Raw genomic sequence first — 45823 nt, forward strand, 5'->3', positions numbered from 1 at the left:
TTTTACACCATACATAGCATTATATTTATTTTTGCAATAAAGTTTTTTAATAAAATTAATATTCTTTAATACGTATTGTGCAATCCGATTTTTCATAAATTTATCAATATAAAAAATAAGGTTATTTGTTTAACATCCACATCAATATAATCTCAAATAAGTTCCTATGTATTTTATTTGATAAATAAAAAATTTATTTCAAATACTATTGACAGAATTCACCATACTATCATAGTATTTACAATGACATTATATTACGAAATTATTGATTAATGCCTATGCGAGACAAAGCTTTTTACAGAAATAAATTGTATACACTATTACATCAGGATCACTCCTTTGATTGTGAAACATTAATTGAATATGGCTATGATGCAATTGAAAAAGGAAATTTCAGAAAAGCATTCAGGCTTTTTGCCTTAGGATACCGTTTAATCGGCAATCACCCTGAAATACTCAATGGGTTGGGCCTGACACTTTGCGAAATGGGAAAATTAAAGTTTTCTAAAAATTTTCTGCTGTTTGCATTAAAAAAATTTCCAGACAATGTTTTTATTTTATCAAATTTAGCAACTGTTTATTTTGAAGAATATGATTATGATAAGGCTATATACTTTTATACACGGGCAATCAATGTAGACCCATTCTTTACTGAAGCACATATAAATCTTATCAATGTATATTTTGAACGCGGTGATATTTTCATGGCATACATAGCATGTCTAGATCTTCTTAAGAAAGATCCGAATAATTATGAAGTTCAGGAATTGTGTAACGATATTATACTGAATATGGGATTATCATTAGTATAATGTTAGCGTGATGGTAATTCATCACTGATATCTATTTTCCATTTCCCATCTTCTTTTACCAATGTATGGACAACTTCAAGACCAATTGCATTTTGCTTTTTATGTTTTATACACTGCAAGGTTACGATTGCTTTATTATCTGTTTTTTCAAGCTTAACAACATCCCACGCTGCATCTGCATCATGGTGAACCCATATAAATGGGTACACACTTCCATAAATTTTTTTCATGTTTTCAATGCGCCTTTGTGATGCACTGTTTAAAAAATTAAATAATTGTTTTTCATCAGTAGTTGTGAGATAGCGTATTGCAATCATTGCTGCATCATCAACCGGTTCCTTTGTACATGAAGTAAACCAGGAAACAATTACTAGTAATAGTATTCCTGATAGAAAGCCAGTATATTTAATTAATTTCTGCATGTGTTTGTATAAATACCTTTAATTACTTTTCATCATTGTGCTCAATCGCAAAGACTTGCGATAGAAATGATTATTAATTCACAGTAGATACACTGCGTTGAACTATCGCCCCTATATTATTCCCATGATTTGCGATACGACAGTCGTTCTTTCAGTGTATAAAAGTCACTCCCCTTGGGCACGTCACGAAGGCGCGTTTTCAGAGTTTCTGGATCTATAAGCTCACTGAATGGAACAGCTTTAAGATCAAAATTGTCAGTAACCGAAACCATTACGCCAAACATATTTTCACTATAAAATTTATACGCACCATATCCCAACATGGCTCCCAGTACCACATCAAAGCTTATTGGAGGAGCAGAACGTGTTTCATAACCAATCTGTTTGGCCACGATCTTTACTTCCATACCTGTCTTTTCTTGATAGCGCTTTTTCACATGCTCAGCCAGTATTTCGCCAATTTTTGCTTCACGGTATAATATATTACCATGTTTGTCAGTGTGTTTTGGCTTGTATTCATCGGGCAACTTATCCACAATTCCTTCTGAAACTGCAATGACACCGTAAGGGCGGCGGTTGTTTTCACGTGCCAGTATTACATTGGTTATCTTTTCCACAAGCACCTCTATATCAAGAACATCCTCATCAATATCTTCAGCTGCAACCATCATAATTGCCTCTGCTGCTATACCTGCAGCATAGGTAATCCAACCCGCTTTCCGTCCCATAAGCTCAACAATAAAAAAGCTATCCGTTGCCTGGGCATCAGCTTTGAGGTTTAACATCATCTTCTGTGCAGTATCAACCGCAGTCCAGTATCCAAATGTCCATGGTATACCATAATAGTCATTATCTATGGTTTTTGGTATGTGTATTACAGGATAGCCCATAAGATTAAGGAAGTTTGCAGTCTTTAACGTATCATCACCACCAATGGATATTAGAGCACCAATCTTTAAGTACTCAAATGCATCCAGTATATTTTTTAGCTTTTTATTTTTTTCAGCATTTTGCAAATCATCAAGTGTTTTGATATCCTTTCCAGGATTTGCACGAGAAGTTTTAAGGTAGATCCCTCGTTCATTACGGACATGGGTAATATTGTAATCTAACTCCTCGTAGTGGACACCTTTCTTTATCTTGGGATAATTAATGTTAAAATCCTGCAAAAACTCATACCCTCGGTAAAAACCAATCACCGGTATACCATTATCCAAAAAATTCAATGCCACCGATGATATAACCGTATTGGCACTTGGGGCTGGGCCTCCGGAAAAAAGCATACCTATCTTTTTATACGCAGGACGCAATTTCATAATACAATCCTCTTACTATAAATTCAATACCAAACAATCCCAGTTATATAATACGTGTATTTATTTTTAATAGCAATTATTTTTTTATGGCTTCAACACAATCAATGCATCAACAGCAACCGGCTTATTACCATCAATAATAACAGGATTTATGTCAACCTCGGCGATTTCTTCATATTTGCTGACAAGCTCACTTAACCCTACCAGTGCCTTTGCCAGTGATTCCCTGTCAACGGCGGGCGAGCCTCTGAATGGTCCTAATAATTTTTTTGTTCGGAGTTCATCCATCATTTCATAAGCATCAAGTTCAGTAATTGGTGCTACTCTAAATGATACATCCTGCAGTGCCTCAGTGAACACTCCACCTAATCCAAACATAACACAGGGACCAAACTGTGGATCACGGATGGTTCCTAAAACAAATTCACGGTTGTCACCATCAAGCCATTCCTGTACTAAAACCCCATCCAAAGGCACGCCTTTGCCTGTAATTTCATCATAGGCCCGTGCAACTTCCTCTTCAGTCTTTAATTTTAATTTTACCATTCCCAGTTCGGTTTTATGTGTTAATGTATCAGAACACCCTTTTAATACAACAGGGAATCCCAATTCCTGTGCAAATGCAATGGCTTCTTCACGGCTTTTTGCAAGATAGTTTCTTGAAACAGGAATACCGGCCATTTTGATAATACTTTTTGAGTCAAACTCGGATAATGCTCTCTGTTTGTTAGCAAGCGCACGCTCTAAAATCTCACACATATACCCTACTCCTCTTGTCTACATAATTGTAATATTGATACATTTTTGATAAGCATAACACTGCCTCTTCAGGTGAATCATAAATAACCACTTTATAATTACCACCATCAGAGTGAACGGTTTCATCGCCAGGCATCTTTGACAATGAAACAGGTAAAATAGGCTTTTTATAACGATTCATTAACTCTATCAATCTGTCAAGAAATTCCTTTTGATGAATAAATAATAATTTTTTAAAATCATCAAAAACACTTTTTTCCATTTTCCCTAAATTGTATACTGCTTCTGCTGCACGATACGCAAAAACTTTTGAGCCAACAATGCCCAACACTATTACTGCATCAAAATCCTCATGAGCTACCATAAGCTCAACTGCATCTTTAAATAACTGAAAATCAGGTTGCCCCACTAAGTCTACGGGATTTCCTCTGCTCCAGAATGGAGGTAACCGTTTATCAAGTTCATCCTTAATTGATTGAGGTAGTTGCGGAATTACCAGGCCACGCTCAGCGCACTCATCAGCAGTAACAACTCCCCATCCACCACCTAATGTGATAATTCCAATTCTATTGCCTTTGGGCAAGGGAAATGAATCAAATGCTGCAGAAAGTGTTAATAATTCTCTGGGCGAATCTGCTAATACTATACCTGTTTGCTGTATAACACCTTTAAAAATTGAAAATGAACCTGCCATTGCGCCAGTATGTGATGCCGCAGCTTTACTTCCTATTTCTGTTCTTCCCGCTTTCAGAGCAATGATTGGTTTATGGAGTGATGTTTCCTTAGCTATGTCAACAAACAATCTTCCATCATCAACTCCTTCCACATACATGAGGATTACTTTTGTCTGACTATCGGTATTAAAATATTTCAGATAATCCTCAATTTTTAATACCGCTTCATTACCTGACCCAACAAATTTAGCTATTCCAATATCTTCACTTTCCGCCCACTCCATGATCTGATACCCTAAATTACCGCTTTGAGCAATAATTGAAATTCCACCTGGTTTTGGACGGGTGATAGCTCCGGTAGCATAGAGCAAGCAGTGAGTATTGACAATACCCATTGTATTTGGCCCAACAATATTCAAGTCATGATGTTTTGCCAGACTAACAATTTCTTTTTCCATCTGAGTGCCTTCATCACCAGTTTCACTGAACCCGGATGTTATCATGACTATGTTTTTAATTCCTTTGGCAATGCAATCCTGCAAAATCTGCATAACAGTCTTTGCAGGTGTTGTTATAAAAACAAGATCAACTGCTTCGGGAAGATCACGTATGGAAGGATATGTTTTAAATCCAAAAACTTCCGGTATATTGGGATTAACCGGATAATACTTTCCCTTAAATTTACCATCAAGTATATTGCTTGAAATATAGGTGCCCCATTTAAAAGGTATTTCTGAAGCACCCACAACGGCCACTGATTTTGGTGCAAATAACGTATCAAGCATCACTAACCTCTTGGATAATTATATATTTATAGTATTTATGGCAAATTAGTAAGACATATATTTGTATGTCAACGATTTTGCACTAATTTTTTAGTACTGTTTCACCAGCACAATGAAGAATGCATACATTATTGTTCATTAGCCAAACTTTTTAATATCCCTTACGCTTTCTTTGTGCTTCCCACTTCCAGGCAGTTGCAACAATACTATCGATATCAGTGTACACCGGCTGCCATTGCAATTGCACTTTTGCTTTCTTTGCAGATGCAACCAAAATTGCTGGGTCGCCTGGCCTTCGTGCTCCTTCTTTTACCTTAAATTCTTTTCCTGTGACACGGCGTACCGAATCAATGACCTCTTTAACGCTGAATCCCTTCCCATTACCTAAATTAAACACATCACTTTCACCTGATTCCAGAAGCTTTTCCAGAGCAAGGATATGAGCTAGGCCCAAATCATTTACATGAATATAATCTCGTATACAGGTACCATCAGGGGTGTTATAATCGGTCCCAAAGATAGTAACAGTATACTCCGGATCAAGTACGGCACGTATCACCAGCGGGATAAGGTGCGTTTCCGGTACATGGCTTTCGCCAATCAAACCTGACTCATCTGCACCAGCAGCATTAAAATACCGTAAACTAATTGCCTTAAAAGAATCTGATACTGACAGATCACGTAAAACTTCTTCAATGAAATACTTGGTTTTCCCATATGGGCTTTCAGGCTTCATGGTGCTTTCTTCAGGTATGGGAATGATTTCTGGATTACCATACACCGCTGCAGAAGATGAAAATATGAATCGCTTTACATTTGTTTTTATCATTGCTTCAAACAGTGTCAGCGTTTTTGCAACATTATTTTCGTAATATTTCAATGGATACTGAACGGATTCGCCAACTGCAATAAATGAAGCAAAATTCATAACGCATTGAATAGTATAGTGCGATAGTACATGGGTAAGTTTATCAAAGTCGCCAATGTCTCCTTCTATAAATTCAAAACCCAAAACAAAATCTTTAAATCCACCACTCAAGTTATCATACACTATGGGATTAAATCCTTTTTTTGCAAGCAACCGTGTTACATGGCTTCCAATATAACCTGCACCTCCGGTGACTAAAATATTTTTCATACTACTATCTCCACCAAAATAAGATTATTCACTTTTTACACTAAACCATACATTTCAATTTCCTGTCAACATAATGATAGAACCTACTATTAAACCCACAATAAGATTAATGAATTTTATCAATAAAAAATCTTTTCTTGATTGTGCTAAAAGAGGCAGCATGGCATGCCCATCCTGCACTATAGAACTTGTTACCAGCACAGAAAGTGGTACCACACCTTTTGCAAACATGATTACAAACAAAAGATGTGGGCCTGATTCTGGTATTATACCAACAAGCGCAGCAATAATAAGAACAATCCATTGTGCGTTATGAATCAGTGCATCTAAATGCAAAATATCTACCAAAAGATGAATGACAATCAGAGCCGATAGTGTCCACAAGAATATCCTTGCCAGGTGTTTTTTTATCACATGCTCCCATAGGTGCTCCAGTAAAAAATGTTCAGGAACTATCGCCACAATAACAATAGCTATACTAATAATTACCGGCAAGGCAATCTTAACAAAACCTTCCTCCTGGTGAAAAAAACCTGATATATTCATTAATAATGCCACAACCAATAGCGTCATGAGTGAAGCCCGTGACAAAGAAAGATTTTTCCATAATGAAATAATGTTGCCGGGGGTGTAATGTGAAAATGGAATCTCTTCATGAATGACTAGTCCGTCACAGCAATGCTCAACTGGACCATGATTTTTGAAAATTAAATCCGTGCAATAGCCTGCCACCATGCCAATCACAGCAAGCCCAATATTTAATGCAAATGCCACTGCCGGGAAAAGAGCAAACATAACAAATGCCTCATCGCCGCTGGTGGCTATCATTGTTGCAACAATTGCCCCCAGTGATATTGCACCGTGTGCATACATAGCAGCAGATGCAAAACCACCCAAACAACCGGGAATAATTCCCAGTATAACAGCAATACTATACTGTTTCAACCTGGTTGATTTAAGATTGGCAATCTTGCCCTGTGAAACTACATTGATATATTCTATTAGCAGCATCATCACAATAACAAATATGGTAACAAATGATGCTTCTTTAATAATTGCAATTAATGAATGCATAAGACCACCCCTGAAATGTAGTATACTATATACATTACACTGGATTAATATGAGCATACAAATCTTTTTTTAATTTCCGCATAAAAATTATTGACAGTGGTTTAATAGTAATATTCACTTTATAACACTATTTCAATAGTTATTATCTTAAAAAACATTAATTATTCCTAAAATGTGGAAATTTGAACAAAATAAAAAATAGTATACACCCCCGCCGCCGAAGGCGGCAGGGGTGTACACTTTATTCATTATGAAATTTTTTAAGGAATTATTACTGTTTTAAAAAAAAGATTTTTTTATTTTATTATGGTACGATAGTAGAATGATTATGAAACAAAATATTATAAAAAGGTTACTCCTCATAATACTTATAGCTGTTACCTTGATACCTTTTATTGCTTGTGAGGACGAACCAGTAAAAATTAAACTTATGGTCATCTCAACAGTAAAAGGATTTAATGGCTATTATATTGCCAATGGAGATACACCAGTCCCCTTTTCAGCTACTGAAGATGCGTATGGTATAGCGCTATATGAAAAAGAGATTGAAGATGTGGACTACTTAGAGGTATCAGCAACTACTTTAGATGGAGCTACATCAATTGAAATAAAGGTATACAGGGACAACAAAAAAGTTAAAAGCAGCCAGAAAACAATTGAAGATCCGTATAATAGTTATACATTAAATTTTGAATATTCTCTTGGTGAAGAAGAAGAAAGTTCTGAATAATATTTTAAAAATATAAGGGTGAATAAATGCTTAATTTTGAAATTCATGATGCAACCCGGGAGCTTTCAATAGCACGTGCGTTAAAAAAATACGAGCCTCCATTTAAGGTCATTGATAACTATCGCTTGATTGACGATGGTTTTAATCCAGAAGCTACAGTCCAGATTGAAGCCAATGGCACATTTATCCATGAAGCATCTACTGGCAACGGCCCTGTAGATGCGCTTGCAAAAGTACTGAAAAAAGCGCTTATACCGCTATTCCCTGAAATTGAAAACGTTAATCTTATTGATTACAGGGCAAATATTCTTGATGCTAAACGCGGCACCAGTACCGATGTAGAAGTAACCATTATATTCACCGATGGTGAAGAAGTGTGGAAGGTGTATGCACTGTCTGAAAACATTAATGCTGCATCGTTCAGGGTGTTACTTGATGGCTTTGAATATGCAATTTTAAAGATAGATAAAAAGAAATCATAGTCAGCGCAAGGCATAATCCATATATTTTAACAAACCTCAAGTGCAATAAAAGCAATATCGTCATCAATTGCGGGATTGTGATTTAAAACTGTAGTGATAATTTCCTTTGTTGCATCTGCAAGCGGAAGATGACTTGAGTTTTTAACTGCCTCCTTCAATAATTCAAACCGTAGATCTTTTTCACCCTGCATCTCAATTTCTATCAGACCGTCGGTATATAAAAACAATCTATCGCCTTTTGTAAGAGAAATATTCCTTTGTGTAATGCTAATGTCTTTATGTATTCCTAAAATTGTACCAGAGCTTTCCAACATAGTGATAGTATCTTTGGACAACAGCACTGGATATGGATGGCCGCAACGGGCATAATGAAAGCTATACTCACCCTTTAAATTTGGAATAATCACCCCATACACAGCGGTAAAATAATACCCTGACAGCACGTCTATAAGCTCATTATTTAGATTACGTAAAAATGTATCGGGATCAATTATTCCGTCATTCCATAATTTTTCAGTTGCATATTTTAATACTGTTGAAAATAACGCTGCCGGAACTCCATGACCGGTAATATCTGCCATGAATACACATAATTGTTCATTTATAGCTTTGAGAGTAAAGAAATCGCCACCCACATAATCATAGGGAATATACTGTGTATATATATTCAAACCCGGAAAATCAGGAACATGTTTATTGATTATAGAATGCTGGACTCTGCGTGCATATTCCAGATCTTTATTGATAATTTCATTTCGCTTGCGCAATTCCTCTTCACTTTTACGTAATGCCTCTTCCTGCACTTTCTTTTCGGTTATATCTTCTTTTATGGCTACAAAGTGTGTTACATTTCCCTGTTCATCAACAACTGGTGCTATAACACAGTGTTCCCAAAAAAAACTGCCATCTTTGCGCTTATTGTGAAAAATGCCATCCCACACCTCACCACGCAGTATGGTGTGCCACATATTTTGATAGAATTCAAGTGGTTGAAAACCTGATTTCAATATGCGAGGGTTTTTGCCAATAGCTTCGGCAAACGTGTATCCTGTGATAGCCTCAAATTTTGGATTAACATATTGAATAGTACCATTTGTGTCTGTTATAACTATGGAAGCAGGGCTTTGTTCAATTGCTCGGAGCAAAACTGCCTGATCAATGGAAGATAATACTTTTTTCATAGGTATCAAATTTTACCATAAATTTACTTACTGGATACTATATCACGGTAGTTACTATAAATCATTTTTTCAATACATACCATCATTGTTTTCCTTTTAAAATTTAAAAAATATCTTGACCCTTTTTGTCACATCCTTATGCAATGTCATCATGAGAAATAATAATCGACAACAAATCCTTGATATTGCTCGCAAACTTTTCTTAGAGTTTGGTTACAATGGCATATCCATACGTAATATTGCCAAACGGGCAAAACTGACAACAGGGGCAATATATTTCCATTTTAAAAACAAAAAGCAGATTTATAGCACCATTTGTCTGGAAGCAATTGATACTCTGCACAAACTGTTTTGTGAAGGCATGGCAGCACGTAGAACTCCTGCTCAAAAGCTTATCTCAACGTATGACTCATATCTTAAATTTTACTATGAATACCGTGATTACTATAACATTTTAACTGAATACAAAGCTGAATACGATGATGAACCTGATCCACATAAAGATGAAATTCAAAAAAAGAATGTGGCCTTACTTGAATTGATGGCAGGTGCTTTTACCGATGGCGTAAAAAAGGGTGACTTCAAGAATTTAGACCCCAAGATGGTTGCCTTTTTTCTTTCTGCGGTTGCCGAAGGCATGCTTCAGTTTAAAAAATTAGGTGTCATGGACGCTGCTGGCATCAGCGACAAAAACTTCCGGGAGTTTATGAAGATTATCGTTGGTCAGGGCATACAAAAATAATACCGCACCATACACCCTCAATTTCTAATAAATTCTTTTTTTACACTTTTCGTCATCATTGATTCATACAATCGTGGAAATAATTTTGCTATTACATAACTCAACTTTCCCACTGCTGTTAATACCAGGATTCTTTTGCGCTTTATAACCCCTTTATAAATTTCTTTTGCAACACTCTGCGGATGTGCTTCCTTTCCAACGATAGCCCTATCTGAAGTATTTATAGTTCCATTTCCAGAAAGTGCCCGTGATTGCAAATTTGTCTGTGTAAATCCAGGGCACACCATCATCACGTGAACACCATACTCCTTTAGCTCTGAGCGCAGGCTTTCAAACAATCCGTGAAGGGCATGTTTGCTGGCACTATATCCAGTCCTTCCATATAACGGCGCTATACCAGCAATACTTGAAATAACAACTATCACACCTTTGCGCTCAATAATACTGTTTACAGCTGCTCTGGTACAATACAGGGCACCAAAAAAATTGACATCTATAACTTTTTTATACACTGTAGGTTTTGTATCAACAAAAAGGCAACGCTGAGTAATCCCTGCGTTGTTAACCAGTATATCAATACCACCATATTGTTTTATTATTTTGGCGATAGTTACTGTGCATTGCTTTTCATTGGTGATGTCACACTGAAAACCAATCGCAGGTATGTTATTACTTTGCAAAATATGAACCTGTTTCTTTAATGAGATTTTATCCACATCAAGAATTGCTATCGATGAACCGTGTAAGCCAAACTCCAGCGCTATGGCAGCACCAATGCCGCTTGCACCGCCAGTTATAACAGTTACTTTACCCTTTAAGTCACTCATAACAAACCTTTTTCTTTTCAATAATAACTATCGCACACGATACTATCATATACGCTACAACATTTTGTAAGCATTGGTTTTATACACGTCATCAAGTATTTGCAACGGAGCTTCACGTTCCCACAATAGTAACGTCCGATTTTTTACAGGTCCTTTTTCAACGGGATTTTGACCATTCATACAAGCTTTTATAGCGTTTTTACATTGTGTAATCAATGCTTCAGCACTTTCCATGCTCTGTACATTGTTCATTGACTTTGATATTACTTTCACAACATAGTCCTTAAAACGCGGCACAGCAAAAAGCTCATCCATATCCAGACCATACATGTGCGCAATAAAACGATATGCATTTTCCACTTCCTCACGATCATCTTCAGATTGTGTCAATAGCCAACCTGCTATCGCATTGCAAAGAAGTGTTATGCTTGTATTTAATAATGTCGTGTCCCACAAATTTTGATACAACGCAATTTCGCTTTCAAGATTTGCATGATATTCTAATTCGGCTATTGACAGTGCTTTTGGGATTTTTTCATTCATCTTTTCATAGTAGTTAACCATGACAGGGACTGAATGACTTTGGGCTTCCTCATTTTTCCCTTCTAATTGCTCTAGATACTGAATTGCACTCAACTGTATAAAAATTCTTTCGTCTGCCATTGTGCATAAAAACGTTAGGGCATTATCAGATTGTTTCTCAATTTCAAAAATGCGCTCATATACTGAACGTGTTTTCTTCATATTTAAAGGAAGCTGTTCATACGCAATGTGATAGGCACTAGCAGCCTGAGCTACAGAAGGGATTGTTGCAAGAGCAGCATCTTGTTTTTCCTGGGCAAGATCAACAAGCAAAGCACTCAAATCAGCCATTGATGTAGTAACTTCTTTATCCGAATAAAAAGTCATTGCATCTTTTAGCAATTCAGCTTTCTTGCAAAGCTTTTCATATATAGCAAATGCTTTCATAAGTTTAGCATGTGACTCACCTACCTTTTGCTTGTATGCCATAAGAGCCTCGTGATACCCTGATAGCATTTGTTTAATGGTATCATCCATTATTGCAACCCCTCTCTAAGCCAAGAAATAATCAAGGAAAGTCTTTCATTATCAAACGGAATAACCCAGCGATATGGTTTATACATCAAGATTTTATCAACAGTGATTTCAGGATCACATTGTTGCAGTTGCTTCCAGATTGCTACAATTTCAGCTTTTCTTTTCTGTTTTCTGCTGTTACAAGATATGTGGTATTCCACACATTGAGTAATAAGTTTTACTATTAACCCTAACGCTGTGTGAGTATTTTGTATAAGCACATCAGCATTTTCTTTAGTTTTTGAAATAGTAGCATACAGCTGTGTATGGTCCGATGTCGCCTGTACTGCATCAATTATTATTTGTAGAGCTTTCACACCCTCATCATCACCAAAAAGCATTTTAATGCGTTTCAAAGATTCATATCTGTCTAATTGTTCAGCTTTAGCAATTAAAAACATGTCACCGATTGCTTCAGCAACTTTTCCATAATCATTATCCAGTATTGTATCCAATTTTTCTAAATATGCTAAATATACAGCTATCTGGTTTTTGTTTAATTCCTGATTAGTCTTGCATTCTTTAAGCCGCGCCTTTAAATAGCGTTGTAATTCTTCAACTATATTCATAAACTTACTTATGTATTATTCTTTTTTAATATAAAAAAACGCTGTATCTCAGTTATAGCGATAGCAACAACAAACATACCCACAAACACAAGTATTGTTTTAGCTAAACTCCATGCCCACAATACCGGTGCACTAACCCACAGCATCCCTAAAATAATATATGGCGATGCAAACATAAGCATGACTCCTGTTTCAAGCGCCACAGTGGTTTTAAATTCAGGATCAACTATACGTAAAAGCAATAATCCAGATGACACAGTGCCGGTTACCGTTCCGTAAATAGCAAGCATGCGCTCTAATCTAAAATTCCACAGTCTATTGCCATAATATACACAGAATAAGGTTGTTAGCACACCACCTGTAATACTAATGACAAGAATAGGAATAATGTATTGCCACACAACCACAACCTGAATTGCCATGATGGTTGCAACTAAAAGATAATCCACCGCAAAGCCTGTTATACGCCGCTGAATACCGGGATCAATGAGATATAATCCTCCAAGCTTTGAAATGATGAGCCTCACAACAAATGCAATGACAAGGCCTATGAAGAAGAAAAACCCCCAGAGCATCTGACCCATTTCGGGGCTTAATCTACTGCTAATAGCATATACAATAGCATAGGTAATCATATACACCAACCCCATCAAACTTGCCTGGAATGCCATTGCATCGACATTTGAAGAATGTGTGGTAAGCTCACCAGCTATCTCTTTTTCACTCTGTGGTTGTATAATTCCTTTACGTATTTCATCAGATAATTCTTTTGGAGTATGTACTGCCATACCCTTGCGTATACCCCAGTTTGCTAAAGGCACTCCAACAAAAAACGCAAACAAAAATCCAGCCACTGCAAAGGTAAGCCCTAACGTTGCGGAATGTGCAAAGCCTAAATTTTCCCACACCTTGCCTACCGATAATGCTTGCCCTGGTCCTTCAGTAAATCCTAATGGGGTAAAAAAGCCAAAAGCAGGGAAAAGATTGAATCCAATAGAATTTAAAAGCATAACACACAATCCACCAGCAATTGCCTGTATTGCAAATGATATACCTTCCATATTTGCCATCCATAGTGATCCCTGCAAAACTTCGCCAGCACGCTTCAAATCTGCTTTTTCTTTATTGTACGTTAGTCCTATTGAAATAAATGAAATGTTAAATAGATGGAAAGCTAAAGTCTCCAGAATATCGGCAGGAAGATGTATAATTTCATAACTTCGCAAAACAAGCCCAATTGCCCCACCAATAAGGCAGCTTGGAATAAGAAACCTTTGAAATGCTTTTAACTTTGCACGCAGAATAATGCCTAAAAGCAGCATTATGGACATCCAACCAAATGCAAGCATTGCGTCAAATGTAAATGGCAGTTTCATGGCATCCCCCATTTTTATAATGTATGTTTTTATCTATAGGCTCTGACCCCCTTGTTTCCTTAAATAGTATAAAATCATATTTAAAACGATGTCAATTAATAATTTATTTTTAATTCAATGCAAAAAGTAATTTCCAGCGTAAAACACTTTGTCATCCATATCAGAGCTTTCTTTGGCTACACTAAAAAACAAAAATCACAATCATAGACTGCTTTACAAAGATTTAAAAAAAATGTTTGCATTAACCATGTCTTCTCAATACATTCAATAAACACCATACATAATATTATCTGGAGGTAGTCATGAAAATTATTGATCTTTCATCAATCATTGAACCTTCACCACCCCAAACTCCCGATTTTTTAAAGATTGATGTACAGTATCACTCCCATGCTGATGGAGCAAAACAGGTGGAAGCACTTCTAAAAGTACCAGCACACCTTATGCGCAATGGCGAAGGCTGGGCAACCGAGACCATTACCCGCTTAGGCACACACGATAGCACCCATGTTGATGCGCCCTGGCATTATAACACTACCATTGGAGGCAAACCTGCACCAACTATTGATGAGTTGCCACTGGAATGGTTTTTTGGCAATGGTGTAAAATTAGATATGACAAATAAACCCGAAGGCAATCCTGTCACGCCTGAAGACATTGAAAAAGAATTACAGCGTATCAACTATTCCATAAAACCTAATGATATAGTCCTGATACAAACGGGAATGGATAAGTATTATGGACAACCCGATTACATCTTCCGTGGTTGCGGCGTTACGTATGAAGCAACGGTGATGTTATACAATTTTGGTGTTCGCGTTATGGGGATTGATGCGTGGGGCTGGGATATGCCGCTTAATCTACAGGCACAGAAGGCACTTGAAGCAAATAAACCTGGCATATTCTGGGCAGCACACCAGGCCAATCTTGTCTACTCCCACATGGAACGGCTTGTCAATTTAGACAAAGTGCCTTCAACAGGATTCAAGGTTGCCTGTTTTCCACTAAAGATTAAACGGGCAAGTGCCGCACCAGCACGAGTAGTTGCCATCATTGAATAACTACCCTCATTAAGGTACAACACATATTCTGAAGGTATAAAACGGGCTTCGTGCGGTGGGGCAACGTCTGAAGCGGTACTCACGTGCTCTCTGTAAAGGCTGGCTAAAATATGAGCCACCACGAAGAACTTTATAGGTAGTCCCATATTCTTTATGTGGCAGGCAACCAGGATACCCATAAAAGTAACTATCGGTCCACTCCCAAACAGTACCAGGTAACACCTTGCGTTGTTTTGTAAGTTCAATAAGGCTTTGGCAGTAGTCAGCAAGCAGTACATTTTTATTGGGCGATAGTTCCTGAAACTGTTCTACACCGGGTATACCAACCTTTATTGCAAAAGCCTCCCACATAAACTCCGTGGGCAGTATAATCTTTCCTCCCGTCTTTTGTGATAGATACTCACAGTATGCCTGCGCATCATTGCAGCTTACCTGTAGCACACACATTGACTGTGCGTGTTTACGATACAGCGTATCAAGCTCATCAATGCCAAAAGGCTTTTGCCACCACAGGCCTTGCTTTTTTGTCCAGCCGTTTTCCCATGTCCACGACCAGCCATCTTTTTGTGCCTGGGTAACAAAACCTGTTTCCTTAATAAACTCTTCAAATTCATTGACTGTCACATAGCGGTTTGCTATGGAAAACTGTTGTAATGTTACCGTGTGTTGTGGATATGAATGGTACAGGTATTCAGGTTTTATGTCAGGTGGCAAATGCGGTATAATAGATGTTATAGTTTTAAGAGTAAGGCCTATAGTATAATTTCCCTCTTTTATTGTAGTAAAGTTATCTCTATTATTGATAACCATCAGTAATAATTCCTTAAAAAAATTTCATAATGTAAATAAGAGGCGTCTCAAAAGACACCTCTTTATTATTAATTTGCCCTTATGTCATTGCGAGGAACAAAGTGACGAAGCAATCCCATAGTTGCGAGCGCCGTAGGCGCATGGCAATCTCATCTTCTGTGGCATTGAGATTGCTTTTCTACGTTCGCAATGACTTTGCACCAGCGTTATTCCGAACTCCCGGTTTGTTTTGAGACACCCCTATATTATATTCAAATTTCCATATTTAGGAAAAATTAATAGATAACCATAAACTATTGTACTGATTTAAAGATAAGCAGAATCCAAATCCCACTCAAAGGATTATTTAAAATGTATTACCTGATGTGTTTAAAACGATTTTTCATCACACAGTATATGGTAATACCAATTTTACTATCACCCTGTACATCATATTATTTTACTACCATTGCCTGTATCTCTTCTTCTATTGCCTTTACTGCTTCAGAAGCTTTAAGTATTTTTTTCTTTTCACCTTTGGCAAACAGTACTACCCTGCCATCACGTGCACCAGCAATGCCAACATCGGCATGGCGAGCCTCACCGGGGCCATTTACCTCACAGCCCATCACTGCTATCGTTATATGCCTATGCGTTTCAATCAATGTTTTTTCAAATTTGAATTTTATCATTGATTCTACTTCCTGCGTCAATTGCAGAATATCTAATTGTGTATCGGTGCGTCCACAGGTTGGGCAGGCAATGATGGTAAAGGGCCTGAAGCGGAATCCACCAATTTCCAGGATGCGCTTTGCAACCCTTACCTCATTGACGGGATCACCCGTCATAGAGACACGTATGGTATCGCCAATACCTTCATACAGAAGTGTGCCAATAACCATGCTGCTTGCAATAATACAGTCAGTGCCATAACCAGCTTCAGTTAATCCTATATGGATGGGGTAATTGCGCTGTGATGCAAAGAGCCTGTTTGCTTCAATCGTCTGAACTAAATCCGATGATTTTATGGAAACAACGATATTTGTATACCCACAATCTTCAAGAATCTGCACATGCTCCATGGCCGAAGCAACAAGCGTTTGAGGATTTACTTCCCCATATTTTTTTATATCTACCGAACCTGAGTTTACCCCTATCCGTATGGGAATGTTACGCTGGCGAGCAGCCTCTACAAGAGCCACCACATTTTCTTTTGCACCAATGTTGCCAGGATTAATACGCAATTTATCTATGCCATTCTCAATGGCTTTCAGTGCTATTTTGTAATTGAAATGAATATCAGCGCACAAGGGTATATTTACTTCTTTCTTTATTTCTTTTATATACCGGGCATCATCTTCGGTACGCAATGCCAGTCGTACAAGTTGTGCCCCTTCCTGCTGCAATCGTATAATCTGCTCAACGGTTGCTTTTACCTGGCTTACAGGAATATTTGTCATCGACTGCAACGACACAGGTGCATCACCACCAATGGTTAAACTTCCTGCGTGTACAGGAATGGTTTTTCTGCGGGAATAATTCATTAATCAGTAACTATCGCACATTAAAATAAATCTTTAAAAAATGGCAAAAACGATAAATCATTGAATATGACAAATATGCCCAAAAGCACCAGAATGGCAAAGCCAATCATCTGAATCTTTTCTAAAAGCTTCTGGCTGAATGCACGACGCGTAATTGCCTCATATAGAAAAATGAGAATAAAGCTTCCATCAACCATTGGAATAGGAAGCAGGTTCATAACCATAAGGATGATAGAAATTTTTGCCATAAGTATAATAAATGCGGACACCCCGCGATAGTATGCAGTATCGCCAGCAATCTTTGCTATGCGTATTGGACCTGATAAATTTTGCCGCACATCAAGCTCGCCTGAAAACATCATGCCAATGCCACGAAAATTAAGTGCAATAAAATCAAATGGATCAACCAGCGATTTTACAAACGCATCATGAGCACCATACTGTATAAATTTATTTTCAGGCGAAATAGCTGTTTCCACTCCCAAAAATCCATACCGTTCAAATTTCATGATACCATTATAGGTGCCACCAGGAGTCTTAAGTGTTATGACACCTTTTGAGGAATTAATAATTTTTTTCATTTCTTCAAATGACTGAACTGCTTTTCCATTTATAAAAACTTTTCCAGCATTTGCCGCTGCTTTAATCAGTGACATTGAATCAACCGTGATGGTATAGCTTTCTTTTGGGAAGCGCATATCGGTAAACTGATTTATAGTCAGCACCTCTTTTGTTTGTGGTGTTATGGGAAGCGTAATAAGGTGTCCACCTCTGCTTATGGTAAGAGATAATTCCTTTTCAGCATTCTGTCGTATAAATTGTGTGAATTCTTCAGGGGAGTGAAACTGTGTCCCATTTGCTTCAATGATCTCATCCATCTCTTTTAAGCCAGCCTTTTGTGCAGGCGAGTTATCAAGAATACCCATAACCAGCACCCTATCTCCATAGGGCATAACACCAATGGTATAGTATCCCTTCTTTGTGTATTTTTTTGGGGCGATAGTTACTTCCAATGTATCATTGCCTCGCACTGCTTTAACTGCAATAGGCTTACCTTTGGAAAAGGCAACTTTGCTCTGAATATCGGTAAACCCTACAACCTGCTCATTGTTAATTGCAACGATAGTATCTCCCGTCCGAAGTCCTGCTTCATACGCAGGTGAAACATATTCACCTTTTGTTAAATATTCAGGTATGTAAATTTTATTTGTTTCAACTGGATAGCCGTGGATATTCATGATGAAAAAAAGTATAATACCAAAAAAAAGGTTAAATAGCGGCCCCATAAGTACCGTAACAACACGCTTTAAGGGATGTGCACTTAAAAACTCATAGGGCTTCCCTTCACGGATGTCGTTTGGATCCTCACCATAAAATTTGCAATAGCCCCCAAAGGGGATCAGTGTTATTTGATAGGTAGTATCACCCCATTTCTTCTTAATAAAACCTTTACCATAACCAATGGAAAAAACTTCAGCCTTTATGCCCACCATCTTGCCACCTAACAGGTGCCCCAACTCGTGGACAAAGATACACAAACCCAGTAAAATTACTGCTGCCAGAATATACGTAAGTGTTACCATTATTTACCTCATATAAAAGTTAGTGCTAATTGTCGTGCTTCAGCATCAGCATTAAATATTGTTTGCAAATCAGGATTATCAATCCTGCTATGCTTCCCTAAAACCTTTTCAACGACAGAAACTATTTTAGTAAATGAAATCTTCTTTTGTAAAAACGCATTGACAGCTACCTCATTTGCTGCATTGAGTACTGCCGGCATGGTGCCACCCTGTCTTCCTGCCTCATAACACAACGGTAAGGCCGGATAGCGCTTTATATCTGGTTTTGTAAAATGCAGGGAACCTATTGCTGTCAAATCAACATCGCCAAATTCACTGCTACATACTTCAGGATGGGTTAATGCCCGCTGTATGGGATACACCATATCAGTAATGCTCATATGTGCAAGCAAAGTTCCATCAATGAGTTCTACCATACCATGAATAATACTTTCCGGATGAATCATCACTTCAATTGACTCATACGGTACTTTAAAAAGGTAATGAGCCTCTATAACTTCAAGCCCCTTGTTCATCAGCGTTGCAGAATCTATAGTAATCTTTTTGCCCATATCCCATGTTGGGTGCATCAGGGCTTCCTCCACGGTAACACTATCAAGCGTTTCAACCGGTTTATGACGCACACTACCGCCACTTGCTGTAAGTATTAACCGCTTTATTGCATCCGTATTTCTGCCACTGAGCAATGTAAATATAGCACAGTGTTCACTGTCCACAGGTAAAAGTTCAACAGCATACCGCTGTAAAAGCTTTAAAAAAATATCACCAGCCATAACCAGTGTCTCTTTATTAGCAATGGCTATTCGCTTAATATACTGTAATGACTCAAGTGTTGGTTTAAGGGCTGCGGCACCAACAATGCCAACAACCAGAATATCAGCTCCATTGGCAACAAGCTGACTTAATCCTTCAAGCCCTTCATAAAATACTATCGAACCAAATTCCTTTTTTAACTTTTTATATTCATCAGTTGAACACGTTTCTTCATCACTTACAGCAACATATTGTGGATGAAATTCAAGTATCTGCTCTTTTAAAAGTATTATGTTTTTATGGCACGATAGCCCTTTCACAGTAAATCTGTTTCCAAACTGACGTATCACTTTAAGAGTAGAAAGGCCTATTGAACCGGTGGAACCAAATATTATTACGTTTGAAAGCATAAATCAATGAATACCTTACACAATCCCTCTGATTATCAAATAATAGTAAAACAATGGCATTGCAAATATTGTTGAATCAAATACATCCCACATACCACCGTGACCTGGAATAATAGAACCTGAATCTTTTATGGCACCATCACGTTTCATTGCTGATTCAAATAAATCACCAATATTACCTATAATACTGAAGATAATGCCAATAATGGCTGATTCAACAATGCTGAAAAAATATCTACCATACAATACTTCAATTAACTGGCTGTATATAATTGCAAAAACAATGCCAAATAAAAGTCCACTGAAATAACCTTCCCATGACTTATTGGGTGATGCCTTGAAATTGGCTTTATGTTTTCCAAAATACACACCTCCAAAATATGCACCCGTGTCATTAATCATAACAATCAGATGGACAAAAATAATGAATATAATACCATCACGCAGTGATTTTAATAACATTATATGTGCATATGGAATAACAATAATAAACCACCCAAGTATAGTTGCTCCTAATGAATATATCCCCCCCTTTAATGGTCGCTTTACAATATGAATGGCAGCAAGCACACTGATAGCTATCATTACAACTGCCAGCAGGTAACGTACATCAAAATTTACCGTTAAGCTGCCAATACCAGTAATGTTGCCATAAGCATACGAATACATAATAATATTTATAATCAATGCTGAAATCATTCCCGTTTTTACAAATGGCCTGTAACCGGTTTGCCCTTCAGCTATCTGATAAAATTCCCACAAGCATACACCAGTAACAATCATACTAACCAGAAGCACCGGCAATGAATACAATGAGTCCGTTACAATTAAAAACACATACACCGGCAATGCAACAACTGCAGTCAGAATCCGTGTTAAAGTATTTTTAGTGCGCTCTTTCATAAGCCACCAAACCTCCTTTCCCTGTGTTGATATTCATATATTGCCTGGTACAGATGCTTCTCATTAAAATCCGGCCACAATACCTTCATAAATACTAACTCCGCATACGCTATCTGCCATAACAAAAAATTGCTTATCCGGTATTCACCACTGGTTCGTATCAAAAGGTCAACATCCGGCAATCCTTTGGTATATAAATAACGTTCAAATACTTCGGAGGTTAGCGATAGTTCATGGGAAGGTTTCTTCTGTAACCATTCATTCACAGCATGAATAATCTCATGCCTTCCGCCATAATTCAGGCAAAAGTTAAGTATAATCCTGGAATTGTTTTTTGATTTTTCAACAGCATCAGTAATAATGCGCTGAACATTTACTGGAAGCTCTTTAAGACTTCCGGAATGCCGTACCTGAACACCTTTTTCAATTATGGTATTAAGCTTTTTTTCAAAGAAAGATTCCAGAAGATTCCACAGGCCATTAATTTCTTCTTTTGGGCGTGACCAATTTTCAGTTGAAAACGCATACAGCGACACAACTTTAATTCCAAGCTCTATTGCAGTATCCATGCAGCGCTCAATGGTTTCTGCACCTTGCCTGTGTCCTTCAATACGCGGCAAGCCTCTTCTTTTTGCCCATCTTCCATTGCCATCCATGATGATGGCAACATGTTTTGGAATATTCCCGTAATCAATCTTTCGTTTGTACTGTATAAGCATATTAATAAGTATACTAATGGGCTTGAAAAGTTACAAGCTCATTATCTCTTTTTCTTTGCCGTCAGTCATTGTCTGTACTTCAGCTACAAATTTATCAGTAATTTTCTGAATCTCATCCAGTGCATTTTTTGCATCATCTTCTGATATTTCCTTGGACTTTTCAAGGTCTTTTACCATATCATTGCCGTCACGGCGGATATTTCGTATAGCAACCTTACATTCCTCTGCCTTTTGCTTTATCATCTTGACATATTCCTTGCGCCGCTCTTCGGTAAGTTCAGGTATCTGAATTCGAATAATATTGCCATCATTATTTGGTGTTAAAGAAAGATTGGATTTTAATATAGCTTTTTCAATGGCACTTAAGTTGGTTCTGTCCCATGGCTGTATTACCACAAGCCGTGGTTCAGGACAGGATATTGTTGCAACTTGATTTAATGGCATTTCAGTACCATATGCTTCTACTTTAACATTATCAAAGATTGCAGGATTTGCCCTGCCAGTACGGATTGTTGCAAAATCCTTTGCCAGATTCTGAACACTTTTCTGCATACGGTTTTTCACATCATCAAGAATATCTTTTATCATATATTCCCCCAACCAAGTTAATATTATGAAATCCGTGTTCCAATATCTTCACCTTTTAAAATCTTTGCCAGAGATCCTTCATCAAATAAATTAAATACAACCAGTGGTAGTTTGTTTTCCATACACAATGACACTGCCGTATAATCCATTACCCCTAATTGTTGCTGTAAAACATCCATATATGATGCAGCATTTATTTTATGCGCTTGTGGGAATTTAACCGGGTCTTTATCGTAAATTCCGTCAACTTTGGTAGCTTTGAGGAAAAGGTCTGCACCAATTTCAATGGCACGCAATGCAGCAGCAGTATCGGTAGTGAAAAATGGATTTCCCGTACCAGCCGCAAAGATAATAATCCTTCGCTTTTCTAAGTGACGCAATGCACGCCTGCGTATATAAGGTTCTGCAACCTGGCGCATTTCAATAGCAGTCATCACCCGTGTTGGTATTTTCATGTTTTCAAGGACACTCTGAACAGCAAGTGCATTAATGACTGTTCCAAGCATTCCCATATAATCGCCGGTTGCCCGCTCAATACCAATGGATGTTCCCATTGATCCTCTGAAGATATTACCACCACCAATAACCAGTGCAACGTCCACTCCCAATTCATAAGCGCTTTTCACTTCACGGGCAATGTGGGAAACAATCTCAGGATTGATTCCCACCTTCTGCTGCCCGGCAAGTGCTTCACCACTTAATTTAAGTAAAATCCGTCTGTATTTTATAGATGACTCTGATTCCATCCTGTCTAACCTTAATCAGTAACTATCGCTGCCCAATCTGAAAGCGTACAAAACGACCAACGGTGATGTTTTCACCATACGTTGCTATCTTGTTTTTAATGAGGTCCTTGATCAATACCTTATTGTCCTTGATAAATTCCTGCTCAAGCAGGCATACTTCAGAATAGAACTTGGTGAGTTTTCCTTCAACTATTTTTTCAATGACATTTGCAGGTTTACCACTTTCTTTTAACTGCTCACGATAGATCTCTTTTTCACGTTCAAGAACTTCAGCCGGTATATCCTCAGGACTCACATACTGCGGATTTGCTGCTGCCACCTGCATGCACAGGTCCTTTGCTAAATCCTGAAAATCCTGGTTGCGTGCAACAAAGTCAGTTTCACAGTTAAGCTCTAAAAGTACGCCAAGCTTACTGTTATTATGGATATAGGAAGCAACGATACCTTCTTTAGCAACACGTCCTTCACGTTTGTTTGCAGCAGCCAGGCCTTTTTTACGCAGATAATCAACTGCTTTTTCCATGTCGCCGCCACATTCAATTAATGCCTTTTTGCAATCAAGCATACCTGCCTGAGTTTTTTCACGTAATTCTTTTATCATTTCACTTGTAATTTCTGCCACTGTGCAACTCCTTTATTTACATAAAAATTAACTTCAAAAAAAGCTTAACGCCTGTCATCTTCATATTCATCAAATTCGTCAGCATACTCTTCAGCATAATCCTTTTCAGGTTTAGCTTCGGCAGCTTCTTCTTCAACAAAGTCAATCTTTGCTTCTACTGCTTCTCCGCTTACCTGACCTGCTGACTGACCTTCAATGATGGCATTGGCCATAACTTCTAAAAACAATGCTATAGCTCGTATAGCGTCATCATTTCCAGGAATGGGATAATCTATTTCATCCGGATTACAATTGGTATCAACCACTGCAAAAATGGGGATGCCCAATTTACGCGCTTCCTGAACAGCAATAGCTTCGCGCTTGGGGTCTATTATAAACAGCGCATCGGGAAGCCTGTCCATATCTTTGATACCTTCAAGCACTTTGCGCTTGCGCTCCAGCTCACGGGTAAGCTCTAAAATTTCCTTTTTGGTTTCAGCTTCCCATTTTCCGGTAGCTTCCATCTGCTCAAGTTCTTTCAAACGCTGTATTGAACGCGAAACAGTTTTGTAATTAGTAAGCAATCCACCCAACCAGCGCTCTGACACATAAAACTGGCCACATTTTTGAGCATATTCTTTCACTGCACCCTGTGCCTGTTTCTTGGTACCCACAAAAAGCACTCTTCCACCTTTTGCAGCAATTTCCTTCATTGCAGCATAGGCAATTTTAAGCCGCTGCATGGTTTTCTGCAAATCGATGATATGTATACCATTACGCGCAGTAAAGATAAACTGTGCCATACGAGGGTTCCATCGGCGTGTCTGATGCCCAAAATGAACCCCGGATTCCAACAAAGCTTTCATTGATATTACTGACAATGAAATACCTCCTGATATTATAAAATTCAATGCTTACAAAGCATCATATATACGTATCAAATAAACACACATAGTGTCTATTTGAATTATGTACAATTTGTGCGATAGTTCACAATAAAAACTTCTGGTATGTGGCAACCGGCCTTAAACAACCGGTTTACATATATACATTCCGCTTTACCCGGAATGCGTGATAGTTGCGAGAGCAACCTTTAATACTTAAATCCATTTGAACAATAAAACACCTGCAATCATTCCAACAATTGCAGAGATAGTAAACCTGAAATATAAGCTTATAATCTCAAAATCAAAACCAACTGGCTTTGTAAGAGGTGCATTGATCACAGCCAGTGAAGGAACCAGCTTAACTATAAAAGAACCAACAGCAACTCCCAGTATACCACCAAGAATTACAAATCCCAAAAAATACCCTATATGATCGCGTGAAAATGTCATAGTATATAACTCTTGTACTAACGTGAAGCAATGCAACTATACTATTACATGTTGTCAAGATAATTTTATGTATAATTTTTTGTTTGCAACTTCACGTTTGAAGTGCAACATTTAGTTACTCCCGTAAAACCTTATATATATAACACCACAGTTTTTTGTGTTGTACTTTATTCTTGCATCTGCCTCTTCTCCAACTATACTTTTTTATTGAAATAATTTATTGACTTAATGCATATTATTGTTATAAATTACGGATACTTATCATATAAGATTTTTTTAACTTTTTTACCCATAAATTGATATTACAATGTTTATCTCATGGTGACAGAGTATGCTTAACACTCTACTTTCATATAATCCTGTTTTACTGGCACTTGTTGCTACTCTTTTTACCTGGGCACTCACTGCTTTAGGCGCTGCAATGGTTTTTTTCTTTTCTTCAATAAACAAAAAAATACTTAACTCAATGTTAGGATTTGCAGCGGGTGTAATGATTGCTGCAAGTTTCTGGTCGTTACTCAATCCTGCAATAGAAATGGCAAGCTCAACAGGCAATACACCATGGATTCCCGCAGTATCAGGTTTTTTATGTGGTGCAGCATTTTTACTTATAATTGACAGAATATTACCCCATCTTCACATGGGTCTTGCAATGGACAAAGCTGAAGGTGTTAAAACCTCATGGCAACGAAGTGTTCTTTTAGTACTTGCTATTACCATACACAATATTCCTGAAGGACTTGCAGTAGGTATTTCTTTTGGTGCACTGACCAGCACCGCTGATACTGGAGCATTAGCAGGTGCTATAGCATTAGCAATTGGTATTGGGCTGCAAAACTTCCCTGAGGGCGCTGCTGTTTCAATTCCACTGCGCCGTGAAGGTTTTTCGCGAATTAAGTCTTTCCAGTACGGTCAGTTTTCAGGTATTGTTGAACCTATTGCAGGTGTGATTGGTGCATATCTGGTTTCAGTTATTACACCACTCCTACCGTATGCGCTGTCATTTGCTGCAGGTGCCATGATCTTTGTAGTGGTTGAAGAACTTATTCCTGAATCTCAAACCGGTAATGAAACCGACCTTTCCACTATTGGAGCTATCATTGGGTTTACCATCATGATGCTAATGGATGTTGCATTAGGGTAAGGAGGATTAACCATGACCACGGTTAATAAAATACTTACATCACAAAGAAATTTCTTCAAAACCGGTGCCACAAAAGATATACAATTCAGATTACAACAACTTGCCACATTACGCAAAGCATTGAAAACTTATGGTAATCGTATTATAGAAGCTTTAGATAAAGACTTTAAAAAACCTAAATATGAAACAATTGCCACTGAAATAGCAGTGACCATATATGAAATTGACCATGCAATGAAACACCTACCATCATGGGTAAAACCAAAACGTGTCAAAACTCCAATAGTGCACCTTTTTTCAAAAAGCTATATTTTCCCTGAACCGTATGGTGTTGCACTTATTATTGGCGCCTGGAATTATCCCATAAATTTAGTATTGAATCCCCTCATTGGGGCTATTGCTGCTGGAAACTGTGCTGTGATAAAGCCTGCCTACACGGCACAGGAAGGTTCAAAAGTTTTATATGATATGATTAATGAGTTTTTCCCTGAAGAATATATTGCTGTGGTTCAAAAATATTCGGGGGTATATGATGAAATCCTGAATCAAAAATTTGACTATATCTTTTTTACGGGAAGTACTGATGTAGGAAAAACCATTATGCAGGCAGCAGCAAAGCAATTAACCCCTTTTACTTTAGAACTGGGAGGTAAAAGCCCTGCAATAGTATATGAAGATGCTGATATTGATGCATCAGCCCGCCGTATTATGTGGGGTAAGTTCATTAATGCTGGTCAAACCTGCATTGCGCCTGATTATGTACTTATTCATAAAAACAAAAAAGAAGAATTCATTAATGCATCTCAAAAATATATAACTGAATTTTATGGAAAAGATCCGCATGAAAGTGATGACTTTGCACGTATAATAGATAACGCACAGTATGAACGCCTTGCACGAATGCTTGAAAACTGTACTATTGCTATTGGTGGTCAAACGAACAAAGAAGAGCGATACATTGCACCAACGATTATCACCAATATTACACTTAACCATCCATCAATGCAGGAGGAAATATTTGGCCCCATATTACCGGTACTTGAGTTTACCTCTCTTGAAGAAGTAATACACATTGTTACCTTTTTACCAAAACCATTAGCTGCGTATATCTTCACAAAAAACAAAAGAATCTGGAAAAAGCTCATTGATGAAATTTCTTTTGGTGGCGGTTGTATTAACGATACTATCTCACACTATGTTTCTCCGTATTTGCCATTTGGTGGAGTGGGCTATAGCGGCATTGGACAATACCATGGAAAAGCAAGTTTTGATACTTTTACCCATTATAAAGGCATTTTGAAAAAGCCGTTTTTCATTGATACATTTTTACGATACCCACCTTACAATAAAGGAAAAGTATCTTTTGTAAAACGCTATTTCAGATTTAAATTGTAATTTTTATTTGACACTATTGGAAAATATATCTAAAATATAACTAGAAATAGATGATTGGTACAAAAGGATATTATATATGGGTTTAGCTTTAAAAACGTATGAGATATTTAAAGAAAATGAGGCTGCAACCAAACAGGATCTAAGGAAAACTGAATTGCGCTTAATTAAAGAAATTGAACAAAATCGATTCCATATGAAAGAAATTGAATTATCTCTTTTAAAAAAGATAGGAACTGTTCGTTCAAGTACAATTAAATGGATAATTGGTCTATGGTTTACTCAAACTATTGCAATAGCTGCATTTATCTATACTGTTATAGTACAAATTAAGTAATTAATATGGCAGCAGAAAAGAAAAAAAATACTAAAAAAACCAAAAAAACAAAAGCACCACAAGCTAAAAAACCACAGGATGCCACAGCACAATACATTAAAGCCATAAACCTTCTTTTAAAAAAATTGGATGAAGAAAGCCTGGACTTTTTATATGAACAGGCAAAGGTGCTATTACATAACTTAGAAGTTAAAAAATTGCAACAGGAATTTAATGAACTTGATGTTAAAACTATTATCTCAAAACGTCAGGATTACAGCAAAGATAAGCTTGAGGTAGTTGAGGCTGATGACCTCCGTCATTTTATTTTTGTTATAAACGGTGCCCGTAATTTCTTTAGTCGTGATGAAATGCGAAAGATAGTCAAACTTTGCCACAGTGCACCAACGGTAAAAGATGGCATGCGTATGTTATACCACTGGTTTGAAAAAAATAGAAAAGACGTAATAATTGATACAGTTATTGATGGGCCACATGACAAAGCACTTGAAACAATGTATAATCATATTGTAAATAACTATACTGTTAGCGATTAATAATATAAAACATCATTCATTTAGTGTTCATTTCCTTATTGGATCTATTGCCTATTAAATTACAATTAATATTTTTCATGCCATAGATACTACTCTTGCAGCCACCATATATACATTAGCAATAGGAATATCTTCTTTCTAATCTTATTAAGAATGTTATTGCCGTGAAATGGGAAAAATTATTGTAATTATAGTAATTATGGTTGTGTTCTTGCATATTTTAAGGGTAATCCCCAATAAAATCGGCATGCATGTACCCCCTCCTCCATATCAAATTCGAATAAATAGCTTTTATTTATTTCATATTTTAGATAGTTATCGGTATCATCATTTTCAGTTTTACAATTGAGATTTGACAAAAATTCAATAAATTCATCTAAAACATTATTAACACAGAACTCAATAGCCTTAGCCACACTCATCTTCCAAAGCTTTTTAACATCAAGTAAATACTCATACTCTTTAAATTGCAAATACAAGTGTACCCGTTTCCAGGGATTATTCAAATTCCTTTTCCTGTATGCAATGCTTTTAAATGCTTTAGCTCGTACCTTATCTTTTTTTGCAGCATAGATAATAAGATGGACTACTAAAACATGGAAAGGTATTTCTAATTGTTCAGCATTTTTTAAAAGAATTTCATAATGTTCATGGGAAATACAGGTTGTTGTTTCAAAATCCACGGTACACCTCCTTCTATGTATTCTTTAGATTATCCCACCATGTAACATACATGAATTATTTTGCAACATTTTTCCAATAAACTAACATAAATAATAAAAAAAATTGTGGACAGTTTTTGATATTTCATCTATATCAAATATTCACGTGTAATGAAATAAGGGTGTTTCTGATGAATCTTTTATAAAAAAGAAGTGGAAAATCTACAGCAAAAATAGGCTTATTCATTAACAATGGTTAGCGAAAATAATATTATACAGCTAAACAAAATAGAAATCACCGAACGGTATATAGTAATTCCCCGGCTTATAAGAGGGAAAGTACAAAAGATAGTTAAACCATTAAAGAAAGTAAAAGGCAACTGTTACTTTACCTGCAATATGCCCCATGCACTTATTAATTTTATTTACAGGAGTGTAAAAAAATTAGGGCTTACAAGTGTAAATCTAATTTTTTCTCGTGGAAATGTACGCATTAAAAATAGAATTGTCCATAATGCGGTGTTATCAACAATACTGGATTGGGATTTAGGAATCTCATTTATAATACCCCTTAAACTGCGGTACAACACATTTGTTACAATTGAAGTAGATAATAATGATTACAGTGTACGCTTAATGGAGCTGGCAATTCTCATTGCATTGATGGCTCATGCACATCCATCTCAGTCTCGAAAAAAACATATAGAAAATGCACATAAAGTACTGACCCTTGGCTGGAAAAGTATAACACAATAGATTACCGCTCAATTTTTTCCGGTAGGCGGTACATGTATTTCTTTCGAAAAATAACCTCAGTTACAAATTTATCAACCCTGCGTGCAAACTGGAACAGTCGCCATATAAACGCATCACTTTTATAATATTTTGCTATCTCGTCAAGAGTCAATGGTTGTATTGATTCATCTATTGATGCAAAGAAATAATTTGCAGCTTTTATAAACGCAGGTATCAGGTCTTCACGCTTTTCCTTATACAGGTTTGCTATACAGTCAATAACTACCGAACGCAAATCATAATACCTATCCAACACTTCCTGTAAAAATAAAGCCCGTATAATCGCGCGTAAAAACCATGGTGTATTTTTCAAAAACAGCTCTGCATTGAGCTGTTCAACACCATTAATACGATATAACGGTGTGCTGGTATCAATATATAGCAGAGTATCATTTTCACCAACATAATTCAGGGCACCATCAACCGAAACCAACACCCAGTTTGATATTTGCCCATCAATACCCACTTTCAAGGAACTATCGCTCATATTAAAACTATACCATTTTTTTAGCTCAGATAGTATCTTAGTAAACAAGGCCACCGCATTGCGTTCATCTAAACGTTTTACCAGAGAATTGCCAACCATCTGCGGGTTAACTTTTTTCTGACCAGCATATACGGTATACCATCCATTGCTTTTAAAATAACGAAACTGCTGCTCTGGAACCTGAATGCCAATTTTTTTTGTAAGTATTTCTCTGTACTCATAATACACTTTCTTCAGTGCTTCCACATCATCAAGTGTGTCGATAGGGGGCATCCGTTTCCACACCCAATCAGACTCTGCAATTTTCGTTTTGATAAATGATTGATTCAATGTTGATCCATGTATGGTTTGCATCACAGTGGATATTTCGCCATATCCTAATATTTTTAATGTAAGCTCTTCACGATACAATCGTGTAAAATCTTTTGTAAATTGCCGGTATAAACTCATATCCTGTATAAGATTATCACGAATACGGTCATATATTTCAATAATAGACCAAATATTTTGCACATCAAATTGTGATAGGACTAATTCCTGTAAATTTTTTGCCTTATCAAATTTTTTAAATGTTGGAAGGTATCGCTCTAAATACGGCAATTGTTCCTTAACAAGTTTCTCAATTGAAAGGTTTTCCTCACCATAAAAAAGGTTATACAGATTATGAAGCGCCCGTGTGTTTGCAATATGCCGCACCAAATACTGATAAAATCGTATCTTATCAACGGTAAGTATAGCTTTATTTCCACGCATAATCGTTATTATTTCATCATGTTGACCAAAAAGTCCTTTTATAATATCAATACTTTTGGCATGCTGCACGGCATCTTTTAATACAAATCCTTTAGATGTTTTATCCCAGATAGTATAAAAATGTTTGGAAAGGTTACTTAGTTCAGTATCAACCGATGCTAATTGCATAAACCGTATTCGCTTCCGTTTTAGTTCATACACTGTGTTTAATAGTGCAAAATGTTCTATGATATCTTTATGATCATCTTCCATAAGTCCCCTCACTGCGATAATGCTTGTAATGACTTCTGTATTGCAGCAACAACCAAATCTGCTTCCCGCTTTGTAATAATAAGTGGCGGTAAAAACTGAATTACTTTAGGATCATTGCCTGAATATACCACATATACTCCATTATCAAATAAAAGCTTAACCATGAAAAGCGCTGTCATCTCATCATTAAATGCAAGCCCCATCATGAGTCCCAATCCTCGTACCGTAAACGAAACTTTTGGATACTGCAACGAAAGCTTATTTAGTTTTTTTGTAAAATAATCTGCCATTTCATTCACGTTGTTTAACAATTTACTATCGCACATATCCAGAACCGCCATGGCTGCAAAGCAGCCAATTTCACTGCCACCAAACGTTGAGATATGAATAAAAGGGTTTTCTTTGAAAAAGAATGCATACTCTTCTTTATACACTGTTGCAGTAATGGGATATATTCCACCACTCATGCCTTTGCCCAACACCACTATGTCAGGCACCACATCAAAATGCTCAAAGCCCCACAACTTTCCCGTTCTACCAAAGCCAGTCTGCACCTCATCCATGATAAGCAGTGCACCTTGACTGTGGCAAAGCTTTTTCACCTCCTTAAAGTAATCTTTATGAGGCACCACAATGCCCAATGTTGCAGGAATTGTTTCAAGGATTACCGCAGCGGTATGTTCATCAATGGCTGCTTTCATTGCTTCAACATCATTAAATGGTACCTGGATAAATCCGGGTGAAAGTGGTTCAAACGGCTTTTTAAACTTTTCATCCCCCGTTGCAAGCGCCAGGCCTGTATGCCCATGATAACCACCAATGGCTGAAATGATGTTTGGTCGGCCTGTAACAGCACGTGCTAACTTGATAGCAGTATCTATTACCTCACCACCGGAAACACCATACACAACCTGATTTAAGCCAGGTGGCATAGTGGCTGCCAATTTTTGCGCAAGCATTGCTTTGGGATGGCTAATGAGATGGTGGTTACCTATATCATAACGCTGCATTGCTTTTTTAACCGCATCCATTATTTTTTTATTCCTGTGCCCCACATTAAACACACCTCCGTTACAATGGCAGTTTATGTACCGCTTGCCTGTAATATCGTATAAAAACACACCACGACGTTTATGTGGCACAAGCGCAATGTCATATTTTTTGTACATCTCCACTTTGCCGGGGGACACATACCGTGCATACAGCTCCATTATTTTTTCTTTGTTCATAGGCGCCTCCATTTTTATACTACAACACAATAGTCAATATGTCAAAATCATTTTTTTATTTTTGTGCGACAGTTCCGGCAGTTAGTCTATTGCCAGTTAATAACTCTGTTCCACGCCAAAAGCACCCCTGCCAGCCAGCGGAATAAACTCATACTCAGGATAAGCTTTCTTTAATGCAGTTGCTACCTGTTTTGCTGTAAACAGCGTTGATTTTACACCACGCCCAATATAATTGGAACCTGTATCAACTAAAAATTGCTTTTTACCATCAACTATTGAATTAAGTTTAATATGACCACCATGGGTTGGATTAAACGCAAACTCTTCCTGCTCTAAATAGTGGTGAGTAACTTCATGTGGTTTAGTTCCAGCAGAATAAAACTTTGGTGTATGCGATGATATTCCTGCTACCGAAGCAAGATAGGTTATATGTTCGCCAACTCGTAATGAATCAAGCCAGAATTTAAATTTTTCATAGCATACTCTTTCAATATTACGCCGCTCCTTGTACTTCCCAATTCTGAAATATTGCTGAATGGGAACAAATAGAGCTTTTAAATTATCTTTTTTCTTATAATCTAGAATCTGCTCGGGTACAAATGTTGTTGTAACAAATTGCTCTATATGTAATGACAATTCTGGATGCTTTTGATACAGCGGCCACTCATAAATAATCTTTAATGCTTTAGAAGCTAACGGGCTTGTAGCAAATGTTGATGTTGCTTTAAATAAAACATCCTCATTATGTGGATAAATAATTCCTTCAGCAGCAACAAGGCTATTGCTATTGTGATCAATTACATTTTTTATAATAATCCCTCCGTCATATTGAAGAAAAACACCCTGTTGCTTCTTTTTAAGATTATTATTGATTCTTAAAAGTATTGTTCCCTGTTTAATATCATCAATACTATCTACTTTTTGCCAGTATGATTCCATAATTCACTCAACCCATTAACCACACAAAACATTTAGCAAAATTACAAATAGTTTAATTACGCTAACTATAATATTATGTATTCATTACTTTTATCAGTGCCTGCTTTATTTCATCAAACGTAAACGGTTTAACAAGATACCACGAGAAACCATATCGTGCATAATCTGCAATAGCACTGTTATCAGCATATCCGCTCATCACAATTCCTTTTAAATTTTCCTGTATTTTCTTCATCTGGGCAAAAGCATCTACCCCACTCATACTTCCAGGAATGGTGATATCAACCAGCACACAATCAAATTGTTTGCCTTTTTCTTTTGATGCAATTATTTTTCCAATTGCATCATCACTCTGAGTTGCAGTGTCATAACTACACCCTAACATATCCAGCATCCCGGCTGTAACGTCAAGTATCTCCTGCCTATCATCAAGTATTAAAACATGAGCACTTATAGAATCAACTTTTGCTTTATGTGTTTTATTAACTGAAACATCACCTTTTATTTTTGGCAGATAAATTGCAAAATCAGTTCCTTTTTCAGAAGATGAAACTGTTATGGTACCTCCATGCTGCCGTACAATTGATAACGATGTGGTAAGTCCTAATCCAGTGCCTTCTTCTTTTGTTGTAAAATAAGGATCAAATATTCTATTAATATGTTCTTGCGAAATACCTTTTCCGGTATCTGAAAATTGAATCATGATATACTCACCATCAGGTAATTGCAATACATCAGGTTTATTCTTTAAACTCTTTACCGTTATTGTTAACACACCTGTATTTTCCATTGCCTGTATTGCATTTAAGGTTAGATTCCTGAATACATGCGATAGCTGATGCTCATCAAACTCAATATTTTCTATTTTATCATCAATATCATAAACAACCTTAACGCTGCTGCCATGTGTTATGAAATCCACAGTATCCCGAATCAATTGCAGTATATTACCTGTTTTTTTAATTGGTTTCCCACCTTTTGCATAGGTTAACAGTTGCCCTGTTAAAGATTGTGCAGATTTCACAGATTTTTTTATACCATCAATTATTTCTAAAAAATTATGTTTTTGAGTATTTTTCAACAGCATTAATGATGCTATTTCAGCATTACCCATTATTGAAGTAAGGATGTTATTGAAATCATGAGCTATGCCAGCAGCTAATATTCCTAAGGATTCAAATTGCTGCAGCTTAATAAGCTCGTTTTGCATTGCTAACATGTCGGTAATATCTCTTATAATTGTGACAGTACCAATAATAGTATTATCCATCTCAATGGGTGATGAAGCAACCGACACATCTATTGTTCTATTATTACAATGGCATTTAAGATGATAATGTACAACGGGCTTTTTCAACTGAATACATTCTCCAATAGGGTCAACCACGTTTTGAACGGTTGATTCTGCAAAATTAACTAAAGCTCTAACATCCTTTCCTAATAAAATTGTATTATTAAATAATAAATCAGCTTGTTTATTGGAAAGAATAATATTACCCCTTTCATCAGTGCTTATGAAAGCATCACCAATTGATTGGATAGTAATAAGCAACCGCTCCTTTTCAAGAAGCAATTGCTCCTGAGTTTTTTTATGCCAGTACAGCTCATTTTCAAGCTGCTCTGTTTTAATTTTTACCTGTCTACGTAGTGAAGCATTCCAGGCAATGATACCGATTATTACAAGCAACCCTCCAAATAGCAATACTGTCAGGATATACCAAAATTCTTTTTCCTGGTAAAATGGACGTGGTGCCAGTGAAATCCATCTCTGGTAAATAGCACGCCTTTTACTTTCAGGTATAGAATCCAGAGCCTTAGAAACAATTGAATAAAGTAATTGATCATCACTGCGAACACCTATACATAAATTCCAGTCATATCCCACATTGCCAGCAACACGTAAATTTGTAATACTATAAGTATCTACCAGATACGACACTGTTGAAAGTGAGATAATCATTGCATCATATTCACCAAAGGACAATTTCATCAAACCTTCAGTTTCGTTTTTTACCGTCTCTATAGTAAATGATGGATATCTCTTTTTAATAAAGTCAATCACCGCATAACCCTTCACTGCTGCAATCTTCATCCCGGCTAAACCATCCAGGCTATTAACTTTTGTATTGGATTTTTGCACAACAATAACGTTGGGGATTCGTACATATGGCTTTGTAAAATGTAAAAACGAATGTCGCTCAGGAACATCCTGGATTGAAAGAACAATATCCACGTTTCTATCTTTTGCTGCTTGCAACACATCTGCCCATGACTCCTTCATTTCTATAGTAAATGTTAGTCCAAGCTTTTTACCTATTTCATTTAAATAATCCTGGCTTAACCCAATAGGATTTCCCGTATGGTCAGTAAAATCAATGGGTGGATAATCCGGGCAGGGTGCAGCAATTACAGGTTTTTTTAATGATTGTATATAATCCTTCTCCTCAGGAGTCAAAAATAAAGAGTTAGTATCTTCTGATGAACAGTTTGGGATAATTAATATTGTCAATATACATATTATGTTTATGTATGTATTTAATTTTGCTGTCCGGCATGTCAGTAAGCATTTCATAACACTTTTATATGCTATAACGTGGAAGATAGCAAGATTAATTTTTTTATTATGCGATAGTTACTGCTGTAATTTTTCCATTCCTTTTATTTTTTCCCCACTTCTTATCTTTTTTTGTCCAAGTGAAAATAAACGAAAAGATTAAATAAAAAGTGGTTATGGTCTTTCTAATATATAGCAAACTTTTAATGGCACATACCTCTAATATTAGACTTGACCTCTTCAAAATAGTTGACAGTACCACAATAAAAAATAATTTTTAGTATATAGCAACAAATAAAATATTTTTAGAGGATAAAATGAAAAAAATATTTTTTATGTTTTTATTTTTTACGTATTTGCTTTCAGGATCAGGATTTACTGAAAAAAATGCAAAAAGAGAAGTCAATATTAAACCCAATGTACAAAGTGTTGATATTGAATTTAACGGTGAGCATTTAAAAGGATATTTTTTTATTGTCGATGTAAGGACCAATGAAGAAAAATTAAAAAATATTGAAGAAAGAAAAGCTAATGGATCAGTATTTATTTTTTTTCAGGGACATGCACAGAGAGCTGATGATGCCTATACATTTACCAAGGAGCTTGCATTACAATCAAAATCAGGTATTGTAATAGTACCATTGTGCGATACACCTTTTGGGAAGGATAAAAATTTAAGGGGTGATAATGGGAAGGAAATTGTATTATTTTATTTAATTAAACAAGCTCTTAAGTATTTAAACATAAATGTTGTTGAAGATATTCAATGGAAAGATATTAAAATAGATGGAAAACCGTTTAAAGATCCTGAAAATGCAATTGATGTTAAGCTTTCAGCTGTGGGATGGAGCCATGGAGGTATCTTAGCTCGCCGAATGGCAAGCAAATATACTTCATTTGAAAATCTTGTACAAATATGTCCTGCTGGTTTCACTAAATGGTCAGAAAATTCTTGTCAGGCAAGCTGTTGCGTATTGTCATCATTTAACTGGGAAAGTTTACGTATTGGATTTACTGAAACATTTAAAGGTCATTTTTGTGATGTAATGGGTGCAGGCTGGGGAATAACAAAGGGGCTAACCGGTGATACAGTAAGATCATGCTATTCATGTATGTATGGTAATTTCAATATTTTAAAAATATTCAGACCATATAAGGATATAGCTGATGCAACGTTATATGCTGATGATACTAATTTCCCTGTGGTAAATAAAAAACACATACTTGTCATATTTGGTAAGGATGATTCGCTTTTTGACGACGAGACATTATTGAAGTATGATAAAAATAATGAAGCAATTAAAGAACAATTTTTTAGTAAATATTATGAAAAATCGATTATATCAAACACAAAACTTGATGTAAAGGTTTTGCCAGGAAAACATATTGGGCCCATAACTCATTATGATATTTACGTTGATACTATCGTAACTTTTTTGGAAGAAATACACGAATGAAGAATGGAAGTACCAGGAGAGATACCACAGTACCGTAATATTAATTATTCAGCAGCATGAATATATTCATTAAACAGTGAAGCGATAAGGGCTACACTATAAATGAGAGCAGAATATTACAAGAGGTTTTGCAGTCAATAGAATAAGCTATAATAAAGCATACCAGATAGTACAGGTGGTAGAAAATCTGCTAAAATAAAAATCAATTAATGTATGTTAAAAATAATATTTAACTTCTGCTGCTAATGCAGGTCTATTGTCAAATGAGGAAAAATCTGATAAGTTGTTTTCAGTAACTATCGCATATAACATATAGAAAGTCAGATCACAATCTTCTATTACATTATACACCACTGACGGGATAAGCATTGCACCATGCCCTTCAAAATCAAGAATAGTTGTTGCACTGGCGCTAAAGAGTGAAGCTCCAGAAAAACTTACCGATAACCCCGCATAATGCCTGTTATATGTCAGGAAATGATACGCAAGCGTACGGTACCGTTCTTCATTCATTCCGTATATCAAACTTTCAGAATATGCCTGGTACAATTCATCATTGTTAGATAAACAATACCCATTATAAAAATACTCAAGAAGGATACTGAAACCACTTTCAAAAGAATAATCATAGCCTGTACCCGCAATGTAGTAAGTACTATCTCCATCTTTATTCGCAAGGAAGCTTCCACGCAACAAACCATCATACACTTGCAGCGAAATGTCTGCGCCCCCAACATATCTTTGCATTATCTTCCCAGCAAGCATTGCAATCTCGGTAGTACCCCACACCACTTTATTGCGCAAAAGGTACACTGAATTACCAACACTATCATCAAACTCATTGTATTTCCGTTGAGGTACATACACAAAACCCAATTCAAAATAATGTGCCGGGTATAATTCAAGGCGCAGTGCATCCACTCCTTTTGTTTCCTCTGCTCCTTCAAACGCAAGCGGCGATATTGGGTTTACAATATCAAGCGGATTCCATATCTTCCCGCTTCCAAAACGCACCAGTTGTCTTCCCACAGTAATGGTGGATTTCCCTATAACAAATTTGCCAAATGCACGGTGCAGCTTTAAGCGATAGTACCCAGTATCGTTGCGATAATCATAATAATCTGTATATATTGTATCATACGAAAATCCAATCCACGTTGCATCAAATGTTCTGCTCTGGGTGTAATTTGATACGATATACTCATTATCTATATCCGCATGAAATATGATATTCTGTCCAATATCACAATGAGGAGAGAGGCGTACCCTATTAAGATCGGTTAATAATAGCTTTTTTCTGGGAATATAATCGGAAGAATAATATTCATTGCTTTCATAAGCAATAAATAGATTTTTGTAATAGCCACCAATGGAAAATGGAATATCCTTATTTTCCAAGTTCTCCTGTGCATATACCATTGTCAATCCGCTATACAGTTGTGCCATTAAACTTAATGCTGAAAGGATGAATATTATAATCCAGCTGTATTTGTATATGTTCATACTTTTTTTAATTAGATGTAATGTATTCTCTAACAGTTTTCTAAGAAATAATTCTTTAAAAATTTTTATGCCAACTGAAGTATGTACTATTTTACATTTTGTGAATCTTTTTAAACGTATGCTTATATTGTAATGATACTTTACCTTTATTCATAAAGTGACAATGTATCTATTATTTACTACCCACAAGCTGTCAATAAAAGAATTTACAAAACAGTTGTTGGAATATATTCTGCATGTATACATTTTATTAGCGCATGCAGCTATCATTACGCAATATTTTATTTTTTATCTTCTTAGTAGCAGGGTTAGATATGTCTTTAAAAAAACAATTATCACGTTCAATCATAGTTTTTTCAACACTAATATTCATTGCATTTGGCATACTATTTGGAAGCTTTGTATATTACAATTACCAAACAAGTATTTCATTACTTATGCAACAACAAAACCTTGCATTGAAGTATTTCATTGAAGGTTATTTTGTAAAAATGTATAATTATATTTATATTTTAAGTAACAATGATGCCATAACTAACGTATTATTGCGTGATGCCAATAACAAAAGAACTGTATTAAAAATTTTTAAACATTTTGAAAATGCTGATAAAGATATAAACTATCTTTATGCAGGGTATAAAGATGGTTCATTATTGATTAATGACTATACTCCGCCAAAAGGTTTTGATCCAAGAGTAAGGCCCTGGTATACAATAGCACTTAAAACCGCACCTGAAATTTCTAATGGCCTTGCCTATCAAGAAATAAAAACAAAACAATGGCTGGTATCAATAAGTAAAGTATTATATGATAAAAACAATACCATCTGTGGCGTTATAGCTATTGATACTTCTTTAGAAAAATTAGCAGAAATAATTAATGCCACTAATAAAGGCTTTGCATCACAACACAGTTTTGTTATAACAAATGATGGTACTATTATTATTCATAAAAATCCCAAAATGCTGAGAGAAAATTTTTTTAAATTATCAAAGGTTACCTATTCAGCAAGCGGTGCTTCATATGCTTACACCTTTGATGGTATAATGAAAACTGCCTATATCCATGATATAGATAAAATTGGATGGAAAGTAATAACAGAAGTAGATAGATCAGAAATAACCAATATCGTGATTACTCGATTTTTTATAAGCACCCTGGTGATAACTTCAATTGCTTCTTTATTTGGACTTTATTTAAAAAAAATATTTTCCCATGATATTATTATACCAATTTTATCATTGGCCAAAAGGGTTACATACATAGTAGAAGCAAAATCAGTTGATGATAATTATTCATATCCTGATAATGAAATAGGAGTAATTGCACAAAATCTTGAGCAGTTGACAAAGGAAAAACTTTATCAAAAAAATATGGAGCTTACAAAATTAAACGATATACTCATGAATCTTTCATACATTGATGAATTAACCAGTTTATATAATAGAAGAAAGATGGAAGAAGAATTGATAAAAGAATTTGCTCGTTATACAAGGTACGGGAGAGAGTATTCGGTAATATTAATTGATATTGATTTTTTTAAAAAAATCAATGATACCTATGGACATGATGCTGGTGATTATGTTTTAAAAGAATTAGCCCTTATATTTAAACATAATTGCAGGAAAACAGATACAATTGGTCGTTGGGGAGGTGAAGAATTTTTGATTATATGCCCTGAAACCAATATATTGCAGGCATATAATCTTGCTGAAAATATTAGAAGCAACGTTGAGCAACATGTATTTATCACGATACCCAAAGTCACTATAAGTGCAGGCATTGGTGGAGCTTCCCATGATATGGTTGATATTTATGATAGTATTAAAAAAGCAGATGAAAACCTCTACAGAGCAAAACAAACAGGTAGAAACAAAGTGGTATACTAAAAAAGCAAAACTTTTAGATATTTACTTTATCCCAACACACTATCCCAATGAATTTGCTTCTGGTAAACCAGCGGATCCTTTCACTAAAAAGCATTGGAAGCACTTATTGGGGCAGATACTATCATCAGGTTCTGTGATGGCATTCTCAATAAATTACAATGAAATTTTAGATATAGTGCAACAGGCAAGCAGAAAAGTAAAAGAGCTGTTTCCTGAAATACTATAAATATGGCTTTTTGGTTCTTTTGCCACGGGGAAGCAAACAGGAATGTATACTATTTTTTTCTTTTAACTTTAACATCTTTTACAATTGTACCATCAACTATAGATATAAGACGGTGTGCACGCTTCATTACCATAGGGTCATGGGTGGAAAAAAGAAATGTTATCTGCTTTTCTTTATTCAGGTGTTCCATTAAATCAAGAAGTGCACTTCCGGTTTTCTGATCTACATTGGCAGTAGGCTCATCAGCTAAAACTATCGCCGGGCTTGAAACAATTGCACGTGCTATTGCCACACGCTGCTGCTGCCCACCAGAAAGCTCGTGCGGAAGTCGGTGCATTTGGTCTTTTAAGCCTACAAGCTCCAGTACTTCAGCTGCTTTTCTTTTACGGTAACTATCGCCCATACCCTGTAAAAGAAGGATGTACTCCACATTTTCCAATGCAGTCAATACCGGGATAAGGTTGTATGCTTGAAATATAAATCCAATTTTAAAAAGGCGCAGGTGCGATAGTTCCTTTGGACTAAGCTTTGAGATATCAGTACCTTCTATATATACATTTCCTTGTGTGGGATAATCCAGCCCGCCAATGCAATTAAGCAGTGTGGTTTTCCCCGAACCTGAAGGTCCAGCTATTGCTGCAAACTCACCTTTATGCAACGAAAGATATACTCCACGCAATGCGTTCACGATTTGACCATCGGAATGATAATCTTTCATGCAATTCACTACCTGTATGATTTCCATAGTACCTTCCTTTGCTATATAAAATGTAACGCATCAAGTGGTTTAATTTTTGCAGCCTTATATGCCGGATACAGTGATGCAATAATGGTGTTACATAGTACTATGGTTGTTGCAACCACTACATTTGTTGCGGTAAGATACGGATAAACAACAGTACCTGTTCCCCATACCCGCATTGACTGGCTGTAAAACGCAAAGTTTATACCTGTTGTTCCGGTAATAACAACAAGCAGGTATGTAATGACAATACCTGCAACAATACCAAGCATCCCTAAACCGCATGCTTCAAGTATAACAATAGCGGCAATCCACGATGGCTGTGTACCAATTGATTTCATTATGCCAATTTCACGGTATCGTTCCATTATTGCCATAATCATGGTATTGGCAATGGTGAAAATAATTGAAATAAATATAATTGCCAGAAACACATACATCATGGTATCAAAAAGTTTTATGGCCTGCACAATCTGTGGTGCCATTTGTTTCCAGGTAAGCACTTCAAGGAAGGCCTTATTCATTGATTTAATTGATGAAGCAACTTTATCAGCAAAATCTTTATCCGCGCACCGTACTATAATTTCAGATATAGCATTCCCAAGACCCGATATTTCCTGCGCTTTACGTATGCCAATATATACCACATATTTATCAAAGCTTTCAATGGGCGATTGATATAGCCCCTTAACAATAAATGCATGCGCAGCAAGCACACCGTGTATATCCTGCAGCATCACCACACATTTATCGCCAATGCCAATGCCAAGCTTTACCGCCAGTGAACGTGAGATAAGTATATCATTGCTTGAACTGTTCATAATAAAAGAACGTGTATCACTACCAGCATATTCATATATATTTGACACGCATTTTTCTTTATCAGGTTCAATGCCCATAACCAGCACACCCTGTGATGAGCGACTTGACTGCACCATAGCTTCAAACTTGACACGCTGTGCAATACACCCTACCCCATGAATGCCTTTAATTGCGTTCAATGAATCATCAGGAACAAATGACAGTGCAAGCTTCATATCATTGAAAAAACCTTTTTTATGTATAGCCACATGCCCCAGCGAAGTGTTAATGGTATTTTCAAGCATCTGCCGGTTAAAGCCGTTCATGATTGCCATGGAAAACATCATTACCACAAGCCCCACCACAATGGATGAAGCAACAATGAGTGAACGGCGCTTGTTTCTAAATACATTGCGCCAGCCAATCAATAACACTATTTTTAGATGGTGCATGCGTATCATGTGTTTATTACCTTATTAAATATGCCGTATTGCTTCAACAGGATGAAGCCTGCTTGCACGCCGTGCTGGAAATATGCAAAACAAAAGTGACACAACCATGGTCAGCGCAGCAGTAACTACAATATTAGCGATAGTTACTGTGGCAGGGAATATGGTTGTGGTAATACCCCACACGGCAATCTCTTCAGCATATTGAGAGTAATCAATAGGATGCACTGTAAAATAATACGAAATACCAGCACCAAGCGTTACACCCAACACCACGCCAATCACTGTAATGAAACATGTTTCGGTCATGACAAGTGCAATAATCTGACCAGGTGTGGTGCCTACTGCTTTCATGATGCCAAGCTCACGTGTACGCTCATACACCGACATCTGGATGGTGTTGAGGATGCCAAACGCCACTACTAAAAACAGCATCAGATCAAAAAGATAACCACTGACATCATCCATGATTATAAACTGCACAAGCTCAGGCATTAGCTTTTCCCATCCTAATACCTCTAAATTGCTTTGCAGTTGTTTTGAAAGTGTAGTGGTAATAGTATCAACCTCATCTATCCGCACTGCACGAATAACATACGCGTGAATGTAGCCCATCATGCTGAACGTTTCATCGGCCTGCTGTATTGGCATCTGCAGCAAAAACTTATCATATTCAGGGTTTCCACTTTTAAATATGCCAGTAACAGTTAAGTGTTCAGCTGCAATGGACCCGTCAAATCCCTGCGAAATAATGGCAATGGTATCGCCAACATCTACTTTTAAGTTTTCAGCTAAGGTGGCACCTATCACTGCATGAGTATTATCACTATCACTCAGGTAACGCCCTTTAATTATACAACGGTGCAAACCGCATACCTCTTTTTCTCGCAGTGGCTCAACACCCTGTATCATGACGCCTTTTGTTGTCCCACCTTTTGCAATAAGGGCATCACACATGATACGCCTGCAATAAGCACGTACATGTTTGTTACTGGAAAGCGCTTTCTCTATGGATTCATCATCTTCAAATGCATAATCTATTGTTTTATTTTCCCAGTAGCCTTTTTCATGGATGTGAATATGTCCCATCACAAGGCCCGTTGCATCTTCTATCATCTGGTCATGGCCACCTTTGGCAAACGCATTGAGAAGAATTATCATGGCGCAACCCACAACGATGGTGCACAACGTAAGTATTGTACGTCGTTTATTGCGCCATACATTGCGCCATGCTAACAGGCAGATTATTTTAAAATCTTTATTCACTTTTTGTTCGTTTTGAAGTTATGGTATAAATTTTATAGTATGATTCAAGATGACTACTACCTACCTGTCATTCCGGGCTTTACCCGGAATTTTTACGGCACACAGTCATTCCGGGCCTGACCCGGAATCTTTACGTCACACTGTCATTCCGGGCCTGACCCGGAATCGCTATCCACATCAATAGAGATCCTGAATCAAGTTCAGGATGACTTGTTGCCTACCTGTCATTCCGGGCTTGACCCGGAATCGCTATCCTCATCTATAGAGATCCTGAATCAAGTTCAGGATGACTTGTTGCCTACCCGTCATTCCGGGCCTGACCCGGAATCTTTACGTCACATTGTCATTTCGAGCGTAGCGAGAAATCTTTTCTTTGTACTGTAAGATTTCTCCCATTATAACCTTCACTTACGCTGCAAATTTTGAAAGGAAAATATATATTCTGGTATTTCATTGTCAAACTGAATATCCAGTATTTCCATTTTAGTGTAGCGGTCAGGTTCGGCAATCGTTTTCATTGTATACACCGTGGGGATTTCCCTGCCACCCATTATCTTTACATTGCTACAGGTTAACAGTTTGGTCATCTGATTGTGCTCATTATAAAACTCTTCCCTTACTGGCAGTAATTTAGTAACACTGGCATAATACACTATTTTTCCCCACACCACTGCTACATTTGGCTTTGGCACAAGCACCACTTTAAAACATTCAACGCCATCAACGGTTTCCCTGCCTTCCAATGTATGAGTATAGTCATCAATAAGGCTTGATTGTTTCACAATGTCATCATTGGTAAAGTCCGAACCCATCCACGACTGAAGCATCATGGACGGCGATATCTTTATTGTCTGCTGCAGTTTTGGCACATAATGCCACATGTTATCCTTAATCAAAAGAAATCGGTTGCCGGCATCTTTTTTGGGCGATAGTATCTGGGCAAAAGACATTCGCTTTAAACGATTGTCATAGGATACAAGCTTCAATGTGCGTTCCCACCTTCGCGTTTTTATGGTGATAGCAACTGTTGATGTGGATGTATTGCCGCGAATAGCTTTTTCTGACTTCTCAATTATTTCTTTTGCAGATTGGGCTGCAACAACTGAAGACACTAAAAGGATTGTTACTATATAGATATACTGTTTCACGATTATACTCCCCATTAGAATAAATATAAAAAAGCTACCATAACCACACATAGTCCTAAAAACGTTTCTGGTGTAAAACCCATGATTATCAAAACATGTAATACAACATCAATAAAAGTCCACTGTCAATATAAAATTACATTGACTAAAAATTTATATTCTGCAAATTTTAACTATACAGTAACTATCGCTTATACCTTGCTGTACGTTATACATATCAGATAATTTCAGAAAAATTTATCA

Annotated in this window: 45 protein-coding genes; 13 read left to right on the forward strand and 32 right to left on the reverse strand. The window is 36.7% G+C overall.

The features are described 5' to 3' along the window. Window positions 1-278 precede the first annotated feature (278 nt). Window positions 279-812: a hypothetical protein gene (locus AB1444_09620; GenBank protein ID MEW6526912.1), complete on the forward strand. Its 534-nt coding sequence runs from the start codon at window positions 279-281 to the stop codon at window positions 810-812. Between the two features lie 2 nt (window positions 813-814). Here AB1444_09620 and AB1444_09625 read toward each other — a convergent pair whose 3' ends face one another. From AB1444_09625 to AB1444_09650, 6 genes are all read right to left on the reverse strand, one after another. Next, a complete protein-coding gene (locus AB1444_09625; GenBank protein ID MEW6526913.1) occupies window positions 815-1234 on the reverse strand; it encodes a hypothetical protein in 420 nt (139 codons plus the stop codon). A gap of 116 nt (window positions 1235-1350) precedes the next feature. Then, window positions 1351-2550, reverse strand: coding sequence for a 6-phosphofructokinase (locus tag AB1444_09630; GenBank protein ID MEW6526914.1), 1200 nt, complete (start codon window positions 2548-2550; stop codon window positions 1351-1353). A gap of 84 nt (window positions 2551-2634) precedes the next feature. Next, the gene (locus tag AB1444_09635) at window positions 2635-3309 is read right to left on the reverse strand and encodes an acetate--CoA ligase family protein (protein ID MEW6526915.1); all 675 of its coding nucleotides are present in this window, start codon (window positions 3307-3309) and stop codon (window positions 2635-2637) included. Beyond that, window positions 3302-4768, reverse strand: a complete 1467-nt coding sequence (locus AB1444_09640; GenBank protein ID MEW6526916.1) for a CoA-binding protein — start codon at window positions 4766-4768, stop codon at window positions 3302-3304. The genes AB1444_09635 and AB1444_09640 overlap by 8 nt, the downstream gene beginning before the upstream one ends. Before the next feature lie 151 nt (window positions 4769-4919). Further along, window positions 4920-5906 carry a UDP-glucose 4-epimerase GalE gene (gene galE / locus AB1444_09645; GenBank protein MEW6526917.1) on the reverse strand — a complete coding sequence of 329 codons (987 nt, stop codon included), beginning with the start codon at window positions 5904-5906 and terminating at the stop codon, window positions 4920-4922. Window positions 5907-5960: 54 nt separating this feature from the next. Further along, entirely contained in the window at window positions 5961-6980 is a 1020-nt protein-coding gene (locus tag AB1444_09650) for a putative manganese transporter (protein ID MEW6526918.1), read from the reverse strand. 328 nt (window positions 6981-7308) lie between these two features. On the opposite strand from AB1444_09650, the gene AB1444_09655 reads away from it, so the two are divergent. Together AB1444_09655 and AB1444_09660 are read left to right on the forward strand one after the other, a co-directional pair. Beyond that, window positions 7309-7710 (forward strand): hypothetical protein, encoded by a 402-nt coding sequence (locus tag AB1444_09655; GenBank protein MEW6526919.1) that lies wholly within the window; start codon window positions 7309-7311, stop codon window positions 7708-7710. Window positions 7711-7736: 26 nt separating this feature from the next. Then, a complete protein-coding gene (locus AB1444_09660) occupies window positions 7737-8192 on the forward strand; it encodes an alpha-isopropylmalate synthase regulatory domain-containing protein (GenBank protein ID MEW6526920.1) in 456 nt (151 codons plus the stop codon). A 26-nt stretch (window positions 8193-8218) separates the two neighbouring features. Here the strand turns inward: AB1444_09660 and AB1444_09665 are convergent, their stop codons facing one another. Then, window positions 8219-9373 (reverse strand): SpoIIE family protein phosphatase, encoded by a 1155-nt coding sequence (locus AB1444_09665; GenBank protein ID MEW6526921.1) that lies wholly within the window; start codon window positions 9371-9373, stop codon window positions 8219-8221. Window positions 9374-9524: 151 nt separating this feature from the next. Here AB1444_09665 and AB1444_09670 point away from each other — a divergent pair, with 151 nt between their 5' ends. Beyond that, window positions 9525-10115, forward strand: a complete 591-nt coding sequence (locus AB1444_09670) for a TetR/AcrR family transcriptional regulator (GenBank protein ID MEW6526922.1) — start codon at window positions 9525-9527, stop codon at window positions 10113-10115. 17 nt (window positions 10116-10132) lie between these two features. On the opposite strand, the gene AB1444_09675 is transcribed toward AB1444_09670, so the two are convergent. Genes AB1444_09675 through AB1444_09690 form a run of 4 tightly spaced genes read right to left on the reverse strand, consistent with a single transcriptional unit; the run spans window position 10133 to window position 13985 of the window. After that, a complete protein-coding gene (locus AB1444_09675) occupies window positions 10133-10942 on the reverse strand; it encodes an SDR family oxidoreductase (GenBank protein MEW6526923.1) in 810 nt (269 codons plus the stop codon). A 54-nt stretch (window positions 10943-10996) separates the two neighbouring features. Further along, on the reverse strand, window positions 10997-12001 hold the full coding sequence (locus AB1444_09680) for a hypothetical protein (protein ID MEW6526924.1): 1005 nt from the start codon (window positions 11999-12001) through the stop codon (window positions 10997-10999). After that, entirely contained in the window at window positions 12001-12609 is a 609-nt protein-coding gene (locus AB1444_09685) for a hypothetical protein (protein MEW6526925.1), read from the reverse strand. The genes AB1444_09680 and AB1444_09685 overlap by 1 nt, the downstream gene beginning before the upstream one ends. 8 nt (window positions 12610-12617) lie before the next feature. Next, the gene (locus AB1444_09690) at window positions 12618-13985 is read right to left on the reverse strand and encodes a hypothetical protein (protein ID MEW6526926.1); all 1368 of its coding nucleotides are present in this window, start codon (window positions 13983-13985) and stop codon (window positions 12618-12620) included. A 302-nt stretch (window positions 13986-14287) separates the two neighbouring features. Between AB1444_09690 and AB1444_09695 the strand changes: the two genes are divergently transcribed. Beyond that, entirely contained in the window at window positions 14288-15046 is a 759-nt protein-coding gene (locus AB1444_09695; protein MEW6526927.1) for a cyclase family protein, read from the forward strand. 9 nt (window positions 15047-15055) lie between these two features. Here the strand turns inward: AB1444_09695 and AB1444_09700 are convergent, their stop codons facing one another. The 11 genes from AB1444_09700 to AB1444_09750 all read right to left on the reverse strand — a co-directional run bounded on the left by AB1444_09700 (window position 15056) and on the right by AB1444_09750 (window position 25019). Beyond that, window positions 15056-15856, reverse strand: a complete 801-nt coding sequence (locus AB1444_09700; GenBank protein ID MEW6526928.1) for an SUMF1/EgtB/PvdO family nonheme iron enzyme — start codon at window positions 15854-15856, stop codon at window positions 15056-15058. A 434-nt stretch (window positions 15857-16290) separates the two neighbouring features. Then, the gene (gene ispG / locus AB1444_09705; GenBank protein ID MEW6526929.1) at window positions 16291-17379 is read right to left on the reverse strand and encodes a flavodoxin-dependent (E)-4-hydroxy-3-methylbut-2-enyl-diphosphate synthase; all 1089 of its coding nucleotides are present in this window, start codon (window positions 17377-17379) and stop codon (window positions 16291-16293) included. Between the two features lie 20 nt (window positions 17380-17399). Then, window positions 17400-18962, reverse strand: coding sequence for an RIP metalloprotease RseP (gene rseP, locus AB1444_09710; protein MEW6526930.1), 1563 nt, complete (start codon window positions 18960-18962; stop codon window positions 17400-17402). A gap of 8 nt (window positions 18963-18970) precedes the next feature. Then, window positions 18971-20125: a 1-deoxy-D-xylulose-5-phosphate reductoisomerase gene (dxr, locus tag AB1444_09715; GenBank protein ID MEW6526931.1), complete on the reverse strand. Its 1155-nt coding sequence runs from the start codon at window positions 20123-20125 to the stop codon at window positions 18971-18973. 15 nt (window positions 20126-20140) lie between these two features. Continuing rightward, window positions 20141-21028, reverse strand: a complete 888-nt coding sequence (locus tag AB1444_09720; GenBank protein ID MEW6526932.1) for a phosphatidate cytidylyltransferase — start codon at window positions 21026-21028, stop codon at window positions 20141-20143. After that, window positions 21025-21747 carry an isoprenyl transferase gene (locus tag AB1444_09725; protein ID MEW6526933.1) on the reverse strand — a complete coding sequence of 241 codons (723 nt, stop codon included), beginning with the start codon at window positions 21745-21747 and terminating at the stop codon, window positions 21025-21027. The genes AB1444_09720 and AB1444_09725 overlap by 4 nt, the downstream gene beginning before the upstream one ends. A 30-nt stretch (window positions 21748-21777) precedes the next feature. Next, window positions 21778-22335, reverse strand: coding sequence for a ribosome recycling factor (gene frr, locus AB1444_09730; protein ID MEW6526934.1), 558 nt, complete (start codon window positions 22333-22335; stop codon window positions 21778-21780). Window positions 22336-22358: 23 nt separating this feature from the next. Then, window positions 22359-23081 carry a UMP kinase gene (gene pyrH / locus AB1444_09735; protein MEW6526935.1) on the reverse strand — a complete coding sequence of 241 codons (723 nt, stop codon included), beginning with the start codon at window positions 23079-23081 and terminating at the stop codon, window positions 22359-22361. Window positions 23082-23103: 22 nt separating this feature from the next. Next, the gene (gene tsf, locus AB1444_09740; protein MEW6526936.1) at window positions 23104-23703 is read right to left on the reverse strand and encodes a translation elongation factor Ts; all 600 of its coding nucleotides are present in this window, start codon (window positions 23701-23703) and stop codon (window positions 23104-23106) included. Between the two features lie 44 nt (window positions 23704-23747). Further along, window positions 23748-24563, reverse strand: a complete 816-nt coding sequence (rpsB, locus tag AB1444_09745; protein ID MEW6526937.1) for a 30S ribosomal protein S2 — start codon at window positions 24561-24563, stop codon at window positions 23748-23750. Window positions 24564-24782: 219 nt separating this feature from the next. After that, complete coding sequence (locus tag AB1444_09750) at window positions 24783-25019, reverse strand: hypothetical protein (protein MEW6526938.1); 237 nt, start codon at window positions 25017-25019, stop codon at window positions 24783-24785. A 331-nt stretch (window positions 25020-25350) separates the two neighbouring features. On the opposite strand from AB1444_09750, the gene AB1444_09755 reads away from it, so the two are divergent. The 4 genes from AB1444_09755 (at window position 25351) to AB1444_09770 (ending at window position 28428) form a co-directional block, all read left to right on the forward strand. Next, a complete protein-coding gene (locus AB1444_09755; GenBank protein ID MEW6526939.1) occupies window positions 25351-26163 on the forward strand; it encodes a ZIP family metal transporter in 813 nt (270 codons plus the stop codon). Window positions 26164-26175: 12 nt separating this feature from the next. Then, complete coding sequence (locus tag AB1444_09760) at window positions 26176-27558, forward strand: aldehyde dehydrogenase (protein ID MEW6526940.1); 1383 nt, start codon at window positions 26176-26178, stop codon at window positions 27556-27558. Between the two features lie 76 nt (window positions 27559-27634). Then, complete coding sequence (locus tag AB1444_09765) at window positions 27635-27892, forward strand: hypothetical protein (GenBank protein ID MEW6526941.1); 258 nt, start codon at window positions 27635-27637, stop codon at window positions 27890-27892. Window positions 27893-27897: 5 nt separating this feature from the next. After that, window positions 27898-28428, forward strand: a complete 531-nt coding sequence (locus AB1444_09770; GenBank protein MEW6526942.1) for a hypothetical protein — start codon at window positions 27898-27900, stop codon at window positions 28426-28428. 197 nt (window positions 28429-28625) lie between these two features. Here AB1444_09770 and AB1444_09775 read toward each other — a convergent pair whose 3' ends face one another. Next, window positions 28626-29111 (reverse strand): hypothetical protein, encoded by a 486-nt coding sequence (locus AB1444_09775; GenBank protein MEW6526943.1) that lies wholly within the window; start codon window positions 29109-29111, stop codon window positions 28626-28628. Window positions 29112-29342: 231 nt separating this feature from the next. Between AB1444_09775 and AB1444_09780 the strand changes: the two genes are divergently transcribed. Further along, on the forward strand, window positions 29343-29846 hold the full coding sequence (locus AB1444_09780; protein ID MEW6526944.1) for a hypothetical protein: 504 nt from the start codon (window positions 29343-29345) through the stop codon (window positions 29844-29846). A 1-nt stretch (window position 29847) separates the two neighbouring features. Here AB1444_09780 and AB1444_09785 read toward each other — a convergent pair whose 3' ends face one another. From AB1444_09785 to AB1444_09800, 4 genes are all read right to left on the reverse strand, one after another. Continuing rightward, a complete protein-coding gene (locus AB1444_09785) occupies window positions 29848-31377 on the reverse strand; it encodes a DUF6206 family protein (GenBank protein MEW6526945.1) in 1530 nt (509 codons plus the stop codon). Between the two features lie 8 nt (window positions 31378-31385). Continuing rightward, window positions 31386-32606, reverse strand: coding sequence for an aspartate aminotransferase family protein (locus tag AB1444_09790; GenBank protein MEW6526946.1), 1221 nt, complete (start codon window positions 32604-32606; stop codon window positions 31386-31388). Window positions 32607-32702: 96 nt separating this feature from the next. Beyond that, window positions 32703-33545, reverse strand: a complete 843-nt coding sequence (locus AB1444_09795) for a hypothetical protein (GenBank protein ID MEW6526947.1) — start codon at window positions 33543-33545, stop codon at window positions 32703-32705. A 73-nt stretch (window positions 33546-33618) separates the two neighbouring features. After that, window positions 33619-36054: a transporter substrate-binding domain-containing protein gene (locus AB1444_09800; GenBank protein MEW6526948.1), complete on the reverse strand. Its 2436-nt coding sequence runs from the start codon at window positions 36052-36054 to the stop codon at window positions 33619-33621. Between the two features lie 362 nt (window positions 36055-36416). Between AB1444_09800 and AB1444_09805 the strand changes: the two genes are divergently transcribed. Beyond that, entirely contained in the window at window positions 36417-37556 is a 1140-nt protein-coding gene (locus AB1444_09805; protein MEW6526949.1) for a hypothetical protein, read from the forward strand. A 216-nt stretch (window positions 37557-37772) separates the two neighbouring features. Here AB1444_09805 and AB1444_09810 read toward each other — a convergent pair whose 3' ends face one another. After that, window positions 37773-39002 carry a hypothetical protein gene (locus AB1444_09810; GenBank protein MEW6526950.1) on the reverse strand — a complete coding sequence of 410 codons (1230 nt, stop codon included), beginning with the start codon at window positions 39000-39002 and terminating at the stop codon, window positions 37773-37775. Between the two features lie 371 nt (window positions 39003-39373). Here AB1444_09810 and AB1444_09815 point away from each other — a divergent pair, with 371 nt between their 5' ends. Both AB1444_09815 and AB1444_09820 read left to right on the forward strand, forming a co-directional pair. After that, the gene (locus AB1444_09815) at window positions 39374-40948 is read left to right on the forward strand and encodes a sensor domain-containing diguanylate cyclase (GenBank protein ID MEW6526951.1); all 1575 of its coding nucleotides are present in this window, start codon (window positions 39374-39376) and stop codon (window positions 40946-40948) included. Further along, window positions 40875-41174 carry a hypothetical protein gene (locus tag AB1444_09820; protein MEW6526952.1) on the forward strand — a complete coding sequence of 100 codons (300 nt, stop codon included), beginning with the start codon at window positions 40875-40877 and terminating at the stop codon, window positions 41172-41174. The genes AB1444_09815 and AB1444_09820 overlap by 74 nt, the downstream gene beginning before the upstream one ends. A 49-nt stretch (window positions 41175-41223) precedes the next feature. Here AB1444_09820 and AB1444_09825 read toward each other — a convergent pair whose 3' ends face one another. The 4 genes from AB1444_09825 to AB1444_09840 form a co-directional block, all read right to left on the reverse strand. After that, complete coding sequence (locus tag AB1444_09825) at window positions 41224-41919, reverse strand: ABC transporter ATP-binding protein (GenBank protein ID MEW6526953.1); 696 nt, start codon at window positions 41917-41919, stop codon at window positions 41224-41226. 14 nt (window positions 41920-41933) lie between these two features. Then, window positions 41934-43178: an ABC transporter permease gene (locus AB1444_09830; GenBank protein ID MEW6526954.1), complete on the reverse strand. Its 1245-nt coding sequence runs from the start codon at window positions 43176-43178 to the stop codon at window positions 41934-41936. A 15-nt stretch (window positions 43179-43193) separates the two neighbouring features. Beyond that, entirely contained in the window at window positions 43194-44432 is a 1239-nt protein-coding gene (locus AB1444_09835; GenBank protein MEW6526955.1) for an FtsX-like permease family protein, read from the reverse strand. Between the two features lie 404 nt (window positions 44433-44836). Continuing rightward, window positions 44837-45580: an outer membrane lipoprotein-sorting protein gene (locus AB1444_09840; protein ID MEW6526956.1), complete on the reverse strand. Its 744-nt coding sequence runs from the start codon at window positions 45578-45580 to the stop codon at window positions 44837-44839. Window positions 45581-45823: the final 243 nt, after the last annotated feature.

This window comes from Spirochaetota bacterium, from assembly GCA_040756435.1.
In the GTDB taxonomy this organism is placed as follows: Bacteria; Spirochaetota; UBA4802; order UBA4802; family UB4802; genus UBA4802.

What these genes read in the sequence shown, in the direction of transcription:
- AB1444_09725 (MEW6526933.1), bottom strand. Translation starts at nt 21,747, where the DNA reads ATGCTTATACAGTACAAACGAAAGATTGATTACGGGAATATTCCAAAA.
- pyrH (MEW6526935.1), bottom strand. Translation starts at nt 23,081, where the DNA reads ATGGAATCAGAGTCATCTATAAAATACAGACGGATTTTACTTAAATTA.
- galE (MEW6526917.1), bottom strand. Translation starts at nt 5,906, where the DNA reads ATGAAAAATATTTTAGTCACCGGAGGTGCAGGTTATATTGGAAGCCAT.
- AB1444_09640 (MEW6526916.1), bottom strand. Translation starts at nt 4,768, where the DNA reads ATGCTTGATACGTTATTTGCACCAAAATCAGTGGCCGTTGTGGGTGCT.
- AB1444_09665 (MEW6526921.1), bottom strand. Translation starts at nt 9,373, where the DNA reads ATGAAAAAAGTATTATCTTCCATTGATCAGGCAGTTTTGCTCCGAGCA.
- AB1444_09695 (MEW6526927.1), top strand. Translation starts at nt 14,288, where the DNA reads ATGAAAATTATTGATCTTTCATCAATCATTGAACCTTCACCACCCCAA.
- AB1444_09805 (MEW6526949.1), top strand. Translation starts at nt 36,417, where the DNA reads ATGAAAAAAATATTTTTTATGTTTTTATTTTTTACGTATTTGCTTTCA.
- rseP (MEW6526930.1), bottom strand. Translation starts at nt 18,962, where the DNA reads ATGGTAACACTTACGTATATTCTGGCAGCAGTAATTTTACTGGGTTTG.
- AB1444_09630 (MEW6526914.1), bottom strand. Translation starts at nt 2,550, where the DNA reads ATGAAATTGCGTCCTGCGTATAAAAAGATAGGTATGCTTTTTTCCGGA.
- AB1444_09825 (MEW6526953.1), bottom strand. Translation starts at nt 41,919, where the DNA reads ATGGAAATCATACAGGTAGTGAATTGCATGAAAGATTATCATTCCGAT.
- AB1444_09675 (MEW6526923.1), bottom strand. Translation starts at nt 10,942, where the DNA reads ATGAGTGACTTAAAGGGTAAAGTAACTGTTATAACTGGCGGTGCAAGC.
- AB1444_09690 (MEW6526926.1), bottom strand. Translation starts at nt 13,985, where the DNA reads ATGAAACTGCCATTTACATTTGACGCAATGCTTGCATTTGGTTGGATG.
- AB1444_09720 (MEW6526932.1), bottom strand. Translation starts at nt 21,028, where the DNA reads ATGAAAGAGCGCACTAAAAATACTTTAACACGGATTCTGACTGCAGTT.
- AB1444_09750 (MEW6526938.1), bottom strand. Translation starts at nt 25,019, where the DNA reads ATGACATTTTCACGCGATCATATAGGGTATTTTTTGGGATTTGTAATT.
- frr (MEW6526934.1), bottom strand. Translation starts at nt 22,335, where the DNA reads ATGATAAAAGATATTCTTGATGATGTGAAAAACCGTATGCAGAAAAGT.
- AB1444_09660 (MEW6526920.1), top strand. Translation starts at nt 7,737, where the DNA reads ATGCTTAATTTTGAAATTCATGATGCAACCCGGGAGCTTTCAATAGCA.
- AB1444_09620 (MEW6526912.1), top strand. Translation starts at nt 279, where the DNA reads ATGCGAGACAAAGCTTTTTACAGAAATAAATTGTATACACTATTACAT.
- AB1444_09670 (MEW6526922.1), top strand. Translation starts at nt 9,525, where the DNA reads ATGAGAAATAATAATCGACAACAAATCCTTGATATTGCTCGCAAACTT.
- AB1444_09795 (MEW6526947.1), bottom strand. Translation starts at nt 33,545, where the DNA reads ATGGAATCATACTGGCAAAAAGTAGATAGTATTGATGATATTAAACAG.
- AB1444_09830 (MEW6526954.1), bottom strand. Translation starts at nt 43,178, where the DNA reads ATGATACGCATGCACCATCTAAAAATAGTGTTATTGATTGGCTGGCGC.
- AB1444_09650 (MEW6526918.1), bottom strand. Translation starts at nt 6,980, where the DNA reads ATGCATTCATTAATTGCAATTATTAAAGAAGCATCATTTGTTACCATA.
- AB1444_09680 (MEW6526924.1), bottom strand. Translation starts at nt 12,001, where the DNA reads ATGGATGATACCATTAAACAAATGCTATCAGGGTATCACGAGGCTCTT.
- AB1444_09770 (MEW6526942.1), top strand. Translation starts at nt 27,898, where the DNA reads ATGGCAGCAGAAAAGAAAAAAAATACTAAAAAAACCAAAAAAACAAAA.
- AB1444_09810 (MEW6526950.1), bottom strand. Translation starts at nt 39,002, where the DNA reads ATGGCACAACTGTATAGCGGATTGACAATGGTATATGCACAGGAGAAC.
- AB1444_09785 (MEW6526945.1), bottom strand. Translation starts at nt 31,377, where the DNA reads ATGGAAGATGATCATAAAGATATCATAGAACATTTTGCACTATTAAAC.
- AB1444_09815 (MEW6526951.1), top strand. Translation starts at nt 39,374, where the DNA reads ATGTCTTTAAAAAAACAATTATCACGTTCAATCATAGTTTTTTCAACA.
- AB1444_09790 (MEW6526946.1), bottom strand. Translation starts at nt 32,606, where the DNA reads ATGAACAAAGAAAAAATAATGGAGCTGTATGCACGGTATGTGTCCCCC.
- AB1444_09765 (MEW6526941.1), top strand. Translation starts at nt 27,635, where the DNA reads ATGGGTTTAGCTTTAAAAACGTATGAGATATTTAAAGAAAATGAGGCT.
- AB1444_09655 (MEW6526919.1), top strand. Translation starts at nt 7,309, where the DNA reads ATGAAACAAAATATTATAAAAAGGTTACTCCTCATAATACTTATAGCT.
- AB1444_09635 (MEW6526915.1), bottom strand. Translation starts at nt 3,309, where the DNA reads ATGTGTGAGATTTTAGAGCGTGCGCTTGCTAACAAACAGAGAGCATTA.
- AB1444_09780 (MEW6526944.1), top strand. Translation starts at nt 29,343, where the DNA reads ATGGTTAGCGAAAATAATATTATACAGCTAAACAAAATAGAAATCACC.
- AB1444_09755 (MEW6526939.1), top strand. Translation starts at nt 25,351, where the DNA reads ATGCTTAACACTCTACTTTCATATAATCCTGTTTTACTGGCACTTGTT.
- dxr (MEW6526931.1), bottom strand. Translation starts at nt 20,125, where the DNA reads ATGCTTTCAAACGTAATAATATTTGGTTCCACCGGTTCAATAGGCCTT.
- AB1444_09820 (MEW6526952.1), top strand. Translation starts at nt 40,875, where the DNA reads ATGATAGTATTAAAAAAGCAGATGAAAACCTCTACAGAGCAAAACAAA.
- AB1444_09700 (MEW6526928.1), bottom strand. Translation starts at nt 15,856, where the DNA reads ATGGTTATCAATAATAGAGATAACTTTACTACAATAAAAGAGGGAAAT.
- AB1444_09760 (MEW6526940.1), top strand. Translation starts at nt 26,176, where the DNA reads ATGACCACGGTTAATAAAATACTTACATCACAAAGAAATTTCTTCAAA.
- AB1444_09685 (MEW6526925.1), bottom strand. Translation starts at nt 12,609, where the DNA reads ATGAATATAGTTGAAGAATTACAACGCTATTTAAAGGCGCGGCTTAAA.
- AB1444_09625 (MEW6526913.1), bottom strand. Translation starts at nt 1,234, where the DNA reads ATGCAGAAATTAATTAAATATACTGGCTTTCTATCAGGAATACTATTA.
- ispG (MEW6526929.1), bottom strand. Translation starts at nt 17,379, where the DNA reads ATGAATTATTCCCGCAGAAAAACCATTCCTGTACACGCAGGAAGTTTA.